This is a genomic window from Azospirillum sp. UFLA03-27, assembly GCF_059803775.1.
Genome location: NZ_JAUQTX010000019.1, coordinates 1 through 43,083 on the forward strand (window position 1 = coordinate 1; position 43,083 = coordinate 43,083).

The following is a 43,083-nucleotide window of genomic DNA, read 5'->3' on the forward strand; positions in this document are numbered from 1 at the left end:
GTTATAGTCTCGTGGGCTCTGAGATGTGTATAAGAGACAGCTCGGCCACCGCCGCCGCCGCGACCTCCTCCGCCGCGGGCATAGGCATCCGCGACCGATCCGGCCACCAGCAGCAGGGATGCGGCGATGGAAATGGCAATTCGTGAAGTTGACGTGTTCATTTCGGCGCTCCTTCCGAACCGCCGGCCGCGTTGCGGCGGACACGGATCATGACCGGAATGCGTTCCGCGCCGTCCGGAGGATGGAAGGCGAGTTGCGCCGGCTGGACGTCCGGGTTGAGATTCCAGTCGGAGAATTCGGCCCGGTATTGCGGCTCGCCCTCGTCGGCCTTGTAGGTGATGGTCACGCGCTCCGGCAGCGGCGGGCCTTCGGTGGCGATCCATATCTGGAAGTCGACATCCTCGGTGCGCCCCGCCAAGTGATCGGTCGGCACCGCCGTGAGCATGTCCCGCTCCACATAGTCGAGCGTCTGAAGGCGTTGCTCCAGCTCATCCGGCAGCGTGCTGACCAGCAGCAGCGCCAGCGGCAGCCGCACCCGAAGATCCTGAACCAGATAGCGCACGGCGTCGTCGATCGTGCCGGCCCGTTCGATCTGGGCATAGACGTTCTCGTCCGGGTTGAACACGGAGATCGCCTTGCCGTCGAACGTCACCAGCGACCGCTTCCCATCGCTTTCCTGCGCTTCGACCCGCAGCCCGTCGGGGCGGTTCAGGGTGAGGGCGCGCCTCTCGCTGAACGTGATCTTTTCCCCCGTGTCCTGAACCACGTCGTAGCTGGCCCGGATGGTCACGGTGAAGCGCTGGGTCTGGGCGAGCGTGTCGGCCATGCGCGTCAGGACGGTCATCGCCTCGTCGTCGATTGCCGAATCTTCCGGCTCGTCCTGCTCGACCGCTTGCGGCGGACTGTCGGACGGTGGCGCCTCGGCCCCGAAGGCCGGCCCGACCAGGGCGAAACCGACCAGGGCGAAAACGCAGAGCACCGGGCACAGCGCCGACCGTATCAGCCACCTGGGTCCGTTCATCGATATCCCTCCTGCCCCGCCTCCTGCCCCGGACGCCGCGCCGGCGGCATTGATGAAAGGCCTGGAGCCATTGAGCCGCGTGGAGCGGAGCCATTGAAAGTAGCAGCCACGGTCGATGCGGGCCGCTACGGTAACGCTGCCCCAAGTTGCCGGTGGGTTGCCGGTGCGCCCGGAACCGGTCGAGGCCCTGTTGGGTGGAACACGGTGATTGCGCCAAGTACGCTACCGTAACATCCATTACGGTAACCGAGACCGCGGAAGCCGTCCGATGCTTACGCTCGTCAACGGGCTGGGCGTGTCCTGAACAGTCGGGCCGACGGCAGGGATCAGCGAAGTCCAGGCTACTGTAGAATACTCGTCAGAGCCGGCGTCTCGGGCTACAGGACTTGGCTGTGGACAACAACGCACCACACCGGACGGCCCCAGATCCGCCCCCCAACTTCGCGCTTTGAAGACGGCGCTGGAGCATGCCGGGCAAGACAGGAGGACAGCATGAAGCGTCGTGCAACCTTGCCAACGGTCACCGCCACCGCAGTGGGCATCCTCTGCGGCGTACTCTTGGTGCCGGGCACCGTTCCGCACCCGGCGTCGGCGCAGGACAGGCCCGTTCTGACGAACGTCATTCCGGAAAGTGCCGCCGTCACGCTCCACGCGAAAATCACGGACATCGATTCGTCCAAGCGGAAGGTCACGCTGGCCGGACGGTCGGGCACGCCGGTCACCGTCATGGCCGGACCGGCGGTGCGATTGGAGATGCTGAAGGTGGGAGACACCGTCGACGCGCAGTTCTACCGCTCCGTGGCCTTCATGGTGTCCCAACCCGGTGCGCCCGTGCCCGAGGACGAGATCCAGCAGACGGTTGCGCGCTCGGTCGAGGCGCCGGGCGGCATCGGGGTGCAGGTGACGCGGCTCAGCGGGCTGGTCGTCGGCATCGACCTCGGCGCGAACAGCATCGACCTCGTCAATCCCAACGGCGGCGAGGTCTACACCGTCAACGTGACGGACCCCGCCCGTCAGGCGAAGCTTCCCTCGCTGAAGGTCGGCGACACGATCACCGCCGTCGTCAGCGAAGCCCTCGCGGTGTCGATCGAGCCGGCGCGCAAGAGCTGGTTCTGAGAGCTGGTTCTGAACGGCGGTCCTCGCGAAGGCAGTCGAAGGGTGGGGGCCAAGAGCACGGGCGGAGGGCATGGGAGTGCACGCAAGCCAGGATGCCCGGCCGGTGGCGACGGGCGGCGCAGAAGCCCGCGGGATGAGGCGCCCGCCCCTTCCGAGGGGCTTCGCCGCCGCGGTCCTGCTGGTCTGGACGCTTCTTGCCGGGGGATGCGCGACGGCAGTCAGCGTCGAACGCGTGGACCACGGCACCGTCCACCAGCAGCTCACGCACAACGTCCTGTCGGCGCACGCGCTCAGCGATCCGAGCCACAACGTGCTGCGCCGGTGGTCCCTGACGGACCGCTTCCTGACGCAACCGGAGAACGCCATGGCCGATCTCCGCGCGCTGGTCACGCAGGGGCATGGCGGGGCCGACGAGATCTTCGCCTTGGCCGAGATGTCGTTCCTGCACGCCGAGGAGCGGGGAGGGCCGCCCTATTATCTGGCGTCCGCCCTCTACGCCTACGCGTTTCTCTTTCCGGGAGGACTGGACCAGCCGCCCAGCCCCTACGATCCCCGTTTCCGGCTGGCCACCGACCTGTACAACCGTGGCCTGACCTCCGGGCTGTCGACGGAGGACCGAACCGGCATCGCCATTCGGGAGGCGCGCCACCCACTGCCGTTCGGTGAATTGGACGTGGCCTTCGATCCTCGGGAACTGGCTTGGGGCGGGCGCCAGCTGACCGGCTTCTTTCCGGTCGCCGAGCTGCAGGTTCACGGCCTCGACGCCCGTTATCGCCAACCCGGCATCGGCGCTCCCTTGGCGGCGGGGACCACGCAGGGCACCCTGGCGAAGGGCTTCCAGGTCGCCCCGCGCGTCAAGACGCCCGTGACCGCGCTGCTGCGCATCCCCGATCCCCGGCGCCAGATCATGGGCGGGCAGGTGCGCGCGCAACTCGAACTCTATCCCGCGTCGGAAACCGAAGCGGTGCTGATCGACCGCCAACCGGTGCCGCTGGAGGTCGAGCACACCGCCACGCTGGCCTACATGCTGGACGGCATGCCGGTCTGGGAATTCGAGTTCGGCGGCTTCCTGCGCGGCGGCCTGCTGGACAAGGTGCCGTCCCGCCTCGTCGCGCTGGAACCGTACCGGTCCGGCCGCATTCCCGTCGTCTTCGTCCACGGGACGGCATCGAGCCCGGTGCGCTGGGCCGAGATGTTGAACGATCTGAGAAGCGACCCGCGCATCCGCGACCGCTTCCAGTTCTGGTTCTTCAGCTACGAGACCGGCAATCCCGTTCCCTATTCCGCCCTGTTGCTGCGTGACGCACTGCAGGAAGCGGTGTCCACCCTGGACCCGTCCGGGCGGGAACCGGCGCTGCACGAGATTGTCGTCATCGGACACAGCCAGGGGGGGCTGCTGACCAAGATGGCGGCGGTGAACACCGGCGCCCAGCTATGGAACGCGGCGTTCCGCAAGCCGCCCGACCAGCTTCCGCTCGACCGGGAAGCGCGCGATCTGCTGACACGCGCCCTGTTCGTGAAGCCGGTTCCGTCGGTCAAGCGCCTCGTCTTCATCGCCACGCCGCACGGCGGCAGCTATGTCGCCGGCAACCGGATCAGCCAATTCGTCGCGAGCCTGGTGCGATTGCCGGGGCGCATCCTGAGAGTGACCTCGGAGATCGGCCAGCTGGACAGCGCCAGCACCACGCTTGCCGGGCAAACAGGGTTTGGCAGCGTCCACGCCATGACCCCCGGCAGCCTGCTGGTCCAGACCCTGGCGCACATACCCATCGCCGAGGGGGTCAAGGCGCACTCGATCATCGCGGTGCGCGGCGACGGACCCGTCGAAACCGGCGACGATGGCGTCGTGGAATACAAAAGCGCCCACATCGACGGGGTCGAATCCGAGTATGTCGTGCGTTCCGGGCACTCGACGCAGTCCGATCCGCGCACCATCGAGGAGGTGCGCCGCATCCTTCTCCTCCATTGGGATGAATCCTGCACGAAACGCAACGCGTGTGGGCCGCCGGGCGCCAGCGCCCCGCGCGTCGCGAGCCGGACCCGATGATGGCGGCTCCCATGATGGCGGGTCTGGCGAGCGCCGTTTCCGCTCTCATTCTGTCCGGTATCCTGCTGTGCTCCGCGTCTCTGCGGGCGGACGAGGCGCCATGGCTGCCCGTCTCGCAAGTCATGTCCGAGCTGGCCCGGAATCCGGATTTCGTGGAAGCCCTGTACCGGCGCCTGGGGCGCAATCCGAAGGCGGGCGGCATTCTGGGGCCGGATGAGATCAAGCGGCTGCGCGAGATGATCCTCGGCAAGGATTTCGAGGGGCTGGACCGGTTTCCCGGGCTGACCGTGCAGGGAATGGGCCGGTCCGTGCGGCTTGCTGGGGCGATGCTGGACCGTCCCAGCGACGATGACCTCGCACCGGAGCCCGCGCCGGTCGAGAAGGCGCCGGCCGAGAAGGCGCCGGCCGAGAAGGCGGTTGAGACGGCGGCCGAGGCGACGATCGACGAGGGGCTGGGCATTCCCGCCGCCGGCACCCCTCCGGCGCTGGATGCCTATCTGCGCCCTCTGGGTTTTGGGCTGGAAGCCGGCGACCGCGTCGATCCCGCGCTGGCCGAACGCTACGCCGATGGCCTGCGTCTGGCCGAACTGCTCAACCGCCTTTCCCTGAACGCGCCGGATGGCGGGCGACGCCACCGGGTCGTCCTTGACGGCCAATCGCTGGACACGCCCCGCGCCCTGGTGGAAGCGTTGGCGCGGAGCGGCCATGACGTGGAGGTTCGCGATTCACGGTATTTCGCCAATTTTGGCGACCTGATCTATCAGGGCCGCGACGTCCTGACGCCGTTCTGGATCGACACCCGACTGCCGGTCCCCGGGACGGACCGCAACCTTCTGGTTCCGGTCAGCCATTCCCAGCACGAACTCGTCGTCCGCGGCCCGGTGGTCAACGCGGATCTGTCCTTCTATTTCGGAATCGACGGCCAGGCCGTGTTCCGCCCGAGCGTGACTCGCGATCAGGCCTGGGTCATGGGCAGGGTGGCGCACCACTACCGTGGGGAGGAGGCGATTGAGGTGATCCGCCTCGCCGGCGTCATTGTGCGCGCCTACGACACGATCAAACGGCGCCATCCGGAGCTGCCGTTCGGTGGCTACTACGCGCTGGGCGTCTGCAACGACGTGAACGCGATGATCGAGCTGCGCATGCGGGGCGAGACGACCCTGTTCCCGCTGACGCTCGATCCGCAATTCTTCACGGACGAGGGTGAGATCGGCCGGCTTGCCGAGAGCCTGCCGTTGGACAGCCGATGGCGGGGGGTGGCGGACCCGCGGCGTATTCTGGGGTCCCTTCCCGTGGACGACCTCGCCGCGCTCCCCCTCCCCTCGCTGAGGGAGGATTTGGAGAAGGTCCGCACGGCGTGGGAGAGTGGTCGCCTCTCACGGCCGGGTGTCGGCGACGTCGCCCTTTTTGCCGTAGTGGCCGGACTTCTCGCCGCCGGCCTGTGGTCGGTTCGCCTGTGGCTCGTTCGGCGGCGGCGCTGACCCAAGGCGCTGACCCAAAGTGACCGTTCGGCCTCACTCCGTGGGCCACTGCAGCTCCGGAATGACCTTCAAGGGGTAGTTGGGGTTCTCGTAGCCGTCCGGGTCCTGGCGCTTGGGCAGCTTCACGGTTTCCCTGGGCAGCTCTTCGTAGGGGATGTGGTCGAGCATGTGGCGGATGATGTTCAGGCGCGCGCGCCTCTTGTCGTCCGACCGCGCGACGAACCACGGCGCCCAGGAGGTGTCGGTCTCCGCGAACATGTCGTCGCGGGCACGCGAATAGTCGTACCAGTGGCCATAGGATTTCAAATCCATTGGCGACAGCTTCCAGACCTTCCGCCCATCGTTGATCCGCGCTTCAAGGCGGCGCGTCTGCTCTTTCGGGCTGACTTCGAGCCAGTATTTCAGCAGAACCACCCCGGACTCGATGATGGCCTTCTCCACGCTCGGGACGGCGTCGAGAAACCGCTTCGCCTGCTCCTCGGTGCAGAAGCCCATCACCCGCTCGACTCCGGCGCGGTTGTACCAGCTCCGGTCGAAGATGATGACTTCCCCGGCGGCGGGCAGGTGCGGGATGTAGCGCTGAATGTACATTTGCGACTTTTCACGTTCGGTCGGCGTGGGCAAGGCGACAACGCGGAACACGCGTGGGCTCACACGCTCGGTGATGGCCTTGATGGTTCCGCCCTTGCCGGCGGTGTCACGCCCCTCGAAGACGATGCAGACCTTCATACCTTTGTGAACAACCCATTGTTGCAGCTTCACCAGTTCGACATGAAGTTCCGCAAGCGCTCTTTCATAATCCCGCCGCTTGAGCTTTGGTTGCGCGCACTCCACGCGATGGGCGGTCTTCAGTTTCTTTGCCATGCTCATCATCCTCGCGGACGGGTGTTGGGTGTGATCCGTGACGGGACTGGCGGTTCATTGGCAAAAACGGCGAACAGAAAACGGCGAACAGACTTGGCGACAGCCGGCCGATGGTCATACACCATCGATCCGGCTCTGGAGTTCGAGCAGAATTTCCTGCTCAAGATCCGCGATAAGAGCGCGGCACGCGGCGGTGCGTTTCGAGCGTCGCCCGCTGTTCGACGCCTCCCAACCCCGCAAAATCTCGACGGCCTCTCCGTAGTCTTCGCAGAGACTGCGAAAGAACCGGTTGTCCGCGCTGTGTTGTTTGATCATCTCCTCCAAATCCGGGAACCGCTCCACGACGTGCCGCAGCTTGTCCGACATGGGCGAGTCTCCCCGGTTCTGGAAGAGCGCCGGGGTGCCTGCCTTGTTCCGGACTTTGCTCTTGACCAACCTGCACCGGATCGTCCGCCGCCTTGAAGGGTGAAACGGTTGGCTTTGATACCGTAACAGGCAAAAAGAGCGGCTTTGTGCGCGTCACGAAAAGGTAAGGACTACCATTCCGAAGGGAGTAATGAAGCCAGGGCGTGGGCGTGAAGCGGCTATACCGTCAGTGAGTGTTCCAGTCTCCATTTCTTAGGAATAAACTGCGCACTGCCCTTGTCCGGCATGGGTTTCTGCAATGATCGCACCCGCCGCTCATGCGCGGAAACTTGCTGTGCATTCGAACGAATTTTCTCGATGTTGTGTCGTGCGCCTCGTGATCATGACGTCTACAGCTTCCAGTGCCCGGCCCCAGCGCTTGGCTAATGTGGACCGTCCCGGCATGGACCGCATGGTGTAGCAACCCCTTGTCCTAAGGGCACGGCTGCCGGATGGACTTAACGGAAGGAGGGCGCTCGTGCTTCACGCCTCCGACGAACCGCAGGCCACTGATTTACCAGCCTCCGCCATCACGGCACCGCTCATCGATGCGGCGTTGGCGCGCGTGCTGGCCAGCCGCAGCCTGCGCGGGTCCGCCCGTGGCCGCCGCTTTCTGCAATTCATCGTGCAGGAGGCTCTGGCCGGGCGCGCCAACCGCATCAAGGCCTACACCATCGCCATGGACGTGTTCGACCGCGACGCCAGCTTCGACCCGCTGCTCGACCCGGTGGTCCGCATCCAGGCCGGCCGCCTTCGCCGCGCCCTGGAGCATTATTATCTGACCGAAGGCGCCACCGACCCCCTGCGCATCGCCATTCCCAAGGGCGGCTACGTCCCCCAGTTCTCCCTGGTGCCGGTCACGGCCGGGGCCGACCTTCCGGAAGAGGCCTCCGGTCAGGCATCGGTGCCAACCGGTGAAAGGTTGAGCCTAGCCCGTGCGCCGCTGATCCTCGGACGCCGCATCGACCGCCCGCTCCGCTGGCTGGCCGCCGCGGTCGCAGTCATGCTTCTGGCCTTGGCCGGTCTGGAACTCTTCGCCGGGTGGCGCGGCGTCGCTCCCGACCCGTCGAGGAGCGCCCTGGAGCGCGCAACGGCGCCGGCCGCGCCACAACGAGCGGTGCGCGGTCCGGCCCTGCTGGTCCTGCCGTTCACCAACGGCTCCGGCGATCCGACGCTCGACCTCGTCGCCGACGGCATCACCGAGGACCTCGTCGCGGCGCTTGTCCGCTTCGACGATTTTCTGGTCTTCGGCGCCGACACCAGCTTCCGCTACCCATCGGCGCCGGCGCTGCGCGAGGCCGTGCCGACCACCCGTGTCGACTATCTGCTGAAGGGCAGCGTCGCTCAAACTGGTGACTACATCCAAGTGACGGCCACGCTGATCGCGGCCAAGGACCATCGCTACCTGTGGTCGGACAGCTTCCGTCGCGCGGTCACGCCGACCAGGCTGTTGGACCTGCGTCACGACATCGCCGTTCAGGTCACCCGCACCTTGGCGCAATCGGACGGCGTGATCGAGCGCGCGGAGGCGCGGTTGAACGAACAGCACGCGCCGCAGGATCTGTCGTCCTACGCCTGCCTTCTGCGCACCCGCCAGTATTGGCGCCAGCTCAGCGTCGCCCTCCATGCCGAGGTGCGGGATTGCCTCGAACGGACGACCAGGAGCGACCCCGGCTATCCGGAAGCCTGGGCGGCGCTCGCCATGGTCACCATCGACGAAGCCCGGCTCGGCTTCAACCCCAGTCCGGCCCGGCCCAACCCGATCGATGACGGGCTGCGGTTGGCCGAGCGCGCGGTGGCGCTGGCTCCGGACAGCGCGTTGTCCCATCAGGCGCTCGGGCTTGCCTGGTGGCTGCGCCGCGAGCCGCAGCGCAGCATCGCCGCGTACGAGCAGGCGCTCGCGCTCAACCCGAACGACAGCGCGATCCTCGCCGACCTTGGGCGCTGCTACAGCTTGACCGGCGAGTGGGAGCGCGGAATTCCACTGATCCGCGAGGCCTTCACGCGCAACCCGGCACAGCCGAGCTGGTACCGCATCGTGATCGCCACCTATCATTACGTAAACGGTCGCTACGAGGACGCGCTCGACGAGATGCGGCGGGCCAATCTGGGGCGCGAGGTCATTCTCGGCCACGTCGCGCTGGCGATGATACACGGTCAGACCGGAAACCGGGCCGAGGCGGCGAAGGCGGTCTCCGAAATCCTGCGGCTCGACCCGAACTTCCCGATCAAGGCGATTTCCGAATTCGAACGCCGCAACATCCACCCCGACATCATCGCCCGGATCGTTGACGGCTTGCGCAAGGCCGGACTTGCCATTCCACCGCCGCAGATGGCCGACGGCGAGAGGCTTTGAGTGCCGTAATGCGACGCGGTGTTACCGTAGCATTCCTGAAAGCGACCGTACGCTTCCTCTGAAACGACGCCGGCTTGCGGTCCCATAGCAGGACGAAGCAGAGCATCCTGGTCTGAAAGGGGGGATCGGCCATGGCCGTGAAGGTGCGAATGGCATTCACATTGATGGTGGCTCTGGCAGCCCCCCCGCACATCGCGGCGACCGCGGCGACGGCTTCCATGGAACATGCACGCGACGCCCGGATCTTCGAACTTCTCGACGACGATGAGGACGGCCGCGTCTCCATGATGGAATTCAAGAACAACCAAATGCTGGTGTTCTATATTCTCGACCGCAACAAGAATCTCGCTCTGACCGCCGACGAAACATTTCTACCCGCCGATGTCTTCGCGAGCATCGCCGGAGCTGACGGCAAGATAGACACCCTTGAGTTTCTTGACATCGTCGATGCGGCTTTCAAACAGGCGGACACCAATCACGACGAACTGCTGGACCGGCAGGAATTCGCCGCGCTGCTGAGTCGTGTCCGGAGCCAATGAGTGACGAGACTGTCCGTGAGTGGAAAGAGCCAGCGGGAATTCCAGGCGTTGAGCGCCATGGAGGCCGGTTGCGCCGTCATCAGCCACGCCGTCGTCGGTTGCCGACCTGCGATTGCCGGTATCGAGCGGCGCCGGTCGCGTCCTACCGCTCCCAGGCGCGGACAATGGCGTCGATGGTGCCGTCCCGCTTGAGCTTCTCGTAGGCCGCCTGCAACCGCTCGGCCTTCTCCACCCGCAGTTTGGGGACGGATATGTAGCGCGGCACCATGGCCAAAGGTTTGGGCAGAATCTTGACCGCACTCGCCCGGCCCTCGCTCTCGGCAAGGTATTTGAGCACCTGCAAATCGCCCGCGATGGCATCGACGCGGCCGAGAAGCAGGCGCCGGAAGGACACGACGTTGCTGCTGCTGCGGACCTTCTCGAACAGGGACGATTTGTCGAACTCGGGGGTGTACTCGAAGCCCTCGACGACGCCGATCCGCAGACCCTGCAGATCGTCGATGCGCGTGTAGGTGATCTCCGAGTTGCTGCGGACCATGAGCACGGTCGCCCCGACACGATAAGGTCCGACCAGATGGCCACGCTCCAATCGGCGCGGCGACGTGAAGAACTGGAAGGCGACGTCCACCTCGTTCTCGTCGTGCGCACGCACCACCTCCGGCCAGGCCATGGGACGATGAACCGGGTAGACGCCGATGTCCTTCAGCATGGCATTGACGATCTCCGTGTCCATTCCCGTCCGCTTGCCGCGCTCAGTGAAATTGTACGGCGGGAAATAGTCCTCGGAGGCAACCGTCCAGTTCTCCGCGCGCGCCGGAACCACGGCCATAAGCAGGGCCAGAACCAAGGCGGCGACCGGCAATCGCGCCACAGTCGCCAAACACACGCGCACCGTCGTCCTCATCAACCCTCTCCGCTCACATCCTGACATCGCCTGTCGCCGGGCACCGCGTACAGGGCAATCCGATTGTCCTCAATGGGAAAAGAGCGGGCGGGTGTGATATCGCATCGGAGACGGCGCTCATGCGCTCATGGCTTCCTGCCGGGTGCGGAGGGGACTGGCTCCGTCCGCGAACGGGGGAACCGGTCCCACTCACTCAACCGAGGCCGGTCAGGCGGCGGCGCGCAAGCGCATCGCCCCGACCAGATCCTCGATGGTCACCACCGGCATGCCGTGACGCTCGGCGAAAGCCACCAGTTCGGGCAGGCGGGCCATCGTGCCGTCGGGGTTCATCACCTCGCACAGCACCCCCGCCGGACGGCGCCCGGCCAGGGTGGTCAGCTCGATGGTCGCCTCGGTGTGGCCGCGCCGCGCCGCCAAGCCCCCGGCGTGGGCGCGGATCGGGAAGACGTGGCCGGGCCGGGCGAGGTCCTCCGGCCGGCAGCCGTCGGCGATGGCGGTGCGGATGGTGGTCACCCGATCCGCCGCCGACACACCGGTGGTCACACCCTCCCGCGCCTCGATGGAGACGGTGAAGGCGGTGCCGAAGCGCGCCGTGTTGCTGCCGACCATGGGCGGCAGGTCGAGGCGGCGCGCGTCGGCGTCGGTCAGGATCAGGCAGACGATCCCCGACCCTTCGCGGATCAGCAGGGCCATCTGTTCGGCGGTGATGGTCTCGGCGGCGTAGATGACGTCGCCTTCGTTCTCGCGGTCCTCGTCATCGACGACGACGACCCCGCCGCCCTGGCGGATGGCCTCCACGGCGCGGACCACCCGTTCCTCGGCACTGCCGAAGCGGTCGAGAAGGCCGGCGGAGGCGGTGGTGGTTGAAGGCGGGTTGCTGGCAAAGGTCTGATTCACGGTTCTCACTCCGGTTGGGGCGAGCCTGAATCAGGGCGCAAAGAGACTTCCGGCGGCGCGCGGGATGCCCCGCGCGGACCGCCGTCGCAGGCCACCGCACGCGCCCCACGCGCCACGCCAAGGCGCGACGCGCGGACCACGGTCGATGACCGGCTCGTCCTCTTCCATCCGGACTGTCACCGTCGGCTCCGGCCTTGAACCGGATCTGCTGACCTCCCCGCCTGACGGCCGGGAGCGCTCGCGGGCTCCCCCTCTTGCAAGGGGCTACCGCCGGTCGGGATTTTCACCCTGCCCTGAGAACAAGCGTCTGTTGCGCCGCCCCCGGATGGGGACGGCACGGCCAGCGTCCCCCAGCGGGCCGGACAAAGTCAAGACCGCTTCGCCCCGCCCACCGGCCCCTCGGTCCGGCGCAGCAGATAGTCCAGCCCGCCCAGCCGGTACCAGCGGTAGCCGTAGGGCTCCAGCACCAGGCGGTGCCGCCCGTCCTCCTCGGGGTCGTTGTGGTCCTCGGCCAGCAGATTGACCAGCCGCGGCGATTCCCCCTTGCCATCGACCGCCAGCGTGACCTCGTGGGGCCGATCGTCGAGGTTGTGGACGACCAGCACCGAGTTGTTGCGCCAGTCGTAGCGGATCGCCAGCACCGCGTTCGACCCGGTGGGCAGCACCTCGAAGTCGCCCCAGCCGATTTCAGGGCATTCCTTGCGCATGCGGATGATGCGCTCGGTCCAGTTCAGCAAGCTCGACGGCTCGCGGCGCTGGTGGGCGGCGTTGATCCGCTCGTAGCCGTAGGCGCCACCGCTGATGACCGGGTGCACGGGATCGTCCGCCTTGGTGAAGCCGCCCTGCGGCTCGTCCGACCACTGCATGGGGGTGCGGGCGCACTCGCGCTCCGGCAGGGACAGGTCGTCGCCCATGCCGATCTCGTCGCCGTAGCGCAGCACCGGCGTGCCGGGCAGCGTGAACAGCAGGCTGTAGGCCAGCTCCAGCCAGCGCCGGTCGCCGCGCAGCATCGGGGCGAGGCGCCGCCGGATGCCGCGGTCGTAGAGCTGCATGTCCTTGTCCGGCCCGAAGGCGTCGAAGACGCGCTTGCGCTGCGCCTCGGTCAGGCGGCCGAGGTCCAGCTCGTCGTGATTGCGCAGGAACAGGCCCCACTGGTTGGTGCTGGGACGCGGCACCCGGGTGACGTCCAGCGCCTTGGCCAGCGGCCGCGTGTCCGCCGTCGCCAGCGCGTAGAACAGGGTCTGGTTGACCTGGAAATTGAAGACCATGTGCATGCGGTCGCCGTCGTCGCCGAAATACTCCTGGTCGATGTCCGGCAGCACGTTGGCCTCCGCGAGCAGCACGGCGTCGCCGCACCGCCACTGCACGAACTCCCGGAAGGTGCGGAGCATGTCGAACTGCTGCTTGGGCTTCTTCACCTCCGGCCCCTTGGTCGCGATGACGAAGGGCACGGCGTCCATGCGGAAGCCCGACACGCCCAGCTCGATCCAGAAGCCCATCACCTTCAGCAGTTCGGCCTGCACCTCCGGGTTGGCGGTGTTCAGGTCCGGCTGGAACTCGTAGAAGCGGTGGAAGTAGTAGGCGCGGGCCTCCTTATCCCAGCTCCAGGTCGTCTTCTGCACGCCGGGAAAGACGACTCCTTCGTCGGCGTCGGTCGGCTTCTTGTCCGACCACACGTACCAGTCCCGGTAGGGGGACTCCGGGTCCTTGCGCGCCGCCTGAAACCAGGGATGCTGGTCCGAGGTGTGATTGACCACGAGATCGATGATGACGCGGATGCCGCGCTGTTTGCAGGCGTGGCTGAACTCCACGAAGTCGCCCAACGTGCCGTAGCGCGGATCGACGTTGTAGTAATCGGAAACGTCATAGCCGTGGTCCCGCATCGGCGACGGCTGGAACGGCCCCAGCCAGACGCAGGTCACACCCAGCCCCTGCAGATAGTCCAGCCGGCGCTGCAAGCCCTGGAAATCGCCGACGCCGTCGCCGTTGGCGTCCATGAAGCTGCCGACCGACAGGTTGTAGATGATCGCGTTCTTGTACCAGAGATCCTTGATCATGGCCCGCCCCGCCTTGGACGCGGCGCCCGCCGCCGCTCGTCCTAGGCCCTAACAGGGCCGACCGGCCGAGGTCCCGCCACCCCGCCGCGCCAACCGTAAGGGGGTGTCCTACGCCCTTAGGAAAAAGGTTAATGTATAGTTAAGGTCACAAGAAAGCCTTCTATCCTGCCCGCATGATGTCCCCCAAGACGCACAGAACCAGGGGAATCGTGCCATGAAGCGTGCCATGCGCCAGACCGCCGCCCAGAACGGCACCGCCCAGAACATCGCCAGCCAGAACATCGCCAATCAGGGCGGCACCGGCCAGACCACCACGACACAGGCCGTCAGCTACGCCTACGGGAACAACGCCGGTGCCCTAGCGGCGGCTCCCGCGGCGCCGGTTCCCACCAGCTTCGCCCCGGTGACCATCAACTACGCGGAAACGCGGGCGGACGGCGGCTTCGGCTGGGACGTGAAGTACGACCTCGCTTTCGACGGCACGGCCTTCACCGTGCAAACCCGCATCCATCTGACCGGCGACGACGCCGGCGCGTTGAAGCAGGTCTGGGAGCAGGGGATCGAGGGGATCTGGGGCGACAAATACAGCCTGTCGGACGGCACCAGCAGCTACGCCATCCGCTTCGACGTGCAGTTCGTGGCGGCCGGGAACCAGCATTACAACGTGAACGTCAGCAACAGCTACGGGCGCTGCGACATGCTGAACTGGTGCACCCAGACCGACTGGGGTCCCGATTACCAGGACGAGCTGGCGGCCCACGAGTTCGGGCACATGATCGGCGCCTTCGACGAGTATGCGGGCGGAGCCACCTACGGCAACTTCGCCGCCACCGGCACCATCATGTCGGACCTGACCCCGACGCTGCGTCCCAACTACATGAACTCCATCGACTATTACGCCGAGCAGTTCACCGGCAAGACCTTCCAGATCGTGGAGATCCCGAAGAACCTGACGCTGACCGGCAACACATGGGCCGACAGCCTCTATGGCGGGGCGGGCAACGACACGCTGAGCGGGCTCAGCGGCAACGACCAGCTGTTCGGCGGTGCCGGCAACGACCTTCTGTGGGGCGACGCCGGAAACGACACGCTGCGCGGACAGGCCGGCAACGACGCGCTCCATGGCGGCTCGGGCGCCGACCTGCTGATGGGGGACGAGGGGAACGACACGCTGTGGGGCGATGCCGGCAACGATACGCTGTGGGGCGGCTCGGGGGCGGACCTGTTCGTCTTCACGCGCGGCGGCGGTCAGGACCGCATCGCCGATTTCAGCCGCACGCAGAACGACCGCATCCAGATCGCCTCCAACATGACCTACCGGCTGGGATCGGACGGCAGCGGCAGTGCCCTGCTCGACTTCGGCGGCGGCGACCGGTTGACCCTGGCCGGCATCGCTCCGAACCAGATCACCTCGGCCTTCTTCACCTACGGCTGAGGCAGTCCGTAACGCAGGAACTGGACGCGGGTGTCGCCGTAGCGGCGCTCGTCCAGTTCCGCGAAGCCGGGCGGCAGGGGCAGCGGATCGCGCCCGGCGACCTCGACCACCAGGATGGCACCGGGGGCCAGCCAGCCGGCCTTCGCCAGCCCAGCCAGCGCCCGCGGCGCCAGATCCTGGCCGTAGGGCGGGTCGAGGAAGCCCAGCGTGCAGGAGCGGCCCGGCGGAGGCGGCGGGCGGGTGGCGTCGGCGCGCAGGACCGCGGCGTTCGCCCCCTCCCCCAACGCCGCGACGTTGGCCCGCACGGCCTCCAAGGCGGCGCGGCCCAGGTCGAGGAAGCTGGCGTGGGCGGCCCCGCGGGACAGCGACTCCAGCCCCAGGGCGCCGGTTCCGCAGAAGGCGTCCACGACGACGGCGCCCTCCAGCAGGTCGGCGCCGTCCGGCCCCCAGTCGGCGTGGGACAGGATGTTGAACAGGGATTCACGGGTGCGGTCGGTGGTCGGCCGCGTGTCGCTCCCCCCCGGGGCGGCCAGCCGCCGCCCGCGGTGCTTACCGCCGACGATCCGCACGGGTCCGCTCCGGCCCCCGGCCACCGCCCTCGGACGACGCGCCACCGCCGCCGCGCGGCTTCGGCCCCGGCTTCCCGCCGCCGCCGGGCTTTCCGCCCTTCAGCGTCAGCGTGCCGGGCTTGCCCGCCGGCTTGCCGTCCGGTTTGTTGGAAGCGGGCTTGCCGGAGGCGGACTTGGCGGACGCGTAGCCGCCCGAGGCCGGCTTGGCCGGGCCGCGCCGGTCGGACGCGGTCTTCGGCTCCGCCTTGGCCCAGCCCTCTTTGGCGTCGCGCGGCTTGGACGCCTTGGCCGGAGCGGCGGAACGGCCCTTGGCGCCTTCGGCGCCGGCACTCTCAGTCTTGGCGGCCTTGGCGGCAGAGGACTTGCCGGCGCCCTTGGCCTTGCCATCCTCCGCCGGATCGGCGCCGGTGAAGAATCGGGACACCTGCTCGCGCACGACGCGCTTCGGCACCTCCTCGACGGCGCTCTCCTCCAGCTTGCCGAGCTGGAAGGGGCCGTAGGCGACGCGGATCAGCCGGTTCACCTGGAGGTCCAGCGCCTCCATCACCTTGCGGATCTCGCGGTTCTTGCCTTCCTTCAGGCTGACGGTCAGCCAGGCGTTGCGGCCCTGGATGCGGTCCAGAACGGCTTCGATGGGACCGTACTTCACCCCCTCGATGGTCGGTCCCTTCGCCAGCTCGGCCAGCTTCACCTCGTTCACCTCGCCGAAGACGCGCACGCGGTAGCGGCGGGTCCAGCCGGTGGCCGGCAGTTCCAGGAAGCGGGCCAGCTCACCGTCGTTGGTCAGCAGCAGCAGCCCTTCGGTCGTCAGGTCGAGCCGACCGACCGAGATGACGCGCGGCATGTCCGGCGGCAGCCGTTCGAAGACGGTGGTGCGGCCCTTCTCGTCGCGGGCGGTGGTGACCAGCCCGGACGGCTTGTAATAGCGCCACAGCCGCGCCGGCTCCGGCTCGGGGATGACCTTGCCGTCCACCTGCACGACGTCGCCGGACCGCACGACGCAGGCCGGGCTGTCCAGGGTCGTGCCGTTGACGGCCACGCGGCCGTCGGTGATCCAGCGCTCGGCGTCGCGGCGCGAGCACAGGCCCGCACGCGCCAGCCGCTTGGCGATGCGCTCGCCGGCATCGGGCTCGCCCGCGTCCGCATCGGCGGCGCCGGGCATGGCTTTGGAATGTTCGAAATCGGGGGTGTCCATGGGCACGGACCATAGGGCTTGCAAGCCCCGCCCGCAACCCACGGCACGGGGTCCCCGCCGTTATTCTTCGAGGCGGAAGCCGACCTTCATCACCACCTGGAAGTGGGCGACCTTTCCACCGCTGACGTGCCCGCGGATCTCGCCCACCTCGAACCAGTCCACGTTCTTCAGCGTCTTGGACGCCCGCTCGATGCCGTTGCGGATGGCGTCGTCGATGGTGGTCTCGGCGGTGCCGACGATTTCCACCTTTTTGTAGACATGGTTGCTCATGGATGTCCTCCCTGTTCCGTCCGATGCTTAACAACGCCGGAGGGCGTTCCGCGGCTTGACGAAAACAGGGACCGCCGGGCAGGGTGCCCCGCATGAGCCGCCCCCCCTCCCCCATGGACATCGCCTTCGACGAGGCCGAAGCCGCCGCATCCCGCGGGGAGGTGCCGGTGGGTGCCGTCGTGGTCGATCCGGCGACCGGCGCCGTGCTGGCCCGCGCCGGCAACCGGACCGAGGAGCTGAACGACCCCACCGCCCATGCCGAGGTGCTGGCGATCCGCGCCGCCTGCACGGCCTTGGGCGAGCCGCGCCTGCCAGGGCTGGACCTGTATGTGACCCTGGAGCCCTGCGCGCTGTGCGCCGCGGCGATCAGCTTCGCCCGGCTGCGCCGGGTCTACTTCGGCGCCTACGACCCCAAGGGCGGCGGGGTGGAGCACGGCCCCCGTTTCTACCACCAGCCGACCTGCCACCACGCCCCGGACGTCTACGGCGGCATCGACGAGACGCGGGCGGGTTCGATGCTGCGAAGTTTCTTCAGAGACCGCCGCCCCGGTTGAGTGCCGGGGCGGCGTTTCGTCACTGCGGCCGGGACAGGCTGGCCACCGTCGCCTGACTCCATGCGTCCTCGCACTCGCGGACCAGCGGGCCCCGCATCGCGCGGCAGCGCTCCACCACCGCCCCGGCCTCCGGCATACGTCCGGCCTCGACCAGGAGCCGGATGCGGAGCGGATAGCCCCGCTCGCCCCCGCCGAAACGCCGTTCCTTGGCATCGAGGGCGGCCAGCGCCTGGGACGCCCGGCCGGCGGCCCGGTGCTCGGCGATCAGCAGGTCGAACGCCTCCAGCGGGGCGGACGCGCTTTTGACGGCGATTTCGAGGTCTTTCACCGCGAGATCCGGACGGTTCTGCTTCGTATGGAGCCGATAGTAGGTCATCCGCAGATAGGGATCGGACTCGAAGCCTCCCTTGGCGACCTCCTTCAAGGCGGCCTCCGCCTCGGTGAGACGCTCCTTCGCGATCAGGCTGTCCGCACGCTGCACCAGGACGCTGCGCGACAGCGCCTTCAGAGCCGAACCCTGGAACACGGCTTTCTCGTAACCCACCGTGTTCTTGTCGCGGGCCGCGCTCTCGAACAGCTGCTCGCGGACCGCATAATCGCTCAGATCCGCAAACCGCTGTTCCGCGGAATTGTGACCCACCCGCAGTTGCTTGCCGATCTCCCCCAGGATCTTGGCCGGACCGGCCGACAGTTCCTTGAAGGCGGCGTTGATGCCCGCGCTGTACTGCCCCGACACCATCAGGGCATTGATCTGATCCTCCAGCCTTTTGCGCTCCTCCTCGGCCTTGGCACTCTGCTTGCGCGCATCGTCGGCGAAACGCTCCATCACGACTTGGAAGACGTTGGTGTTGTAACCGGCCTTCTCCAGAAGATCGAAACCAAGGAGATCTGCCTCGTCTTCCTGCTGGCGAGCCCAGGACGGGTGCGCCACGGTGTCCTGGAAGGCGCGATAGGATGTGTAGATCAGCGTCGCGTTCCTGGCCATCTCCGGATTGGAGCGGGGAGCCGCGGACAGCAGCGCCCCCATCCCCGTGTCCTCGACCGTTTTCTGAGCCGCGTGCTCGCGGTCGGCGTCCATGTGATTGAGCAGAAGGTGTGACACCTCGTGAGCCAGGATGAAGGCGAGTTCGTCCTCATTCTCGGAGTTCACGAACACCCCCTGCGAGATCAGGATGGTGTTCGCCGGAACGGCCTCCGCCACATAGGCGGGATTGTTGGTCACGACGATGGTGACGGACGGCTTGGCATGGGGCCACGCCTTGAGGAGACGTGCCAGGACCTGGTTCGCGTAACGCTGCAGCGGTTCCGCTCCAGCCAGCTCACGCGTGCCCGGCGGAAGCGGGTCACGGCCGTCGAGCGACCGCGCCGACGCTCCCGACGGCTTCTGCAGCGATGCGGCGAGAGCCGCCATGGAGCCGCCCCCGGCGTCCGGAAGACGCCGCTGCTCCGCGACATCGACGAACCGCGCGGGAACGGATTCATAGGTTCGCTTGCCGCTGAGTTCCGTGGTCAGCGTGTCGAGCGACTTGCATCCACCGGCGAGCAAGGTCAGGCCGAGCAGAACGGGAACGAGCGGGCGGCGCAAGGCGGTGTTCACTTGCATTCGGAGGCGCCTCGCGACGAATAGGTCGTCCCACTGACCCGCTGGGCCGTCTGGCATTCGGTGAGCACCTGGGCCTTGGCCGACACCTGCACCTGGAACGGGCTGAGCCACACCTCCTGTCCGCCCGCGTTCACCTTCACGTAGCGGGTGTTGCGGTTGTAATCGGCCGCATCGAAGGGAACCGGTGGGAAGGCTTCCTTGGGCAACTCCCCCCTCTTGCCGCCCATTTCATCGAAGACGGCGACCTTGCCCCCCGGTCCGGACATGATCTTTTCAATCTTCACCTTATCTTGCGCCATCGCTGACGCCGCGAATGAGCACAGAGCAAGCAAGGCCACAGCGGAGATCCTAATCACGCCATTCCTCCTTCAATTCGGGGTTTTGACATTTTGGGATTTTTCCTGCGCTTCCAGCAGGCGAAGCTCTTGGAACCGCTTGGCAAGCACAATGCGGGCCGGGCCGGCGATCGCAGCGCCCGCGACGGCAACGCCAATCCAGTTGGCCGGCTCCAAGTCGTGCAACCACACAAGGCAGGCCGACAGAACGAGGCCGAGAAGCGAACCGGCCCCCATGAGCAGCAGGGTCCACAGCACGGCGGACAGCAACGTCCGAGGGGCGATCAAATTGCCGATCTTACGGGCCGCGAAAGCGAAGGCCGCCATGGCGATCAGTTCCACCAGCACCGACATGTCAAGATCGCCAAGCCCGAGCTTGCTCCACTCCTTCATGAATCCGGCGCCGCGAACGATCAGGTTGTCGATCGCCATGGCGTGCAGAAACATCCCCGGAACGATGCCGTACACCGGGGAGGGGCCGACATCCTGGACACCGGAGAACATGGCCCCCACCACGACGATCCGACCGGCCAATGTGGCCGACACGGCGTCACGGTTGACGTCCTTCACTGATTCCGGCGCCGTCAGCCACTCCGCCCGGATCACGGGATGGTAGGCGCACCCCGCCGCCGCGGTGGACAGCGCACCGCTCTCGAACGGCGTCAGGGTCCGGATCACATTGCCGAGCACATCCGCAACAGACCCGTCGGGACAGCCCGCCGCAAGCTGCTGATGGTCGGGGTGCATGGCCTCCGCCCCGGCCGGCCGGACGCGCCCCCATTCGATGGTCAGGGCTGTGTTCCTGAAGGCGTCCTGGTTGGCCAGGGGGTCGTTCTTGCCGCCTTTGCACGCGGCGTCTTGCCCGCAATGCTCGATGTACGCCGCCAGCGCCGCCGACAGTCGCGGCGAACCGCAGTAATTTTCAGCAAACAAGTCGACATGGGACGCGCCGTCGCGGATAAGAGGATGGACCTCCAGCCTCACCGCATCGCGCAGTTCCTGGAGGTTCTGCCGTCCGGCCGTGGCGCATCCCGACTCATCCTGCTGGCTGCTTCGCGCCACCGTCATGAAGACGGGAAAATCATCCATCTCCTTGACAAGACGGCCCAGGCCATCCGGATCTCCAACCCTGTTCCTGTCGATGATCATCAGATCCAGAAGGATGCTTTCGGCGCCAGCTTTCTTGATCTCTTCGATCAGGCGCGCGTAGAAATCGAACGACGGCGGATAAGACTCGCCGCTGGCGGCAAGCGTTTGGTCGTCGATCTGGACGACGGCGATTTTCTTCTGCCCCTTGTCGGGATAGAAGCTGGCGGCAAGCCGCCGATAGGCATCCAGCGATGTCCGACCGCTGGAACCGTTGATATCCAACGGGTTGAGGACGGCCGCCAGAACGACCAGAAGCGGTACGAGCGAGAGCTTGAGCAATCGATCGCCCAGCCGTCGCCACCCGGCGCAGTGCGTGGGCAGGCGAGCGACGAGGCGTTGCCAAATATCGGCCACGGCCGGCAAACGTTTCTTCGCATCAGGAGCCGGCATGACAGTGACTCTGAGTCCTCAACAAAATGGCCGGCCAGCCTCATCCGCAAGGGAATCAAAGCTGGAGTCTTTGCAATTTTATCGAGATGGCGGCGAAGAACAATATTAATTTTGAATTAGTTTTTGCTCGTCATGCATATCTTGGAATGCAATCCACCAGCGGACACGCGCGAGGCATAGGCTGCTCACCGCCCGCCCCCAACCGCGACGGGGAGGCGGAACGAGCGCACGCGCAAAAACGGAGGAGCGTCGCCGCCCCTCCGCGCTCGGACTTCGTCAGATTTGCGCGGTCAGCGCCCCACCGCCCGCCAGCCGATGTCGCGGCGGCAGAAGCCGTCCGGCCAATCCAGCGCGTCGACACCCTGATACGCGCGCTTCTGCGCCTCGGCCACGGTCGGCGCCTTGGCGGTCACGCCCAGCACGCGCCCGCCGGTGGACAGCACCCGCCCACCGTCCGCCAGCGTCGTGCCGGCGTGGAAGACGGTCACGCCCTCCACCGCGTTGGCGGCGGCGAAACCCTTGATCTCCGTGTTCTTCACGTAATCACCGGGGTAGCCGTTGGCGGCCATAACGACGCAGAGCGCCGTCTCGTCGTGCCAGCGCAGGTCGATGTTCTTCAACTGGCCGTCCGCCGCCGCGATCAGCGCGGCCAATGCGTCGGACTTCAGGCGCATCATCAGTGTCTGGCATTCCGGGTCGCCGAAGCGGACGTTGAATTCCAGCGTCTTCGGCACCGGGTTGCCGTTGGCGTCCTTGCCGATCATCAGACCGGCGAACAGAACGCCCTTGAAGGGACGTCCCTCCGCCGCCATGCCCTTGACGGTCGGCTCGATGATCTCGCGCATCACGCGGGCCTGAAGGTCCGGAGTCAGCGCCGGGGCCGGGGAATAGGCGCCCATGCCGCCGGTGTTCGGGCCGGTGTCGCCGTCGCCCACCGCCTTGTGGTCCTGGGCCGAGGCCAGCGGCAGCGCCGACTCGCCGTCGCACAGCGCGAAGAAGCTGACCTCCTCGCCGTCCAGGAACTCCTCGACCACCACCTCGGCCCCGGCGGCGCCGAAGCGGCCCTCGACCAGAGCCTCGTCGATGGCGGCGAAGGCCTCCTCCTCGGTGCGGGCGACGGTCACGCCCTTGCCGGCGGCCAGACCGTCGGCCTTGACCACGATGGGCGCGCCGTTCTTGCGCACGAAATCCTTGGCGGCCTCGACGTCCTTGAAGCGGCCATAGGCGGCGGTCGGCACGCCGTACTTGGCCAGGATGTCCTTCATGAAGCCCTTGGAGCCCTCAAGCTCCGCCGCCGCGGCGCTGGGGCCGAAGGCCTTGATGCCAAGGGCGGTCAGCTTGTCGACGAGGCCGAGCACCAGCGGCCCTTCCGGCCCGACCACCACGAAGTCGATGGCCTTGTCCTGGGCGAAGCGGACCAGGGAGTCCACATCCTCCGCGCCGATGGCGACGCATTCGGCCACGTCCGCGATGCCGGCGTTGCCCGGCGCGCAGTAGAGCGTGTCGCACAGCGGCGAGTTCTGAATGGCCCAGCACAGCGCATGCTCGCGCCCACCCGACCCGACCACCAGGACTTTCATGGCACCTCGTCCTTCCACGCTTGTTGCCGACACCGCGCCTTGTATCATGGTGCCGCCATGACTCAAGACCTTGATATGACCACTCCGCTGATCGCCCCCGAGCCGCGCCCCGGCTCGAACCTGCCGGAATTCTCGGTGGGCGACCTCGCCCGGCGCCTGAAGCGCAGCATCGAGGAGGAGTTCGGCTTCGTCCGCGTGCGCGGCGAGATATCCCAGCCCAAGCGGCACAGCTCCGGCCACTGCTACCTCCGCCTGAAGGACGACACGGCGGTGATCGAGGCGGTGTGCTGGCGCGGCACCGCGTCGAAGCTGGCCGTCCAGCCGGCGGAGGGGCTGGAGGTCATCGTCACCGGGCGCATGACGACCTACCCCGGACGCTCGCAATACCAGCTCATCATCGAGTCGATGGAGCTGGCCGGCGAGGGCGCCCTGCTGAAGATGCTGGAGGAGCGCAAGAAGCGCCTCGCGGCGGAGGGGCTGTTCGACGCCGGGCGCAAGAAACCCATTCCCTTCCTGCCCGACGTGATCGGCGTCGTCACCTCCCCCACCGGGGCGGTCATCCGCGACATCCTGCACCGATTGCACGACCGTTTCCCGCGCCGGGTCCTGCTCTGGCCGGTCGCCGTGCAGGGCGAGCGGGCGGCGGCGGAGGTCACCGCGGCGATCGAGGGCTTCAACCGCATTCCGACGGGCGGCCCGGTGCCGCGCCCGGACCTGCTGATCGTGGCGCGCGGCGGCGGCTCGCTGGAGGACCTGATGGCCTTCAACGAGGAGAACGTCGTCCGCGCGGCGGCGGCCAGCCGCATCCCGCTGATCTCCGCGGTCGGGCACGAGACCGACACCACCCTGATCGACTTCGCGTCCGACCGCCGCGCCCCCACCCCCACGGCGGCGGCGGAGATGGCCGTGCCGGTGCGGGCGGAACTGCTGGCCCAGGTGCTGGACGACGAGCGGCGCATGGTCGGTGCCGCCACCCGCCTGCTGGCCGAACGGCGGACACGGGTGGAGGGGCTGGCCCGTGGGCTCGGCGACCCGCGCGCCCTGCTGGAAAGCCACGCCCAGCGGCTGGACGACCGGGCGGAGCGGCTGGCGCTGGCCGCCGCCGCCCTGCTCGACCGCCGCCGCACGCGCTTGAACGAACTGGGTGCGGCGCTGCGCCACCCGCGCGAGAAGCTGGCCGAGGCCGGGCAGCGGCTGGCCTCGGAATCCCGCGCGCTCGACGGCGCGCTGCGCCACGCCGTCGTCGCGGCGCGCGGCCAGTATGAGCGGGTGGCCGGGCGGCTGACGCTCGGCCCGATCCGGGTGAAGTTCGGCGACGGCGGCCGGCGGCTGTCCGACCTGACACCGCGGCTGGACCGCAGTTATGGCAAGGCGGTGGAGGAACGCGCGGCCAAGCTGGCGGCGGTGGGGCAGCTTCTGGAAAGCTATTCCTACAAGGGCGTCCTGGAGCGCGGCTTCGCACTGGTGCAATCCGGCGACGGCAAGCCGCTGACCAGGGCTGACCAGGCCACGCCGGGCCTGGCGGTATCGCTGGTCTTCGCCGACGGGCAGGCCGCCGCGACGGTGGACGGCGGGCCGCGGGTGGATGCACCGCCCATCGCGCCGGAGCCGAAGCCCAAAAGCGCCAGACCAAAAGCAGAGCCGAAGAAGCCGAACCGCCCGCCGACACAGGGAAGCCTGTTCTAATCCATCGGTTTCACAGTGGATTTGCTCCATTCCGGAGCACCGGACTGGAGCGGACTGCCGGATGACTTGGGCAATTCCACCGCGAGCCCCCTCCCCGCATCACCTATAGTGGTGCGCCGCCGGACCGATGCCCGGCGATAGCGGAGGGGAAGGACATGGAGCAGCGTGCCGCCTCGACCGGCCCGTTGGCGCGGGCCGGAGCCTGGATCGACAGCGAGCGGGGACAGAGGACCATCTTCGGATTGATCCTGCTCAACGCCGTCGTGCTGGGGCTGGACACGTCCTCCACCGTGTCGGACGCCATCGGGCCGTTGCTCGGCACGCTCGACAGCCTGATCCTGATCGCCTTCACCGTGGAACTGGCCCTGCGCATCGGCCACCAGGGGCGCGCCTTCTTCCGGGACGGCTGGAACCTGTTCGACTTCGCGGTGGTCGTGATCACGCTGGCCCCGGTCGGCCCGGAGATCATGGTCCTGCGCACCCTGCGCGTGCTGCGCGTCTTCCGCCTCGTCACCGTGATGCCGCGGCTGCGGATGATCGTCCACGCCCTGGTGTCCTCGCTGCCCGGGCTGGCGATGATCGTCCTGCTGCAAGGGCTGCTGTTCTACGTGGCCGGGGTGATGGCGACCAAGCTGTTCGGCGCGGACTTCCCGGACTGGTTCGGCACGCTGGGCGCGTCGCTCTATTCGCTGTTCCAGATCATGACGCTGGAAAGCTGGTCGATGGGCATTGTACGCCCGGTGATGGAGGTCTATCCCTCCGCCTGGGCCTTCTTCCTGCCCTTCATCCTGGCCGCCACCTTCACCATGCTGAACCTGTTCGTCGCGGTGATCGTGAACGCGCTGCAGTCCCTTCAGGATCAGGACAGCAAGGAGGTTGGCGACGCCATCCTCAGCGAGTCCCACCATGTGGTGGAGGAGCTGCGCAGTCTACGCGCGGAGGTCGCTGCGCTGCGCCTGGCGCTGGACGGCCAGCGTCAGACGGCAGGCCGGGTTCCGCTCCCGGCCCTGTCCGACGCCGGCGACTGATCGCCGGCGCCCGGCCTCGGGAGCCGACCTCAGGCAGCCCCGGCAAAGGTCCAGCGCGTCGTCTCGCCGCTGCGGAAGGGCAGCACGGCCTCGCCCTCGGCGGTCAGCACGATGTCCGGCGTCGTGGAGGGGGTTCGCTCCAGCACCACCTTGTCCTCGTTGACCGGCAGGCCGTAGAAGCGCGGGCCGTTCAGGCTGGCGAAGGCCTCCAGCTTGTCCAGGGCGCCCGCCTCGTCGAAGGCTTCGGCGTAGAGTTCCATGGCGTTGGCGGCGGTGAAGCAGCCGGCGCAGCCGCAGGCGCTCTCCTTCGCGGTCACCGTGTGCGGGGCGGTGTCGGTGCCCAGGAAGAACGGCCCCTCGCCCGAGGTCGCCGCCTCGACCAGCGCCACCCGGTGCGTCTCGCGCTTGGCGATGGGCAGGCAGTAGAGGTGCGGGCGGATGCCGCCGGCGAACAGGTGGCTGCGGTTGATCAGCAGGTGATGCGCCGTGATCGTCGCCCCGACCCGGCCCGAGGCGGCGTGCTCGCGCACGAAGGCCACGGCCTCCGCGGTGGTCGCGTGCTCCAGAACCACGCGCAGCGCCGTGTAGCGCTCCAGCAGCGGGCCGAGGGTGCGCTCCAGGAACACCGCCTCGCGGTCGAAGATGTCGACATGGGCGTCGGTCACCTCGCCATGGATCAGCAGCGGCATGCCGATCTCCGCCATGCGCTCCAGCACCGGGGCGATCTTGCCGAGGTCGGTCACGCCGTGGGCGCTGTTGGTGGTGGCGTTGGCCGGGTAGAGCTTGGCGGCGGCGAACACACCGTCCTCGAAGCCCTGGGCCAGATCGTCGGCGTCGGTGCCGTCGGTCAGGTAGGCGGTCATCAGCGGCGTGAAGGCGTGGCCCTCCGGCAGGGCGGCCAGGATGCGCTCCCGGTAGGCCACGGCGTCCGCCGTGCGGGTCACCGGCGGCTTCAGGTTCGGCATGATGATGGCGCGGCCGAACTGGTGGGCGGTGAAGGGCAGCACCGCCTTGAGCATGGCGCCGTCGCGCAGGTGCACATGCCAGTCGTCGGGACGGCGGAGGACGAGACGGTCGGTGGGCATGGCGGCTCCGGCACGGATGCATGGGGGGTTGCCGGAGTTCTAGCCCCTTACGGCCCCCCGCTCAACGGTATCGGGGCGGTATCCGGCCACAGCGTTGGTGACGGGACCGGCGAAAGCCGCTAGAACCCTAGCCGAATCCCTAGGGACATTCGAAGCCGGACCCGCGCCGATGAGCCTCATTACCCCCCGCACCCCGCCCGGAACGATGGAACTGCTGCCGCGCCAGCAGGTGGCCTTCCAGCGTCTGCTCGACACCATCCGCCGCGGCTACGAGCGGTTCGGCTTCGTGCCGGTGGAAACCCCGGTGTTCGAGACGGTGGACACCCTGCTGACCAAGTCCGGCGGCGAGACCGAGAAGCAGGTCTATTTCGTGCAGTCCACCGGCGCCCTCCAGCAGGGGAACAAGCCGGACATCGCGCTGCGCTTCGACCTGACGGTGCCGCTCGCCCGCTACGTGGCGGAGCATGAGCGCGACCTCGCCTTCCCCTTCCGCCGCTACCAGATCCAGCGCGTCTACCGCGGGGAGCGGGCGCAACGCGGGCGCTTCCGCGAATTCTACCAGTGCGACATCGACGTGATCGGCAAGGACAGCCTGTCCGCGCACTATGACGCGGAGATCCCGGCGGTCATCTACCACGTCTTCCGCGAGCTGGACTTCGGCGGCTTCACCATCAACGTGAACAACCGCAAGGTCCTGCTCGGCCTGCTTGACGGGCTGGGCGTGGACGACGCGGAGAAGCGCGTCCTGGTCCTGCGCGAGATCGACAAGCTGGACAAGATCGGCCGCGACAAGGTGCGCGACAGCCTGACCGGCCTCGGCATGGCCGCCGACGCCGCGGATAAGATCCTGTCCCTGATCGATGCCAAGGGCACGAACGAGGAGACGCTCGCCGCGCTGGGCGCGCTGGGCATCGAGAACGAGACCTTCGTCCAGGGTGTCGCGGAGCTGACCACCGTCATCCAGGGGCTGAAGGCTCTCCAGGTGCCGGACGGCGTGGTGCGCATCAACCTCGCCATCGCGCGCGGACTCGACTACTACACCGGCACGGTCTACGAGACCTTCCTGAACGACCACCCGGGAATCGGCAGCGTCTGCTCCGGCGGGCGCTACGACAACCTCGCCAGCCACTACACCAAGTCGAAGCTGCCGGGTGTGGGCATCTCCATCGGCGCGACGCGGCTGTTCTACCAGTTGATGGAAGCCGGCATCATCAAGGACGGCGGCGCCACCGCCCAGGTCCTGGTGACGCAGATGGACCCGGCCCTGTCGGCCGACTATTACGGCCTCGCGACGGCGTTGCGGGCGGCGGGCATCAACACGGAAATCCAGCTCGACGGCGGCAAGCTCGCCAAGCAGATGAAATACGCCGACAAGGCGGGCATCCCGCTGGTCGTCCTGATGGGCTCCGACGAGAAGGCGCGCGGCACGGCGACGCTGAAGCATCTGGTGAAGGGCGAGCAGGTCGAAGTCCCGCTGGCCGACCTCGCCGCCAAGGCGAAGGAACTGCTGGGGGCATAGCTCCCCACCACAGAAGGCCCCGCCCATGGCCACCGTCGCCGAAGCCCTGAACCTCGCGCTCGACCATCATCTGTCCGGGCGGCTGGAGGAGGCGCGGCTGCTCTACGGCCGCATCCTGGAGGTGGACCCGGACAACCCCCACGCCCTGCATTTCGCCGGGCTGCTGGCGGCCCAGACCGGCGCGGTGGCGGACGGGGTGGCGATGATCGGCAAGGCGGCGGCCCTCCTGCCGCTCGCCGCCGACATCCACGGCAACCTCGGCAAGGCGCTGATGGCGCTGGGCACGCCGGACGGGGCGGCGCAGGCCGCCGCCGCCTTCCGCAGCGTCCTTGCCCTGCAACCCGATGGCGCCGGCGACTGGTTCGCCCTGGGCGGCGCCCTGATCGAGGCCGGCAACGGTCCCGCCGCCCACCGCGCCCTGACCCGCGCCCTGACGGCCAGCGCCGCCACCGACAGTGAACCGCTGGCCGAAGCCTTCGAGCGGGCCGGCCTGCTGCTCTACGCCGTCGCCGACTGGGCAAGCGCCACCGACGCCTTCCGCAAGGCACGCACCCTCGCCCCGCAGCGCGCCGAGGCGCACCGCATGCTCGGCGCCGCGCTGGCCCAGACGGGCGACCCGGAGGGCGCCGTGGAGGCGCTGGACGCGGCGCTGCGCCTCGATCCCACCCTGGCCGAGGCGCAGACCAACCTCGTCCATCTCCTGGTCACGCTGGGCCGTTTCGACGAGGCGGAACGGGCCGGGCGTCGGGCCGTGGCGCTGGACCCTAGCAACGCCGACGCCTACGGCAACATGGCGCCGCTGCTGGAGCAGACCATCCGCGTCGCGGAGGCGCTGCGCCAGTGCGAGCGGGCGGCGCGCATCGCCCCGGACCGCGCCGCGTTCCACCGCAACCGCCTGTCCCTTCTGCTGCACGAAGGCCGCCGCGATGAGGCCGTCGCCGCCGGGCGGGAGGCCATCCGCCTCGCCCCCGCCGACGCCGAGGCCCATCTGGCGCTCGCCGCCGCCCTGCTCGCCTCCGGCCAGTTCAAGGAAGGCTGGGAGGAGTTCGAGTGGCGGTGGGAAACCCGGCAGCTCGACCCCGTGCACCGCAGCTTTCCTCAGCCGCAATGGACGGGGGCGGAGGATGTGGCGGGTCGGACCATCCTGCTCTACGCCGAACAGGGACTCGGCGACACCTTGCAGTTCGTCCGCTACGCGCCGCTGCTGGCCGCACGCGGAGCGCGGGTGGTGGTCGGCTGCTCCCCCGCGCTGGTCCGGCTGATGGAGCGGGTGGACGGCGTGTCCGCCGCCGTCGCCTGGGGCGGAGAGCTTCCCGCCTTCGACCTGCACATCCCGATGATGAGCCTGCCCCGCGCCTTCGGAACGGATCTGGACAGCGTCCCGGCCACGGTGCCCTATCTGCGCGCCGATCCCGCCGACGTCGCGGCGTGGCGCGAGCGCCTTCCGGTGAAGGATGGGCGTGTGCGCGTCGGGCTGGTCTGGGCCGGGTCGCCGCGCACGGTGCGCGGGGTGGCGAGCCCGATCGACCGGCGGCGCAGCCTGCCACTCGCCGCCCTGGCTCCCCTGGCCGAGGTGCCGGGGGCGCGCTTCGTCAGCCTCCAGATGGGGCCGGGCGCGGCGCAGCTGGCCGAGGCCCCGGCGGGCATGGACATCGCCGACCCCATGAGCGGCGTCCGCGACTTCGCCGACACCGCGGCGCTGGCCGAGACGCTGGACCTCGTCATCACGGTGGACACCTCCGTCTGCCACCTCGCGGGCGGGCTGGGGCGGCCCACCTGGACCCTGTCGCGCGCCGACGCCTGCTGGCGCTGGCTGGGCAACCGGGAGGCCAACCCCTGGTACCCGACCATGCGCGTGTTCGGCCAGGACCGTTCCGGCGACTGGTCCGGCGTGGTCGCCCGCCTGCGCGCGGCGTTAACGGATTTCGTGGCGGCACACGGTCACGCCGCTTAACCACACAACCGCTGGGCGCATTCGTGGCACCGACGCAACGGTCCGCTACGATTTTGAGTTACACCGATTTCGGGGCGGACTCGCACACTCGAAGGGCGAGGGATTACACCGGTTGTTAACCAAGGCGCCTCTACATTCCGGCCATATCGTTCGGCCAGTTTGCCGAGCATTTTAACCAATTCGCGGGCGTCGCCCGCGGTCATGGCTGGAGCCGGACATGACACGGTTGTGGGTGCGACGCGCGATCTGGGGTGTGACGCTGGCGGCGACGCTGGGCGGCGGCGCCCTTCTGGCGCAGGAGGAAATGCGCACGTCACGGTTGCAGGCCCGCCTGCTCGCCGGTTACGCCAAGGACATGACCTACACGCTGAGCGAGGGGCCGAATCCCGCCGCGCGCCACCCCACCCAGGGTCCCTACAACGAGCGGATGGGCTATGTCGGGCTGCCAGGCTATCTGCGCTCGCTGACCTCGGATATGTACGCGGTGGAGATGCAGGCGCATCTGTCGCCGACGCTCGACCAGTTCATGGCCGCCGGCGGCTTCCCGATCTACCACGAGAAGACGCGCGCCGGCCTGACCCTGCTGGACCGCAACGGCACCGCGCTGTTCTCCGCCCGCTACCCGGAGCGGGTCTTCGCCAAGTTCGAGGACGTGCCGCCGCTGGTCGCCGCCACGCTGCTGTTCATCGAGAACCGCGAGCTGCTGAACACCGACGAGCCGCGCCGCAACCCCGCCGTGGAGTGGGACCGCTTCGCCGGCGCCGTGGCGATGCTGCCGGTGCAGTGGGTCAAGCCCGGCCAGCGCTCCCCCGGCGGCTCGACCCTGGCGACGCAGATCGAGAAGTACCGCCACTCTCCCGACGGCCAGACCAACGGCGCCACGGAGAAGCTGCGCCAGATGATCTCGGCCAGCACCCGCGCCTATCTGGACGGCGAGGACACCGGCGCCCACCGCCGCCGCATCCTGATCGACTATCTGAACTCCACCCCGCTGACCGGACGCCCCGGCTTCGGCGAGGTGAACGGGCTGGGCGACGGGCTGTGGGCCTGGTTCGGCACCGACCTCGCCATCGCCGAGAAGGTGCTGTCGGAGGAACCCGCCGACGCCCGCGCCCTGCAATTGAAGGCGCTGGCCTACAAGCAGGTGCTGAGCCTTCTGCTCGCCCAGCGCCGCCCCTCCTATTACTTGATCCAGGACCGGCAGGCGCTGGAGCGGCTGGCCGACAGCCACCTGCGCGTGCTGCACGGCGCGGGCGTGATCGACACCACGCTGCGCGACGCCGCGCTCGGCCTGACGCTGAAGTTCCGCGAGGACCCGCCGCAGGCCCAGACCGCCAATTTCGTGGAGCAGAAGGCCCCCAACGCCATCCGCGCCCGGCTTCTCTCCATGCTCGGCGTGTCCAGCCTCTACCAGCTCGACCGCATCGACCTGACCGCCGAATCGACGCTCGACGCTCCGGCGCAGCAGCGCGTGGTGGAGGTTCTGGCGAAGCTGGGCGACCCGGCCTTCGCCGCGCAGATGGGGCTGACCGGCGAACGGCTGCTCGACACCAAGGGCAGCGACCTGTCCAAGATCATCTACTCGGTCACGCTCTACGAACGCGGGCCGGACGCCAACTACCTGCGCGTCCAGGCCGACAACCTCGACCAGCCGCTGGACATCAACGAGGGCGCCAAGCTCGACCTCGGCTCCACGGCGAAGCTGCGCACGCTGGCGACCTATCTGGAAATCGTGGCGGAGCTGCACACCCGCTACGCCCACCTGCCCAAGGACTTCCTCGCCGACGTGGAGGAGGAGGCGTCCGACAACCTGACGCGCTGGGCCGCCAACTGGCTGTCGACCTCCAGCAACCGCGGATTGAGCGCCATGCTCGACGCCGCCATGGAGCGCCGCTATTCGGCGAACCCCGGCGAGGCCTTCTTCACCGGCGGCGGGCTGCACAGCTTCGTGAACTTCAACGCCAGGGACAACGGCAGCATCCTGAGCGTGACCGAGTCGCTGCGCAATTCGGTCAACCTGCCCTTCATCCGCATGATGCGCGACGTCGTGCAGTTCTATCTGTCCGAAGGCGGCGACGACAGCACCGACATCCTGCACAACCCCGACCACCCCGCCCGCCAAGCCTATCTCGCCCGCTTCGCCGACAAGGAAGGCAGCGACTTCCTGAACCGCTTCTACAACAGCTACCGGAAGCACACGCCGGACGCGATGCTGAACATGCTGGCCGCCCGGTCGCGGCCGATGCCGCACCGCCTGTCGGTCATCTTCCGCACCGTGCGCCCGCAGGCCGGGGTGAAGGAGTTCGGCGCCTTCCTGCGCGCCCGCCTGCCCGACGCCAAGCTGGACGACGGCGACATCGCGTCGCTCTACGGCAAGTACGGGCCGGACAAGTTCCCGCTGAACGACCTCGGCTATCTGGCGCGCGTCCATCCGCTGGAGCTGTGGCTGGTCTCCTACCTGCAGAAGCGCCCCGACGCCAAGCGGCAGGAGGTGCTGGAGGCCAGCGTGCAGGAGCGCCAGGAAAGCTACCGCTGGCTGTTCAAGAAGGGGCAGTCGGCCCAGAACACCCGCATCCGCATCGGGCTGGAGGAGGAGGCGTTCCAGCGCATCACCGAGCAGTGGCGCAAGCTGGGCTACCCCTTCGAAACGCTCGTGCCGTCCTTCGCCACGGCCATCGGCAGCTCCGCCGACCGCCCGGCGGCCCTCGCCGAGCTGGTTGGCATCATCCAGAACGACGGGGTGCGCCAGCCGACCGTGCGCGTGCGCAAGCTGCATTTCGCCGCCGGCACGCCCTACGAGGCCGTCGTCGGGCTGGGCGAGCTGCGCGGCCAGCGCGTGATGAAGGCGGAGGTCGCGGCCACCCTGCGCAAGGCGCTGATGGACGTGGCGCAGAACGGCACGGCCAAGCGCGTCTGGGGCTCCTTTAAGGACTCCTCGGGCGCGGTCATCCCGATCGGCGGCAAGACCGGCACGGGCGACCACCGGCTGGATCGCTACGGCCCCGGCGGACACCTGATCGAATCGCGGGCGGTGAACCGGACGGCGACCTTCGCCTTCTACATCGGCGACCGCTTCTTCGGCACCATGACCGCCTTCGTCCATGGGCCGGAGGCCGACAACTACCGCTTCACCAGCGCCCTGCCCGCCCAGCTGCTGAAGAGCATCGCCCCGGCGCTGCAGCCCCTCATCGACCCCGGCGTGACCAAGACGGCCGACACCGGCAAGCCGCAGACCGGGCTGTGAATGACGGGGCTGTGACCGGCGCGTTGGGGCCGCCGACCCGGACAGTGAAAAGGCCCGCCCCGGAAAACCGAAGCGGGCCTTCATTGTAAGCCGAAGAGAAAACGGCCGGGCGCGCCTTACGCCAGGGCGGGCTCCTGCGCGGTGGAGACGGCGGCCGGGAGGGAGGCCAGCAGCAATTCCAGCTCCGCCGCGGCGACGTTCAGCGGCAGGCTGGGACGGCAACCGCGCAGCGTCTCCAGCGCCCGGTCGAAGGCGCTTTCATGATCGCCCTGATCCAGATCGCTCTCATCCAGCGCCGCCAGATAGGCGTGCGCAACGGCGGCGGTCTCCTCCGGTGTCAGATCGTCAACCTGCAAGGACGTGTTTGGGAGCATGATGGCGGTTCCCGTACAAACAGAAGCGGAAACCGGCAAGCTACGAGAACATGGTTAACAAGGCGTTGCCGGACCGGCGCCATGGCCCTGCGCAAAAGGGGGGGCACGCCGAGGGGCGCGCAGCCTGCAGCCACGCCCCCTCCGACCGGCCCCGAGCGGCTTCGAGCTGATCAGCTCTCGCCGTAAATCTGCTCCTGCTGGTAGGCGACGATGCCCACGCGCTGGATCAGATCGAGCTGGGTCTCGATCCAGTCGATGTGCTCTTCGGTATCGTCGAGCAGTTCGGTGAGCTGCGCGCGGGTCTCGTAGTCGCGAACCTGCTCGCACAGGGTGATGGCGTCGATCAGATCGGTGCGGGCCTTGTGTTCCACCTTCAGATCGTTGCCGAGCATTTCCGGCACATCCTCACCGATCATCAGCTTGCCCAGATCCTGAAGGTTGGGGAGACCTTCCAGGAACAGGATGCGCTCGATCATCTTGTCGGCGTGCTTCATCTCGTCGATGGATTCTTCGTAGATCTTGTGCGCAATGCGCTTCAGGCCCCAGTTCTTCAGCATACGGGCATGCAGGAAGTACTGGTTGATCGCCGTCAGCTCGTTGGTCAGGATCTTGTTCAAATGGGTGATGACCTGCGGATCGCCCTTCACGTCCTGCCTCCTGCGGTTCGTTTGTCGATTAGCGACGTTTCTGGAATGACCATGCCCCATTTGTGGAGCCTTGGCAACCGGCTGGACGGCAGTCGATCAAACAAATTCTCCGCACGGCAACAAACCAGTCGTCGCAATTGCGAGTGAATATCAAAAACGATTTCAGAGAGGCAGGGCGATGCACTTGAAATCACAGAAACTGATGAACGCCTGATGACCGTTATATTTCGCCTTCCCGCAACCACGATTCACATTTTCTTGTAATTTTTGAAGTTCCGAATGCCGCCTCTACAATACCCATGAAGAACAGCAAGGCTCACGGGAACCTGACGCGGGCCAGCCACCAGTCTGCCACCGGTTGGACCCGCGCCCTTGGGCGCGAGATCCCGAACATCGTCATCGTTGGATTTGTGGTGCGGGCGGCGGGACTCGAACCCGCATGCCGTTGGCGAAGGATTTTAAGTCCTTTGCGTCTACCGATTCCGCCACGCCCGCGCACCGTCGCGGACCGGCTCGGAGAACGGGTTGCCCCCGCCCGCCGGAGTTGCATATCATTGTATGCAGCTCACCGTTCCGCTGGATTGACTTAGACAATCAGCGGGCGTTTGGTCAAGGATTGAGCGCGTTTAAAGCGCCGGACACGCAAAAATCCCCGCAACCCTGGCGTTCAAGGGAGATGAGTTTGGAATCGATCAACTGGTTGGCTGTGGTGAGCGTGCTGATGGTCGCCGTGCTGGTCGTCCCGGCGGCCCTGCGGCGCAACCGCAACACTTGGCTGCCCTACGCGGCGATCTGGGTCGCCGCCATCGTGGTGCTGGTCTGGGCATACGACAGCTTCGGGCCGTTCTGAACGGCCCCGGATCCAGGCCGCCGTCGCCTGGCGCCGGTCAGGGCCGCGTGTCCTCGTTCAGGGTCATGATACCGATGCCCATCGCCACGCTGCCGAAGGTGAGGATGAGGCTGGCATACAGCATGATCGCGGCAATAATACCATGATCGCTGTTTCCCATCAGAGTCGCCAGATTGGCGACGTCGAGAATCAGAAGGCCCGTCGCCAAGACAACAGCCCCGGCCACGCCGGATGCCAGATGTTTCAGCAAGAACAGGATCGCCGCTTTTTCGAAGGGTTTCATGGCACGACTTTTCATGACCGTCACTTCACAACCCTCAACATAGAATTACCCACAGCGGCGACAATATGACCAAGGACGGCTTGGCGTCGTAGGGGGATCTCTAGCCTTTGGTCCCCACCGTGACGTTCGGCGTACCGCCCAAGCGCAGGACGATGCCCGCCAACTCCTCCGTGGCCGCCACCACGCGGGTCTCGTCGGTGCCGCGCAGCACGAGGCTGACGCCGAAGAAGCCGTTGCGGAAATAGGGATAGCTGCCGATCTCCAGGTCGGCGTAGCGATCCTGCAAGGCGCCGAGGTCCGCGGCGATCTGCCCCTCGGCCAGTTCGCAGGCCACCGTGCGGGCGTGCAGGTCCGGCCCGCCCTCCAGCTGCGGCAGGACGCCGTCGAGCATCGCCTGCATGATGTTGGGCACGCCGGCCATGACGAAGACGTTGCCGATGCGGAAGCCCGGCGCGGCGCTGATCGGGTTGTCGATCAACGACGCCCCCGCCGGGATGTTCGCCATGCGCAGCCGCGCCTCGTTCAGCTTCGACGGGTCGCCGTAATGGCGCTCCAGCCGGGCCACGGCCTCGGCGTTGCGCTCCAGCGGCACACCGAAGGCCTTGGCGACGCAGGCCGAGGTGATGTCGTCGTGGGTCGGCCCGATGCCGCCCGTGGTGAAGACGTAGCCGTAGCGGCCGCGCAGGGCGTCCAGAGCTGCGATGATCTCCTCCTCCACGTCCGGGACGACGCGTGCTTCGCGCAGACGGACGCCGATGCCGGCCAGCTTCTCCGCGATGTGCGGCAGGTTGGCGTCCTTGGTGCGGCCCGACAGGATCTCGTTGCCGATAACGAGGACGGCGGCGGTCGGGTTCGGCGAGGCAGGGGACGTGGACATGCGGAGTCGGTTCCGTTCTCGGTTGAGGCGGGGATGGCGGGACCGGCGGGCTTGCCGGATGGCGGGGGCGCGCTTTAACCTGGGGCCCAAGATGCGCTTCCCCACCCCCCTCCTGCAAGGCCGCCTCGTCCGCCGCTACAAGCGGTTTCTCGCCGACGTGGAGCTCGACGGCGCCCTGGTCACCGCCCATGTGCCGAACTCGGGCAGCATGATCGGGGTGGACGCCCCCGGCTCCGCCGTCTGGCTGTCACGGTCGGACAACCCCAAGCGCAAGCTCGCCCATACGCTGGAGTTGGTCGAGGCGCTGGACGATCCGGACGCCCCCTGCCTCGTCGGCGTCAACACGTCGCATCCCAACGGGCTGGTCGCCGCCGCCATCGCCGCCGGCACCATCCCGGAACTGGCCGGCTATGCCCGGCTGCGCCGCGAGGTGAAGTACGGCCGCAACTCCCGCATCGACATCTTGCTGGAGGACGAGGCCCGCCCGCCGGCCTATGTCGAGGTGAAGAACGTCCATCTGCGCCGCCCCGCGCAGGGCGACGGGCGGGCCGCCGAGTTCCCCGACTGCGTGACCGCCCGCGGGGCCAAGCATCTGGTGGAGATGGCCGAGATGGTCCGCCAGGGCGCGCGGGCGGTCATGGTCTACCTTGTGCAGCGCGCCGACTGCGCTTACTTCCGAGTCGCCGCCGACATCGACCCCGCCTACGCCGCCGGATTGCGCCTCGCGCTCGAATCGGGGGTGGAAGCCGTGTGCTGGTCCTGTAGGATCACCCCGGAGTCGATCACGCTGGAACGGCCTTTGCCGATCCTGCTTGGGCCGATCCGCACGGATTGACCGCGCTTTCTGTTCACCGCCGGGACTGCCGGCGCGTTTTCTTGGGACCTGATCTGTAGGGGACGATTCTCTTGGACCACGACGACCTCGATTCCCATCGCATCCGGATTCATGGGCCGGAGGATTTCGAGGGCATGCGCAAGGCCGGACGGCTGGCCGCGGCCACGCTCGATTTCATCACGCCCTACGTCCAGCCGGGCGTCACCACCGGCGAGCTGGACCGGCTGCTGGAACAGCACATCCGCGACCATGGCGGCGTCCCGGCCCCGCTCGGCTACCGCGGCTTTCCGAAGGCCAACTGCATCTCCGTCAACCATGTCGTCTGCCACGGCATTCCCGGCGACAAGCGGCTGCAGAACGGCGACATACTGAACATCGACGTCACCCCGATCCTCGACGGCTGGTACGGCGACAGCAGCCGCATGTATCTGTGCGGCGACGTCGGCGTGAAGGCGAAGAAACTGGTGGACGTCACCTACGACGCGCTGATGATCGGCATTGCCCAGGTGAAGCCGGGCGCCACGCTGGGCGATGTCGGCCACGCCATCCAGACCTTCGCGGAAGGCCACCGCTACTCGGTCGTCCGCGACTTCTGCGGCCACGGGCTGGGCCGCGTCTTCCACGAGCCGCCGTCGGTCCTGCATTTCGGCAACCCCGGCACCGGCGCCGTCCTGCGCGAGGGCATGATCTTCACCATCGAGCCGATGATCAACGCCGGCCGCTACGACGTGAAGATCCTCGGCGACGGCTGGACCGCGGTGACCAAGGACAAGTCGCTGTCCGCCCAGTTCGAGCATTCCATCGGCGTGACCAAGGACGGCTGCGAGATCTTCACCCTGTCCCCCGCCGGCTTCCACAAGCCCCCCTACGCCGTCCCGGCCGAGGAAGCGACCGCCGCCGTATGACATTCCCGCGGATGTGATTTTCGCGCGGAAGAGGTATAGTCCCGACGCACACACTCGTATGGTGGCGTCGGGATGGCGGGACGGAAGAGCGCGAAGCGGTCGGGGGAGGCGGAGGAGGCTCAAGGGCTTCCCGGGCTGGAGCCGCCCCCTGACGTCTCCGTGGAAGAGGCCCATCACGAGGCCCATCACAAGGGCCACCGCCAGCGTCTCTACACCCGCTTCCTCGATGGCGGGCCGGACGCGCTCCAGGATTACGAGCTGCTGGAAATGATCCTCTTCGCGGTCAACCCGCGCCGCGACGTGAAGCCGCTGGCCAAGGCGCTGATCCGCGATTTCGGCGACATCTGGAGCGTCGTCAACGCCCCGCCGCCCCGCCTGCGCGGCTACTGCGTGGGAGAGGTCTCGCTGGCCTCCGACAAGGCCGTCGCGACGCTGCGGGCGGTCGGGGCGGCAGCGCTGCGCGGAATGCGGCAGCGGGTGATGGACCGGCCCGTGCTGGCCAACTGGCAGTCGCTGCTGGACTACTGCACCGCCGCCATGGCCCACCAGCCGATGGAGCAGTTTCGCCTTCTCTTCCTCGACCGCAAGAACAAGCTGATCGCCGACGAGGTGCAGCAGACCGGCACGGTCGACCACACCCCGGTCTACCCGCGCGAGGTGGTGCGGCGCGCGCTGGAGCTGTCGGCCAGCGCCATCATCCTGGTGCACAACCACCCCTCCGGCGACCCCACCCCCAGCCGCGCCGACATCGAGATGACGAAGGAGATCCTGCGCGCCGCCCACAGCCTGGGCATCGCGGTCCACGACCACATCATCGTCGGCAAGGGCAAACATGTCAGCTTCAAAGCCCAAGGGTTGATGTAGCCGCAACCCTGTCCCGCAGTCCCATCTTGTCGCCTGGATCGGCGCCCCCATATGTGCGGCGTTCGTCACCATAGAGGTAGCACCATGGGCCTTTTCGACATGTTCAAGGGATCGGCGCCGCTGGATCTCACCCCTCGCCGGGCGTTGGTCGTCTCGCTGATCTACTGCATGGGTTCGGACGGGGAGATGGACCCGGAGGAGGTCGGCCACCTGCTGTCCGTGATGGGCCGCAGCGCCACGCGGGAGGAGCTGGACCGCTGCTTCAAATACGCGCGCAGCACCCCGCCCGACGCCTTCCTGGCCGCCGCCACGCCGAACCTGAACGAGCAGCAGCGGCTGTGCATCCTGCTGAACATGCTCGACAGCGCCATGGCCGACGGCGAGGCCGAACAGGGCGAGCGTGACCTGATCGCGCGCTTCCAGCAGGCCTTCGGTCTCGACGATGCCAAGCTCGGCCCCTACTTCCAGGCGCTGGTCGCCAAGAACGACCGCAGCGTGCTGGGGGCGTAGGACCGCCTTCGCGGCGCATCGCCCGTCAGCCGACCACCCCGATCGTTTCAGGTGCGGCGTGACGGGCGATGAAGGCCACGAAATCGTCGTAGGGCATGGGGCGGCCCAGCAGATAGCCCTGGATCTGGTCGCAGCCCAGCCGGGCGAGGCCGCCGAACTGCTCCTCCGTCTCCACCCCCTCGGCCAGGGTCTGCATGCGCAGCGAGCGCGCCATGCCGATGATCGCCTCGGCGATGGCCCCACCGTCGGAGCCGTCGGTCAGGCTGGTCACGAAGGAGCGGTCGATCTTCAGCTTGTCGACGCGGAAGCGCTTCAGGTAGCTGAGGCTGGAATAGCCGGTGCCGAAATCGTCGATGGCCAACGCCACCCCCATCTCGCGCAGCCGGGCAAAGGTGCCTGTCACCATATCGGACTCGTCCATCAGGACGCTTTCCGTCACCTCCAGCTCCAGGCAGCGGGCCGGCACCTTGTAGGCGTCCAGCCAGAAGGCCACGCGGTCGGCCAGACCGGGACGGCGAAGCTGCACCGCCGATAGATTGATGGCGATGAGAAGCGGATGGCCGCGGGCGAGCAGGTCGGCGGCGCGGCGGCAGGCCTCGCCCAGCACCCAGTCGCCGATCGGCTGGATCAGGCCGGTATCCTCGGCCACCGGAATGAACTGGCCGGGCGGGATCATCGTGCCGTCGCGGCGGCGCCAGCGCAGCAGGCCCTCCGCCCCGACGAGGCGGCGGCCGTCCACCGCGAACTGCGGCTGGAAATGCAGCTCCAGCTCGTTGTCGGCCAGGGCGTGGCGCAGGTTGCTTTCCAACCACATCCGCTCCGACGCCCGCTTGTTCAACTCTGGCGTGAAGAACTGGTGGTTGGCGCGCCCCGCCTCCTTGGCGGCGTACATCGCCATGTCCGCGCATTTCAGAAGCGCGTCGATGGTCGTCGCGTCGTCGGGGTAGAGCGCGATGCCGATGGACGGGGAGATCTGCAACTCGTGCCCGTCCACCGGGAAGGATTCGGTCATCGCCCGCAGCACCTTGCGGGCCACCGAGCAGGCCGCGTCGGGACCGTCCAGGTCGTTGACGAGGATGACGAACTCGTCGCCGCCCTGGCGGCTGACGGTGTCGCTGGCCCGCACCGTCTCCAGCAGCCGCGCCCCCACCGCGCGCAGCAGCCGGTCGCCGACGCCGTGCCCCAGGCTGTCGTTGATGGTCTTGAAGCGGTCGAGATCGACGAACAGCAGCCCCACCTTCGTGCCGTGCCGGTCGGCGGCGAGCATGGCGCGTTCCAGCCGGTCGCGCAGCAGGAAGCGGTTGGGCAGGTCGGTCAGGAAGTCGTACTGCGCCAGATGCCGGATGCGCTCCTCCTGAGCGCGCTTCTCGGTGATGTCGGAGAAGGCGGCGATGTAGTTGACGGCCTCCCCCGCCTCGTTGCGCACCATCTGGATGCTGAGCCACTCCGGATAGACCTCGCCGGACTTGCGCTTGTTCCAGATCTCGCCGGACCAGTGGCCCTCCTCCTTCAGCTTCACCCACATCTCGGCGTAGAAGGCGCCGTCCTGACGGCCCGAGGCGAGCATGGCCGGATCGCCGCCGATCACCTCCTCGCGGCTGTAGCCGGTGATGCGGCAGAAGGCGTCGTTGACCGCGACGATGCGGTTCTTCTCGTTGGTGACGACCATGCCTTCGGCGGCGTTGTCGAACACCTTGGCGGACAGCCGCAGCTCCCACTCCGCGCGCTTGCGCTCCGAGATGTCGCGGGCGATGGCGCAGTAGTAGGCGTCGCCGTCGTAGGTGACGCGGCTGGCCGTCACCTCCAGCTCCAGCGCGCGCCCGTCGCGGGTGCGGTAGAGCGTCTCGTAATGGGCCGACGCCTCGGACGCCTCGTCGCGGAAACGCTCCAGCAGGTCGGCGTGGCCACCGGCCAGCCCGGCGAGCGGGGCGCCCAGCGCGGCGCAGCCGAAGGGGTTGACGTAGGCGATGCGCAGCTCCGCATCCGCCAGCACGACAATCTCGGACACATGGTCCACGAAGAAGTTGGCGAGGTAGAGCTGCCGCGCCCGCTCGCGCAGCATGCTGTCGCTCTCCCGCATGTTGGACTGGTAGCCGCGGACGATGCGGCGGACCCAGCCGGTGACCAGCCAGGACACCCAGGCCGAGGCGCCCAGCGCCAGCGCCAGAACCGCCACGGTGGTCAGAATGCGCTTCTTCATGCCGGCGCTGATCTCGGCCCGCCGCTGCGCCAGCACGGAATCGATGTCATCGGTGTAGAAGCCGGCGACCAGCACCCACCCCCAGACGTCCGGCGCCGAGGCGTAGGACAGTTTCGGCGCCGGACGCCCGGTCACCGGATGCACCCAGTCGAAGCGCAGCTCCCCGCCACCCTGCCGGCCGGCCTCCAGCAGGCGGGTGACCAGATCCCGCTCGGTCTCCCAGGGCAGGTCGCGGGCGTTCTTGCCCTCCGCCGCCGGGGAGGTCGGGGAGAGCAGCACCTCGCCATCCTCGCTCAGCACCGCGATGAAGCCCGAATCCCCGAAGCGCCGGGCGCGCAGCCGCTCCAGCGTCTCGCGCTGAAGCTTCTCCTCCACCGCTCCGACATAGTCGCCGGTGCCGATCAGCCAGTTGAACGGCTCGAACCGGCGGACGTAGGCGAACTTGTCGGACATGCTGTGCGGGTTGCCCGGCGCGTACCAGCGGTAGCGGGTGAAGCCCTGCATCTCCGGATCGTCCACGGCACGGATCAGGTTGCGCATGATCGGGCGCCCCTGGTCGTCGCGGTTGTCGATCAGCGAGCTGCCCTCCCGCTGCGGGTCGGTGGGCAGCAGCACGCAGGTGCCCTGCATGTCGTCGATGAAGTAGTAGCCGCGCCCGCCGAAGAAGCGCAGCGGCCGCAGCGTCTCCTTGATCGACTGCCGGATCGACTCCTCGGGCAGATACTCCTTCTCGCGCTCGTAGATGGTCCAGGCGATGCCGTAGGCTTCGTCCACCTTGGCGCGCAGTTCGGCGCGCAGCAGCGGTTCGGTGCGCGACCGCATGTAGGCGAGGTAGGACCGCGCGTTCTCCAGCTCCTCCTGCAGGGTCTGGCGCTGCACTTCCAGGTAGCGGGCTTCGGTCTGCTTCAGGTCGGCTTCGAAATCCAGCCGGTGCTGCCAGATGAAGTAGGCGCCCAAGCCCACCACCACCGCCGCGACCAGAAACAGGGACGCCAGGAACTGCAGACGGTAAAGGCGCCTTTCGTCCGAAGTCCGGGACGGCTCGCGCATCAACTCGGCGATCGGATCGGACAACGAAAGCCCTCCTGGAACCACGCCCGGCGTTGCCCGTCCACGGCGCATATGACACATCATTAGTGCGCGTGGCCGGGACTCGGCAAGTTCAAGGTGAAGAAACCGGCGCGACCAATTGCCAGTCTTTGCGATTTTTCCGGGAAGACAAGCCTGCCCTCGAAAACCTTATGACGCGCACCCCGCGTCCACCGGGGCTGTGAAGGGGCTTTGCAGCGCCGTCCGGCGCGGTTATGGTCCCGCGCGCGGGCAATAGGGGGCGGTTTCCGCCATTGCAATGGCCCAATGCACCCCCCGCCCGCCGCCGAAGCGTTCAGGTCCGCCACCCCCGGAGAGTCCGATGACTGTCTCTTATACACATCTCCGAGCCCACGAGACTATAAC

At 67.8% G+C, this 43,083-nt stretch carries 36 protein-coding genes, 1 tRNA gene and 1 riboswitch; of the genes, 17 read left to right on the forward strand and 20 right to left on the reverse strand.

What is annotated here, in order from left to right:
• Window positions 1–157: 157 nt before the first annotated feature.
• Window positions 158–1,021 (reverse strand): DUF2092 domain-containing protein, encoded by an 864-nt coding sequence (locus Q4I23_RS04825; protein ID WP_454018925.1) that lies wholly within the window; start codon window positions 1,019–1,021, stop codon window positions 158–160.
• Between the two features lie 492 nt (window positions 1,022–1,513).
• Here Q4I23_RS04825 and Q4I23_RS04830 point away from each other — a divergent pair, with 492 nt between their 5' ends.
• The 3 genes from Q4I23_RS04830 (at window position 1,514) to Q4I23_RS04840 (ending at window position 5,665) form a co-directional block, all read left to right on the forward strand.
• A complete protein-coding gene (locus Q4I23_RS04830; protein WP_498525466.1) occupies window positions 1,514–2,137 on the forward strand; it encodes a hypothetical protein in 624 nt (207 codons plus the stop codon).
• Between the two features lie 133 nt (window positions 2,138–2,270).
• Window positions 2,271–4,184, forward strand: coding sequence for an esterase/lipase family protein (locus Q4I23_RS04835; protein WP_498525467.1), 1,914 nt, complete (start codon window positions 2,271–2,273; stop codon window positions 4,182–4,184).
• Between the two features lie 14 nt (window positions 4,185–4,198).
• Window positions 4,199–5,665, forward strand: a complete 1,467-nt coding sequence (locus tag Q4I23_RS04840; protein ID WP_498525468.1) for a hypothetical protein — start codon at window positions 4,199–4,201, stop codon at window positions 5,663–5,665.
• 33 nt (window positions 5,666–5,698) lie between these two features.
• Here Q4I23_RS04840 and ppk2 read toward each other — a convergent pair whose 3' ends face one another.
• Both ppk2 and Q4I23_RS04850 read right to left on the reverse strand, forming a co-directional pair.
• Entirely contained in the window at window positions 5,699–6,529 is an 831-nt protein-coding gene (gene ppk2, locus Q4I23_RS04845; protein ID WP_498525469.1) for a polyphosphate kinase 2, read from the reverse strand.
• 114 nt (window positions 6,530–6,643) lie between these two features.
• On the reverse strand, window positions 6,644–6,895 hold the full coding sequence (locus tag Q4I23_RS04850) for a hypothetical protein (protein ID WP_014239554.1): 252 nt from the start codon (window positions 6,893–6,895) through the stop codon (window positions 6,644–6,646).
• Window positions 6,896–7,412: 517 nt separating this feature from the next.
• Here Q4I23_RS04850 and Q4I23_RS04855 point away from each other — a divergent pair.
• Together Q4I23_RS04855 and Q4I23_RS04860 are read left to right on the forward strand one after the other, a co-directional pair.
• Window positions 7,413–9,290 carry a tetratricopeptide repeat protein gene (locus Q4I23_RS04855; RefSeq protein ID WP_498525470.1) on the forward strand — a complete coding sequence of 626 codons (1,878 nt, stop codon included), beginning with the start codon at window positions 7,413–7,415 and terminating at the stop codon, window positions 9,288–9,290.
• 131 nt (window positions 9,291–9,421) lie between these two features.
• Window positions 9,422–9,829, forward strand: coding sequence for an EF-hand domain-containing protein (locus tag Q4I23_RS04860; protein ID WP_454018919.1), 408 nt, complete (start codon window positions 9,422–9,424; stop codon window positions 9,827–9,829).
• A gap of 142 nt (window positions 9,830–9,971) precedes the next feature.
• Here Q4I23_RS04860 and Q4I23_RS04865 read toward each other — a convergent pair whose 3' ends face one another.
• The 3 genes from Q4I23_RS04865 to Q4I23_RS04875 all read right to left on the reverse strand — a co-directional run bounded on the left by Q4I23_RS04865 (window position 9,972) and on the right by Q4I23_RS04875 (window position 13,687).
• Complete coding sequence (locus tag Q4I23_RS04865) at window positions 9,972–10,733, reverse strand: substrate-binding periplasmic protein (protein WP_498525471.1); 762 nt, start codon at window positions 10,731–10,733, stop codon at window positions 9,972–9,974.
• A 207-nt stretch (window positions 10,734–10,940) separates the two neighbouring features.
• Entirely contained in the window at window positions 10,941–11,630 is a 690-nt protein-coding gene (ribB, locus tag Q4I23_RS04870) for a 3,4-dihydroxy-2-butanone-4-phosphate synthase (RefSeq protein ID WP_498525472.1), read from the reverse strand.
• A gap of 152 nt (window positions 11,631–11,782) precedes the next feature.
• Window positions 11,783–11,935, reverse strand: a riboswitch (FMN riboswitch).
• Window positions 11,936–11,998: 63 nt separating this feature from the next.
• On the reverse strand, window positions 11,999–13,687 hold the full coding sequence (locus Q4I23_RS04875) for an alpha-amylase family protein (protein WP_498525473.1): 1,689 nt from the start codon (window positions 13,685–13,687) through the stop codon (window positions 11,999–12,001).
• 214 nt (window positions 13,688–13,901) lie between these two features.
• On the opposite strand from Q4I23_RS04875, the gene Q4I23_RS04880 reads away from it, so the two are divergent.
• Window positions 13,902–15,122: a calcium-binding protein gene (locus Q4I23_RS04880; RefSeq protein ID WP_498525474.1), complete on the forward strand. Its 1,221-nt coding sequence runs from the start codon at window positions 13,902–13,904 to the stop codon at window positions 15,120–15,122.
• On the opposite strand, the gene rsmD is transcribed toward Q4I23_RS04880, so the two are convergent.
• The 3 genes from rsmD to Q4I23_RS04895 are packed head-to-tail and all read right to left on the reverse strand — an operon-like array spanning window position 15,113 to window position 17,156.
• Window positions 15,113–15,691: a 16S rRNA (guanine(966)-N(2))-methyltransferase RsmD gene (gene rsmD, locus Q4I23_RS04885; protein WP_498525475.1), complete on the reverse strand. Its 579-nt coding sequence runs from the start codon at window positions 15,689–15,691 to the stop codon at window positions 15,113–15,115. The genes Q4I23_RS04880 and rsmD overlap by 10 nt on opposite strands.
• Complete coding sequence (locus Q4I23_RS04890; RefSeq protein ID WP_498525476.1) at window positions 15,672–16,886, reverse strand: pseudouridine synthase; 1,215 nt, start codon at window positions 16,884–16,886, stop codon at window positions 15,672–15,674. Before Q4I23_RS04890 ends, rsmD begins: the two co-directional genes overlap by 20 nt.
• A 60-nt stretch (window positions 16,887–16,946) precedes the next feature.
• On the reverse strand, window positions 16,947–17,156 hold the full coding sequence (locus Q4I23_RS04895; RefSeq protein ID WP_014239544.1) for a dodecin: 210 nt from the start codon (window positions 17,154–17,156) through the stop codon (window positions 16,947–16,949).
• Window positions 17,157–17,269: 113 nt separating this feature from the next.
• On the opposite strand from Q4I23_RS04895, the gene Q4I23_RS04900 reads away from it, so the two are divergent.
• Complete coding sequence (locus Q4I23_RS04900; RefSeq protein WP_498525488.1) at window positions 17,270–17,710, forward strand: nucleoside deaminase; 441 nt, start codon at window positions 17,270–17,272, stop codon at window positions 17,708–17,710.
• Window positions 17,711–17,729: 19 nt separating this feature from the next.
• Here Q4I23_RS04900 and Q4I23_RS04905 read toward each other — a convergent pair whose 3' ends face one another.
• From Q4I23_RS04905 to purD, 4 genes are all read right to left on the reverse strand, one after another.
• Window positions 17,730–19,313, reverse strand: a complete 1,584-nt coding sequence (locus Q4I23_RS04905; RefSeq protein ID WP_498525477.1) for a M48 family metalloprotease — start codon at window positions 19,311–19,313, stop codon at window positions 17,730–17,732.
• A complete protein-coding gene (locus Q4I23_RS04910; protein ID WP_498525478.1) occupies window positions 19,304–19,651 on the reverse strand; it encodes a hypothetical protein in 348 nt (115 codons plus the stop codon). Before Q4I23_RS04910 ends, Q4I23_RS04905 begins: the two co-directional genes overlap by 10 nt.
• Before the next feature lie 30 nt (window positions 19,652–19,681).
• Entirely contained in the window at window positions 19,682–21,187 is a 1,506-nt protein-coding gene (locus Q4I23_RS04915; RefSeq protein ID WP_498525479.1) for a CHASE2 domain-containing protein, read from the reverse strand.
• A gap of 290 nt (window positions 21,188–21,477) precedes the next feature.
• Window positions 21,478–22,767: a phosphoribosylamine--glycine ligase gene (gene purD, locus Q4I23_RS04920; RefSeq protein WP_498525480.1), complete on the reverse strand. Its 1,290-nt coding sequence runs from the start codon at window positions 22,765–22,767 to the stop codon at window positions 21,478–21,480.
• 75 nt (window positions 22,768–22,842) lie between these two features.
• Between purD and xseA the strand changes: the two genes are divergently transcribed.
• Together xseA and Q4I23_RS04930 are read left to right on the forward strand one after the other, a co-directional pair.
• Complete coding sequence (gene xseA, locus Q4I23_RS04925; RefSeq protein WP_498525481.1) at window positions 22,843–24,453, forward strand: exodeoxyribonuclease VII large subunit; 1,611 nt, start codon at window positions 22,843–22,845, stop codon at window positions 24,451–24,453.
• A gap of 155 nt (window positions 24,454–24,608) precedes the next feature.
• On the forward strand, window positions 24,609–25,481 hold the full coding sequence (locus tag Q4I23_RS04930) for an ion transporter (protein WP_498525482.1): 873 nt from the start codon (window positions 24,609–24,611) through the stop codon (window positions 25,479–25,481).
• A gap of 29 nt (window positions 25,482–25,510) precedes the next feature.
• Here Q4I23_RS04930 and pyrC read toward each other — a convergent pair whose 3' ends face one another.
• Complete coding sequence (pyrC, locus tag Q4I23_RS04935) at window positions 25,511–26,566, reverse strand: dihydroorotase (protein ID WP_498525483.1); 1,056 nt, start codon at window positions 26,564–26,566, stop codon at window positions 25,511–25,513.
• 169 nt (window positions 26,567–26,735) lie between these two features.
• Between pyrC and hisS the strand changes: the two genes are divergently transcribed.
• The 3 genes from hisS to Q4I23_RS04950 all read left to right on the forward strand — a co-directional run bounded on the left by hisS (window position 26,736) and on the right by Q4I23_RS04950 (window position 33,283).
• Window positions 26,736–28,085 carry a histidine--tRNA ligase gene (hisS, locus tag Q4I23_RS04940; protein WP_454018906.1) on the forward strand — a complete coding sequence of 450 codons (1,350 nt, stop codon included), beginning with the start codon at window positions 26,736–26,738 and terminating at the stop codon, window positions 28,083–28,085.
• 25 nt (window positions 28,086–28,110) lie between these two features.
• Entirely contained in the window at window positions 28,111–30,039 is a 1,929-nt protein-coding gene (locus Q4I23_RS04945) for a tetratricopeptide repeat protein (protein WP_498525484.1), read from the forward strand.
• Window positions 30,040–30,256: 217 nt separating this feature from the next.
• Window positions 30,257–33,283, forward strand: a complete 3,027-nt coding sequence (locus Q4I23_RS04950) for a transglycosylase domain-containing protein (RefSeq protein WP_498525485.1) — start codon at window positions 30,257–30,259, stop codon at window positions 33,281–33,283.
• A gap of 116 nt (window positions 33,284–33,399) precedes the next feature.
• On the opposite strand, the gene Q4I23_RS04955 is transcribed toward Q4I23_RS04950, so the two are convergent.
• The 3 genes from Q4I23_RS04955 to Q4I23_RS04965 all read right to left on the reverse strand — a co-directional run bounded on the left by Q4I23_RS04955 (window position 33,400) and on the right by Q4I23_RS04965 (window position 34,799).
• A complete protein-coding gene (locus Q4I23_RS04955) occupies window positions 33,400–33,657 on the reverse strand; it encodes a hypothetical protein (RefSeq protein ID WP_498525486.1) in 258 nt (85 codons plus the stop codon).
• Window positions 33,658–33,827: 170 nt separating this feature from the next.
• Window positions 33,828–34,304: a bacterioferritin gene (bfr, locus tag Q4I23_RS04960; protein ID WP_035671636.1), complete on the reverse strand. Its 477-nt coding sequence runs from the start codon at window positions 34,302–34,304 to the stop codon at window positions 33,828–33,830.
• Between the two features lie 411 nt (window positions 34,305–34,715).
• Window positions 34,716–34,799, reverse strand: a tRNA-Leu gene (locus Q4I23_RS04965).
• Between the two features lie 187 nt (window positions 34,800–34,986).
• On the opposite strand from Q4I23_RS04965, the gene Q4I23_RS04970 reads away from it, so the two are divergent.
• On the forward strand, window positions 34,987–35,154 hold the full coding sequence (locus Q4I23_RS04970) for a hypothetical protein (RefSeq protein WP_498525489.1): 168 nt from the start codon (window positions 34,987–34,989) through the stop codon (window positions 35,152–35,154).
• A 37-nt stretch (window positions 35,155–35,191) separates the two neighbouring features.
• Here Q4I23_RS04970 and Q4I23_RS04975 read toward each other — a convergent pair whose 3' ends face one another.
• Window positions 35,192–35,437 carry a hypothetical protein gene (locus Q4I23_RS04975; protein ID WP_014239528.1) on the reverse strand — a complete coding sequence of 82 codons (246 nt, stop codon included), beginning with the start codon at window positions 35,435–35,437 and terminating at the stop codon, window positions 35,192–35,194.
• Window positions 35,438–35,537: 100 nt separating this feature from the next.
• Window positions 35,538–36,314, reverse strand: a complete 777-nt coding sequence (locus Q4I23_RS04980; protein ID WP_454018902.1) for a competence/damage-inducible protein A — start codon at window positions 36,312–36,314, stop codon at window positions 35,538–35,540.
• A gap of 91 nt (window positions 36,315–36,405) precedes the next feature.
• On the opposite strand from Q4I23_RS04980, the gene sfsA reads away from it, so the two are divergent.
• From sfsA to Q4I23_RS05000, 4 genes are all read left to right on the forward strand, one after another.
• Window positions 36,406–37,149, forward strand: coding sequence for a DNA/RNA nuclease SfsA (gene sfsA, locus Q4I23_RS04985; protein ID WP_454018901.1), 744 nt, complete (start codon window positions 36,406–36,408; stop codon window positions 37,147–37,149).
• 134 nt (window positions 37,150–37,283) lie between these two features.
• Window positions 37,284–38,054, forward strand: a complete 771-nt coding sequence (map, locus tag Q4I23_RS04990) for a type I methionyl aminopeptidase (protein WP_419468828.1) — start codon at window positions 37,284–37,286, stop codon at window positions 38,052–38,054.
• 72 nt (window positions 38,055–38,126) lie between these two features.
• Entirely contained in the window at window positions 38,127–38,918 is a 792-nt protein-coding gene (gene radC, locus Q4I23_RS04995; RefSeq protein WP_454018900.1) for a RadC family protein, read from the forward strand.
• An 84-nt stretch (window positions 38,919–39,002) separates the two neighbouring features.
• On the forward strand, window positions 39,003–39,428 hold the full coding sequence (locus Q4I23_RS05000; RefSeq protein WP_237904175.1) for a tellurite resistance TerB family protein: 426 nt from the start codon (window positions 39,003–39,005) through the stop codon (window positions 39,426–39,428).
• 25 nt (window positions 39,429–39,453) lie between these two features.
• Here Q4I23_RS05000 and Q4I23_RS05005 read toward each other — a convergent pair whose 3' ends face one another.
• The gene (locus Q4I23_RS05005) at window positions 39,454–42,702 is read right to left on the reverse strand and encodes a bifunctional diguanylate cyclase/phosphodiesterase (protein ID WP_498525487.1); all 3,249 of its coding nucleotides are present in this window, start codon (window positions 42,700–42,702) and stop codon (window positions 39,454–39,456) included.
• Window positions 42,703–43,083: the final 381 nt, after the last annotated feature.

What these genes read in the sequence shown, in the direction of transcription:
- Q4I23_RS04825 (WP_454018925.1), bottom strand. Translation starts at nt 1,021, where the DNA reads ATGAACGGACCCAGGTGGCTGATACGGTCGGCGCTGTGCCCGGTGCTC.
- Q4I23_RS04830 (WP_498525466.1), top strand. Translation starts at nt 1,514, where the DNA reads ATGAAGCGTCGTGCAACCTTGCCAACGGTCACCGCCACCGCAGTGGGC.
- Q4I23_RS04835 (WP_498525467.1), top strand. Translation starts at nt 2,271, where the DNA reads ATGAGGCGCCCGCCCCTTCCGAGGGGCTTCGCCGCCGCGGTCCTGCTG.
- Q4I23_RS04840 (WP_498525468.1), top strand. Translation starts at nt 4,199, where the DNA reads ATGGCGGGTCTGGCGAGCGCCGTTTCCGCTCTCATTCTGTCCGGTATC.
- ppk2 (WP_498525469.1), bottom strand. Translation starts at nt 6,529, where the DNA reads ATGGCAAAGAAACTGAAGACCGCCCATCGCGTGGAGTGCGCGCAACCA.
- Q4I23_RS04850 (WP_014239554.1), bottom strand. Translation starts at nt 6,895, where the DNA reads ATGTCGGACAAGCTGCGGCACGTCGTGGAGCGGTTCCCGGATTTGGAG.
- Q4I23_RS04860 (WP_454018919.1), top strand. Translation starts at nt 9,422, where the DNA reads ATGGCCGTGAAGGTGCGAATGGCATTCACATTGATGGTGGCTCTGGCA.
- Q4I23_RS04865 (WP_498525471.1), bottom strand. Translation starts at nt 10,733, where the DNA reads ATGAGGACGACGGTGCGCGTGTGTTTGGCGACTGTGGCGCGATTGCCG.
- Q4I23_RS04875 (WP_498525473.1), bottom strand. Translation starts at nt 13,687, where the DNA reads ATGATCAAGGATCTCTGGTACAAGAACGCGATCATCTACAACCTGTCG.
- Q4I23_RS04880 (WP_498525474.1), top strand. Translation starts at nt 13,902, where the DNA reads ATGAAGCGTGCCATGCGCCAGACCGCCGCCCAGAACGGCACCGCCCAG.
- Q4I23_RS04890 (WP_498525476.1), bottom strand. Translation starts at nt 16,886, where the DNA reads ATGGACACCCCCGATTTCGAACATTCCAAAGCCATGCCCGGCGCCGCC.
- Q4I23_RS04895 (WP_014239544.1), bottom strand. Translation starts at nt 17,156, where the DNA reads ATGAGCAACCATGTCTACAAAAAGGTGGAAATCGTCGGCACCGCCGAG.
- Q4I23_RS04900 (WP_498525488.1), top strand. Translation starts at nt 17,270, where the DNA reads ATGGACATCGCCTTCGACGAGGCCGAAGCCGCCGCATCCCGCGGGGAG.
- Q4I23_RS04905 (WP_498525477.1), bottom strand. Translation starts at nt 19,313, where the DNA reads ATGCAAGTGAACACCGCCTTGCGCCGCCCGCTCGTTCCCGTTCTGCTC.
- Q4I23_RS04915 (WP_498525479.1), bottom strand. Translation starts at nt 21,187, where the DNA reads ATGCCGGCTCCTGATGCGAAGAAACGTTTGCCGGCCGTGGCCGATATT.
- purD (WP_498525480.1), bottom strand. Translation starts at nt 22,767, where the DNA reads ATGAAAGTCCTGGTGGTCGGGTCGGGTGGGCGCGAGCATGCGCTGTGC.
- xseA (WP_498525481.1), top strand. Translation starts at nt 22,843, where the DNA reads ATGACCACTCCGCTGATCGCCCCCGAGCCGCGCCCCGGCTCGAACCTG.
- Q4I23_RS04930 (WP_498525482.1), top strand. Translation starts at nt 24,609, where the DNA reads ATGGAGCAGCGTGCCGCCTCGACCGGCCCGTTGGCGCGGGCCGGAGCC.
- pyrC (WP_498525483.1), bottom strand. Translation starts at nt 26,566, where the DNA reads ATGCCCACCGACCGTCTCGTCCTCCGCCGTCCCGACGACTGGCATGTG.
- hisS (WP_454018906.1), top strand. Translation starts at nt 26,736, where the DNA reads ATGAGCCTCATTACCCCCCGCACCCCGCCCGGAACGATGGAACTGCTG.
- Q4I23_RS04945 (WP_498525484.1), top strand. Translation starts at nt 28,111, where the DNA reads ATGGCCACCGTCGCCGAAGCCCTGAACCTCGCGCTCGACCATCATCTG.
- Q4I23_RS04950 (WP_498525485.1), top strand. Translation starts at nt 30,257, where the DNA reads ATGACACGGTTGTGGGTGCGACGCGCGATCTGGGGTGTGACGCTGGCG.
- Q4I23_RS04955 (WP_498525486.1), bottom strand. Translation starts at nt 33,657, where the DNA reads ATGCTCCCAAACACGTCCTTGCAGGTTGACGATCTGACACCGGAGGAG.
- Q4I23_RS04975 (WP_014239528.1), bottom strand. Translation starts at nt 35,437, where the DNA reads ATGAAACCCTTCGAAAAAGCGGCGATCCTGTTCTTGCTGAAACATCTG.
- Q4I23_RS04980 (WP_454018902.1), bottom strand. Translation starts at nt 36,314, where the DNA reads ATGTCCACGTCCCCTGCCTCGCCGAACCCGACCGCCGCCGTCCTCGTT.
- sfsA (WP_454018901.1), top strand. Translation starts at nt 36,406, where the DNA reads ATGCGCTTCCCCACCCCCCTCCTGCAAGGCCGCCTCGTCCGCCGCTAC.
- map (WP_419468828.1), top strand. Translation starts at nt 37,284, where the DNA reads ATGCGCAAGGCCGGACGGCTGGCCGCGGCCACGCTCGATTTCATCACG.
- radC (WP_454018900.1), top strand. Translation starts at nt 38,127, where the DNA reads ATGGCGGGACGGAAGAGCGCGAAGCGGTCGGGGGAGGCGGAGGAGGCT.
- Q4I23_RS05000 (WP_237904175.1), top strand. Translation starts at nt 39,003, where the DNA reads ATGGGCCTTTTCGACATGTTCAAGGGATCGGCGCCGCTGGATCTCACC.